55 protein-coding genes (2 of these 55 cut by a window edge) are annotated in these 57,671 nt (G+C 32.6%); 15 read left to right on the top strand and 40 right to left on the bottom strand.

Translation table 11 applies throughout. The features are described 5' to 3' along the window. From dinB to lpxK, 4 genes are all read right to left on the bottom strand, one after another. Positions 1-1,065: the 5' portion of a DNA polymerase IV gene (gene dinB, locus OH806_RS02760; protein WP_264742147.1), read on the bottom strand. 30 nt of this gene lie to the left of the window's left edge; the window shows 1,065 of its 1,095 coding nt (coding positions 1-1,065); the start codon lies at positions 1,063-1,065; the stop codon falls past the left edge of the window. Positions 1,066-1,092: 27 nt separating this feature from the next. Further along, positions 1,093-1,608 (bottom strand): TlpA family protein disulfide reductase, encoded by a 516-nt coding sequence (locus tag OH806_RS02755; protein WP_264742146.1) that lies wholly within the window; start codon positions 1,606-1,608, stop codon positions 1,093-1,095. A gap of 91 nt (positions 1,609-1,699) precedes the next feature. Continuing rightward, on the bottom strand, positions 1,700-2,515 hold the full coding sequence (locus OH806_RS02750; RefSeq protein WP_264742145.1) for a purine-nucleoside phosphorylase: 816 nt from the start codon (positions 2,513-2,515) through the stop codon (positions 1,700-1,702). Further along, entirely contained in the window at positions 2,499-3,524 is a 1,026-nt protein-coding gene (gene lpxK, locus OH806_RS02745; RefSeq protein ID WP_264742144.1) for a tetraacyldisaccharide 4'-kinase, read from the bottom strand. The genes OH806_RS02750 and lpxK overlap by 17 nt, the downstream gene beginning before the upstream one ends. A 108-nt stretch (positions 3,525-3,632) precedes the next feature. Between lpxK and truA the strand changes: the two genes are divergently transcribed. Together truA and OH806_RS02735 are read left to right on the top strand one after the other, a co-directional pair. Further along, positions 3,633-4,367: a tRNA pseudouridine(38-40) synthase TruA gene (gene truA, locus OH806_RS02740; RefSeq protein WP_264742143.1), complete on the top strand. Its 735-nt coding sequence runs from the start codon at positions 3,633-3,635 to the stop codon at positions 4,365-4,367. A gap of 142 nt (positions 4,368-4,509) precedes the next feature. Then, the gene (locus OH806_RS02735; protein ID WP_264742142.1) at positions 4,510-6,273 is read left to right on the top strand and encodes an ABC transporter ATP-binding protein; all 1,764 of its coding nucleotides are present in this window, start codon (positions 4,510-4,512) and stop codon (positions 6,271-6,273) included. On the opposite strand, the gene OH806_RS02730 is transcribed toward OH806_RS02735, so the two are convergent. After that, a complete protein-coding gene (locus tag OH806_RS02730) occupies positions 6,268-6,621 on the bottom strand; it encodes an FEKKY domain-containing protein (RefSeq protein WP_264742141.1) in 354 nt (117 codons plus the stop codon). The two genes, OH806_RS02735 and OH806_RS02730, sit on opposite strands and share 6 nt — an antisense overlap. Positions 6,622-6,905: 284 nt before the next feature. Between OH806_RS02730 and OH806_RS02725 the strand changes: the two genes are divergently transcribed. Continuing rightward, on the top strand, positions 6,906-7,118 hold the full coding sequence (locus OH806_RS02725) for a hypothetical protein (RefSeq protein WP_264742140.1): 213 nt from the start codon (positions 6,906-6,908) through the stop codon (positions 7,116-7,118). A 97-nt stretch (positions 7,119-7,215) separates the two neighbouring features. Here the strand turns inward: OH806_RS02725 and OH806_RS02720 are convergent, their stop codons facing one another. From OH806_RS02720 to OH806_RS02630, 19 genes are all read right to left on the bottom strand, one after another. Then, on the bottom strand, positions 7,216-8,214 hold the full coding sequence (locus OH806_RS02720) for a T9SS type A sorting domain-containing protein (RefSeq protein WP_264742139.1): 999 nt from the start codon (positions 8,212-8,214) through the stop codon (positions 7,216-7,218). A 138-nt stretch (positions 8,215-8,352) separates the two neighbouring features. Further along, a complete protein-coding gene (locus OH806_RS02715; RefSeq protein ID WP_264742138.1) occupies positions 8,353-9,447 on the bottom strand; it encodes a serine hydrolase domain-containing protein in 1,095 nt (364 codons plus the stop codon). 153 nt (positions 9,448-9,600) lie between these two features. After that, complete coding sequence (locus OH806_RS02710) at positions 9,601-10,461, bottom strand: penicillin-binding transpeptidase domain-containing protein (RefSeq protein WP_264742137.1); 861 nt, start codon at positions 10,459-10,461, stop codon at positions 9,601-9,603. A gap of 181 nt (positions 10,462-10,642) precedes the next feature. Beyond that, complete coding sequence (locus tag OH806_RS02705; RefSeq protein WP_264742136.1) at positions 10,643-11,383, bottom strand: DUF6348 family protein; 741 nt, start codon at positions 11,381-11,383, stop codon at positions 10,643-10,645. A 125-nt stretch (positions 11,384-11,508) separates the two neighbouring features. Further along, positions 11,509-11,967: an SRPBCC family protein gene (locus tag OH806_RS02700; RefSeq protein ID WP_264742135.1), complete on the bottom strand. Its 459-nt coding sequence runs from the start codon at positions 11,965-11,967 to the stop codon at positions 11,509-11,511. Positions 11,968-12,104: 137 nt separating this feature from the next. After that, on the bottom strand, positions 12,105-12,707 hold the full coding sequence (locus OH806_RS02695; protein WP_264742134.1) for an SMI1/KNR4 family protein: 603 nt from the start codon (positions 12,705-12,707) through the stop codon (positions 12,105-12,107). A 63-nt stretch (positions 12,708-12,770) separates the two neighbouring features. Beyond that, entirely contained in the window at positions 12,771-13,262 is a 492-nt protein-coding gene (locus OH806_RS02690) for a hypothetical protein (RefSeq protein ID WP_264742133.1), read from the bottom strand. Positions 13,263-13,280: 18 nt separating this feature from the next. Beyond that, positions 13,281-13,487 carry a helix-turn-helix transcriptional regulator gene (locus tag OH806_RS02685; RefSeq protein WP_264742132.1) on the bottom strand — a complete coding sequence of 69 codons (207 nt, stop codon included), beginning with the start codon at positions 13,485-13,487 and terminating at the stop codon, positions 13,281-13,283. Continuing rightward, entirely contained in the window at positions 13,484-13,867 is a 384-nt protein-coding gene (locus OH806_RS02680) for a hypothetical protein (RefSeq protein WP_264742131.1), read from the bottom strand. Before OH806_RS02680 ends, OH806_RS02685 begins: the two co-directional genes overlap by 4 nt. Before the next feature lie 355 nt (positions 13,868-14,222). Continuing rightward, positions 14,223-15,215 (bottom strand): phosphotransferase, encoded by a 993-nt coding sequence (locus tag OH806_RS02675; RefSeq protein WP_264742130.1) that lies wholly within the window; start codon positions 15,213-15,215, stop codon positions 14,223-14,225. Between the two features lie 219 nt (positions 15,216-15,434). Further along, positions 15,435-15,962 carry a GIY-YIG nuclease family protein gene (locus tag OH806_RS02670; RefSeq protein ID WP_264742129.1) on the bottom strand — a complete coding sequence of 176 codons (528 nt, stop codon included), beginning with the start codon at positions 15,960-15,962 and terminating at the stop codon, positions 15,435-15,437. A 289-nt stretch (positions 15,963-16,251) separates the two neighbouring features. Continuing rightward, entirely contained in the window at positions 16,252-17,160 is a 909-nt protein-coding gene (locus tag OH806_RS02665; protein WP_264742128.1) for a helix-turn-helix domain-containing protein, read from the bottom strand. Between the two features lie 22 nt (positions 17,161-17,182). Then, complete coding sequence (locus tag OH806_RS02660; RefSeq protein WP_264742127.1) at positions 17,183-17,677, bottom strand: hypothetical protein; 495 nt, start codon at positions 17,675-17,677, stop codon at positions 17,183-17,185. A 1-nt stretch (position 17,678) separates the two neighbouring features. Further along, on the bottom strand, positions 17,679-18,494 hold the full coding sequence (locus tag OH806_RS02655) for an SDR family oxidoreductase (RefSeq protein WP_264742126.1): 816 nt from the start codon (positions 18,492-18,494) through the stop codon (positions 17,679-17,681). A 42-nt stretch (positions 18,495-18,536) separates the two neighbouring features. Next, positions 18,537-20,138 (bottom strand): aldehyde dehydrogenase family protein, encoded by a 1,602-nt coding sequence (locus OH806_RS02650; protein ID WP_264742125.1) that lies wholly within the window; start codon positions 20,136-20,138, stop codon positions 18,537-18,539. Positions 20,139-20,530: 392 nt separating this feature from the next. Then, on the bottom strand, positions 20,531-21,868 hold the full coding sequence (locus OH806_RS02645; protein WP_264742328.1) for a serine hydrolase: 1,338 nt from the start codon (positions 21,866-21,868) through the stop codon (positions 20,531-20,533). A gap of 226 nt (positions 21,869-22,094) precedes the next feature. Next, positions 22,095-22,541 carry a hypothetical protein gene (locus tag OH806_RS02640; RefSeq protein ID WP_264742124.1) on the bottom strand — a complete coding sequence of 149 codons (447 nt, stop codon included), beginning with the start codon at positions 22,539-22,541 and terminating at the stop codon, positions 22,095-22,097. Between the two features lie 229 nt (positions 22,542-22,770). Continuing rightward, entirely contained in the window at positions 22,771-23,976 is a 1,206-nt protein-coding gene (locus OH806_RS02635; RefSeq protein ID WP_264742123.1) for an outer membrane protein assembly factor BamB family protein, read from the bottom strand. A gap of 159 nt (positions 23,977-24,135) precedes the next feature. Continuing rightward, complete coding sequence (locus OH806_RS02630; protein ID WP_264742122.1) at positions 24,136-24,753, bottom strand: hypothetical protein; 618 nt, start codon at positions 24,751-24,753, stop codon at positions 24,136-24,138. Positions 24,754-24,818: 65 nt separating this feature from the next. Between OH806_RS02630 and OH806_RS02625 the strand changes: the two genes are divergently transcribed. From OH806_RS02625 to OH806_RS02610, 4 genes are all read left to right on the top strand, one after another. Beyond that, entirely contained in the window at positions 24,819-24,989 is a 171-nt protein-coding gene (locus OH806_RS02625) for a hypothetical protein (protein ID WP_264742121.1), read from the top strand. Positions 24,990-25,377: 388 nt separating this feature from the next. Further along, positions 25,378-25,686: a helix-turn-helix domain-containing protein gene (locus tag OH806_RS02620; RefSeq protein ID WP_264742120.1), complete on the top strand. Its 309-nt coding sequence runs from the start codon at positions 25,378-25,380 to the stop codon at positions 25,684-25,686. Continuing rightward, positions 25,683-26,516 carry a DNA-methyltransferase gene (locus OH806_RS02615; RefSeq protein WP_264742119.1) on the top strand — a complete coding sequence of 278 codons (834 nt, stop codon included), beginning with the start codon at positions 25,683-25,685 and terminating at the stop codon, positions 26,514-26,516. The genes OH806_RS02620 and OH806_RS02615 overlap by 4 nt, the downstream gene beginning before the upstream one ends. Continuing rightward, positions 26,513-27,400: a DNA adenine methylase gene (locus OH806_RS02610; protein WP_264742118.1), complete on the top strand. Its 888-nt coding sequence runs from the start codon at positions 26,513-26,515 to the stop codon at positions 27,398-27,400. The genes OH806_RS02615 and OH806_RS02610 overlap by 4 nt, the downstream gene beginning before the upstream one ends. Here OH806_RS02610 and OH806_RS02605 read toward each other — a convergent pair. The 8 genes from OH806_RS02605 to OH806_RS02570 form a co-directional block, all read right to left on the bottom strand. After that, positions 27,317-29,302: a hypothetical protein gene (locus tag OH806_RS02605; protein WP_264742117.1), complete on the bottom strand. Its 1,986-nt coding sequence runs from the start codon at positions 29,300-29,302 to the stop codon at positions 27,317-27,319. The genes OH806_RS02610 and OH806_RS02605 overlap by 84 nt on opposite strands. A 311-nt stretch (positions 29,303-29,613) precedes the next feature. After that, positions 29,614-30,048, bottom strand: a complete 435-nt coding sequence (locus OH806_RS02600) for a DUF5412 family protein (protein ID WP_264742116.1) — start codon at positions 30,046-30,048, stop codon at positions 29,614-29,616. Between the two features lie 254 nt (positions 30,049-30,302). Beyond that, positions 30,303-30,884: a hypothetical protein gene (locus tag OH806_RS02595; RefSeq protein WP_264742115.1), complete on the bottom strand. Its 582-nt coding sequence runs from the start codon at positions 30,882-30,884 to the stop codon at positions 30,303-30,305. 250 nt (positions 30,885-31,134) lie between these two features. After that, positions 31,135-32,760 (bottom strand): chaperonin GroEL, encoded by a 1,626-nt coding sequence (gene groL / locus OH806_RS02590; RefSeq protein WP_264742114.1) that lies wholly within the window; start codon positions 32,758-32,760, stop codon positions 31,135-31,137. Positions 32,761-32,847: 87 nt separating this feature from the next. Beyond that, positions 32,848-33,126, bottom strand: coding sequence for a co-chaperone GroES (locus tag OH806_RS02585; protein WP_039369684.1), 279 nt, complete (start codon positions 33,124-33,126; stop codon positions 32,848-32,850). 146 nt (positions 33,127-33,272) lie between these two features. Next, the gene (locus tag OH806_RS02580) at positions 33,273-34,163 is read right to left on the bottom strand and encodes a hypothetical protein (protein WP_264742113.1); all 891 of its coding nucleotides are present in this window, start codon (positions 34,161-34,163) and stop codon (positions 33,273-33,275) included. A 48-nt stretch (positions 34,164-34,211) separates the two neighbouring features. Continuing rightward, a complete protein-coding gene (locus OH806_RS02575; protein ID WP_264742112.1) occupies positions 34,212-36,590 on the bottom strand; it encodes a M1 family metallopeptidase in 2,379 nt (792 codons plus the stop codon). Positions 36,591-36,655: 65 nt separating this feature from the next. Then, the gene (locus tag OH806_RS02570; RefSeq protein WP_264742327.1) at positions 36,656-37,234 is read right to left on the bottom strand and encodes a HupE/UreJ family protein; all 579 of its coding nucleotides are present in this window, start codon (positions 37,232-37,234) and stop codon (positions 36,656-36,658) included. Positions 37,235-37,309: 75 nt separating this feature from the next. Here OH806_RS02570 and OH806_RS02565 point away from each other — a divergent pair, with 75 nt between their 5' ends. Next, the gene (locus OH806_RS02565; protein ID WP_264742111.1) at positions 37,310-37,810 is read left to right on the top strand and encodes a DUF6702 family protein; all 501 of its coding nucleotides are present in this window, start codon (positions 37,310-37,312) and stop codon (positions 37,808-37,810) included. Here OH806_RS02565 and OH806_RS02560 read toward each other — a convergent pair. The 5 genes from OH806_RS02560 to radA form a co-directional block, all read right to left on the bottom strand. After that, positions 37,807-38,400, bottom strand: a complete 594-nt coding sequence (locus OH806_RS02560; protein ID WP_264742110.1) for an acyl carrier protein phosphodiesterase — start codon at positions 38,398-38,400, stop codon at positions 37,807-37,809. The two genes, OH806_RS02565 and OH806_RS02560, sit on opposite strands and share 4 nt — an antisense overlap. Before the next feature lie 83 nt (positions 38,401-38,483). Beyond that, complete coding sequence (locus tag OH806_RS02555) at positions 38,484-40,025, bottom strand: zinc-dependent metalloprotease (RefSeq protein ID WP_264742109.1); 1,542 nt, start codon at positions 40,023-40,025, stop codon at positions 38,484-38,486. A 141-nt stretch (positions 40,026-40,166) separates the two neighbouring features. Further along, positions 40,167-40,874: a VanW family protein gene (locus OH806_RS02550; protein WP_264742108.1), complete on the bottom strand. Its 708-nt coding sequence runs from the start codon at positions 40,872-40,874 to the stop codon at positions 40,167-40,169. Further along, positions 40,871-41,539 (bottom strand): class I SAM-dependent DNA methyltransferase, encoded by a 669-nt coding sequence (locus OH806_RS02545; protein WP_264742107.1) that lies wholly within the window; start codon positions 41,537-41,539, stop codon positions 40,871-40,873. The genes OH806_RS02550 and OH806_RS02545 overlap by 4 nt, the downstream gene beginning before the upstream one ends. A 3-nt stretch (positions 41,540-41,542) precedes the next feature. Next, the gene (gene radA, locus OH806_RS02540; protein ID WP_264742106.1) at positions 41,543-42,895 is read right to left on the bottom strand and encodes a DNA repair protein RadA; all 1,353 of its coding nucleotides are present in this window, start codon (positions 42,893-42,895) and stop codon (positions 41,543-41,545) included. 126 nt (positions 42,896-43,021) lie between these two features. Between radA and OH806_RS02535 the strand changes: the two genes are divergently transcribed. From OH806_RS02535 to yidC, 3 genes are all read left to right on the top strand, one after another. Further along, entirely contained in the window at positions 43,022-43,594 is a 573-nt protein-coding gene (locus OH806_RS02535; protein WP_264742105.1) for a YceI family protein, read from the top strand. Between the two features lie 124 nt (positions 43,595-43,718). Then, positions 43,719-45,326: a CTP synthase gene (locus tag OH806_RS02530; protein ID WP_264742104.1), complete on the top strand. Its 1,608-nt coding sequence runs from the start codon at positions 43,719-43,721 to the stop codon at positions 45,324-45,326. 183 nt (positions 45,327-45,509) lie between these two features. Then, complete coding sequence (gene yidC, locus OH806_RS02525; protein ID WP_264742103.1) at positions 45,510-47,309, top strand: membrane protein insertase YidC; 1,800 nt, start codon at positions 45,510-45,512, stop codon at positions 47,307-47,309. A 111-nt stretch (positions 47,310-47,420) separates the two neighbouring features. On the opposite strand, the gene OH806_RS02520 is transcribed toward yidC, so the two are convergent. Next, positions 47,421-48,005, bottom strand: coding sequence for a ribonuclease HII (locus tag OH806_RS02520; protein ID WP_264742102.1), 585 nt, complete (start codon positions 48,003-48,005; stop codon positions 47,421-47,423). A gap of 132 nt (positions 48,006-48,137) precedes the next feature. Here OH806_RS02520 and OH806_RS02515 point away from each other — a divergent pair, with 132 nt between their 5' ends. The 4 genes from OH806_RS02515 to argS all read left to right on the top strand — a co-directional run bounded on the left by OH806_RS02515 (position 48,138) and on the right by argS (position 55,005). Then, positions 48,138-51,149 (top strand): SusC/RagA family TonB-linked outer membrane protein, encoded by a 3,012-nt coding sequence (locus tag OH806_RS02515; protein ID WP_264742101.1) that lies wholly within the window; start codon positions 48,138-48,140, stop codon positions 51,147-51,149. Positions 51,150-51,152: 3 nt separating this feature from the next. Beyond that, entirely contained in the window at positions 51,153-52,646 is a 1,494-nt protein-coding gene (locus tag OH806_RS02510; protein WP_264742100.1) for a SusD/RagB family nutrient-binding outer membrane lipoprotein, read from the top strand. Positions 52,647-52,712: 66 nt separating this feature from the next. Beyond that, a complete protein-coding gene (locus OH806_RS02505) occupies positions 52,713-53,171 on the top strand; it encodes a lipocalin-like domain-containing protein (RefSeq protein ID WP_264742099.1) in 459 nt (152 codons plus the stop codon). A gap of 73 nt (positions 53,172-53,244) precedes the next feature. Further along, positions 53,245-55,005 (top strand): arginine--tRNA ligase, encoded by a 1,761-nt coding sequence (argS, locus tag OH806_RS02500; RefSeq protein WP_264742098.1) that lies wholly within the window; start codon positions 53,245-53,247, stop codon positions 55,003-55,005. A gap of 43 nt (positions 55,006-55,048) precedes the next feature. On the opposite strand, the gene OH806_RS02495 is transcribed toward argS, so the two are convergent. Together OH806_RS02495 and tamL are read right to left on the bottom strand one after the other, a co-directional pair. Further along, the gene (locus OH806_RS02495) at positions 55,049-55,981 is read right to left on the bottom strand and encodes a YihY/virulence factor BrkB family protein (RefSeq protein WP_264742097.1); all 933 of its coding nucleotides are present in this window, start codon (positions 55,979-55,981) and stop codon (positions 55,049-55,051) included. A gap of 2 nt (positions 55,982-55,983) precedes the next feature. Then, positions 55,984-57,671 carry the 3' portion of a translocation and assembly module lipoprotein TamL gene (tamL, locus tag OH806_RS02490; RefSeq protein ID WP_264742096.1) on the bottom strand. 640 nt of this gene lie beyond the right edge of the window, so the window shows 1,688 of its 2,328 coding nt (coding positions 641-2,328); its start codon lies off the right edge, out of view — the gene reads right to left on this strand; the stop codon is at positions 55,984-55,986.

Here is a 57,671-nt window from a genome sequence, read left to right as displayed (position 1 = left end):
TAGTTGAACGGAAACTAATTTTTTCTCTTCTGTATTAAGCTGAGAAAGTGAAAGACCTAACAAGCGCACTGGTTTGTCAAAAGGTCTGAGTTCCCAAAGTTTCTTTCCTGTTTTAAAATATTGTTCTGCGGATGAGAAATATTCTTCTTTGGTAACACTTCTCGTAAAAAGAGAGAAATCTTTGTATTTAATTTTTAAGGTTAAAGTTCGTCCGAGGATATTATTTTTTTGTAGACGATTGTGAAGTTCATCACTTAAACTCAGGAGTTTTTCTTCAATTTGTTGCTCGTCAAACAGGTCTTCAAAAAAAGTTCTTTCTACTGCAACGCTTTTTTGTACGCGATGAGGTTTTACTTCAGAATGATGAATTCCGCGAACTACATTGTAATAATATGTTCCGGACTTTCCGAATAATCTTACAAGTTCTTCTAATGTTTTTTTCTTTAAATCTTTTCCTTTATAAATTCCCAGACTGAACATTTTGTTGGCAGTAACTTTTCCTACTCCGTAAAATTTTTCGATGGGAAGCTCTTCTAAAAAACCTTCCAATTTATCGGGATGAATTGTTTTCTGACCGTTGGGTTTGTTGATATCAGAAGCTACTTTTGCCAGAAATTTATTTACCGAAATTCCTGCGGAAGCGGTAAGCCCTGTTTGTTCAAAAATCTTTTGACGAATTTCTTTAGCTATTTGGTTGGCAGATTCTATTCCTTTTTTATTTTCGGTAACATCAAGATAGGCTTCGTCTAAAGAAAGAGGTTCAACTAAATCTGTATATTCATAGAAAATCTCACGGATTTTTTTTGAAATTTCTTTATAACGGGCAAATCTAGGTGGTACGAAAATAAGATGAGGACATTTTTCTTTTGCGGTTTTACTCGGCATTGCAGATCTTACTCCAAACTTTCGGGCTTCGTAACTTGCCGCCGAAACAACGCCTCTGTGACCACCTCCTACAGCGATGGGCTTTCCTCTCAGCGCAGGATTGTCATGCTGCTCCACGGAAGCATAAAATGCATCCATATCCACATGAATAATTTTGCGAACGGGAAAAGAAAAATCCATATCACAAAGATATGGATTCCTATATTTTTATTTCAAAAGATTGTTTATCGTAGTTTGAATTTCAGGGTCTTCGGGAGAAATGGCATAATATTTTGCAATATTAGACTTTTGGTCTATTACCATATATCTTGGAATCCAGTTGAGGTCTACATAATTGTTGAAATCGTTTTTCCAGCCTGAAGCAAACCAATAATTTTCTTTTTCTTTCATATTGTATTTTTCCAAACTTCTTTCAAATCCTTCTTTTGAACGGTCTAATGAAAGAAATACAAAATCAATATTAGGGTTGTTTTTCTCTAATTCTTCGGCTTTCGGGAGGGCTTTCAGGCAATCTCTACACCATCCTGCCCAAAAATCAATGACTAAAACCTTTCCTTTATGCTGATCAAGAATTTGCTGTATTGTAATGCTTTTTCCATCTTCATCTTCCAGTTTTTGATGTAAGGCTTCTTTAGAAAAACTGGTTTTGAGAACCTTTGGTGTCTGCTGAGAGCAACCTAACCCAAAAATACTCAACATAAAAACTATCAATAGATTTTTCATTTTCAAATTCATTTATACAAATCTAAACAATGAAACGGAATTTGAAGGTGGTTTCGTATGAATTAGTGAAAATTTGAACAATTGAAAATCTCTATGAATAATTTTTCACAAGTCCTTTCACTACAGTAATTACATTTGGCATTGCTTTATTAGCTGCGTTTAAAACTTCTTCGTGAGAAACAGCGAAAGCAATATCCGGACCTCCTAAATCTGTAATGATTGAAACGCAGAAAACATCCATTCCCATATGTTTTGCAACGATAACTTCCGGAACTGTACTCATCCCAACCATATCTCCTCCAATAGCTTTTATCATTCCATATTCCGCGGGAGTTTCAAAAGTAGGACCTTGTAAGGCTACATAAACCCCTTGATGAATTTTGATATTGTTTTCTTTGGCAATTTGTTGGGCAACTGAAATCATTTTTCGGTTGTATGGCTCACTCATATCAACAAAACGAGGTCCGAATTCTTCAATATTTTTACCACGAAGCGGATGTTCAGGCATCATATTGATATGGTCTTTCAAAATGACAATATCGGCAACGCTATATTCAGGATTTACTCCTCCACAAGCGTTTGAAAGAATAAGGTTTTTAATGCCTAGTAAATGAAAAATTCTGATAGGGAAAGTTACGGTTTCAATCGAATGTCCTTCATAATAATGAAAACGACCACTCATCATCAGAACTTTTTTACCTTCAAGAATTCCGTAAATTAATTTTCCGCCATGTCCTACAACTGTTGTTTGGGGAAAATTAGGGATGTCTTTATATTCTAAAACATGGATGGCTTCAACCTCATTTTGAAGTTTTCCTAATCCTGAACCTAAAACAATGGCAAAGTCCGGAACCTCCTGAATGATATTTTTAATGAAACTGGCTGTTTCTTTAATTTTTTCTAACATAGTCTAAGATGATTTGATTGAATTCTTCTTTCTTATCAATAATTACATTGATAGGCCAGTAGTAAACAATGTCTCTAAGGTAGTCAAAAGTTTTAAGACGTACGTAATCCTTTTCGGTAGTTAAGATTAATTTATATTCACCTAATTTTTTGTATTCAGCAACAATTTTTTTGATGTCTTCATCGGAAAAATTATGATGGTCTCTGAATTTCAGATGCTTAACCCTTTGTGAAAACTTTGCCAGATGTTGTAATAGTGGGTTAGGATTGGCAATACCTGTAATCAATAAAATATCATAATAATTCAGATTGTTGTCAGGGAGCATTTTGTCTTTTCCGTACACATTTTCGTCATATCCTATAGATGAAAAGAATACTTTTTGATTATAGCTTGGCCGAATTCTCGAAATATAATATTGTTTGGTTTCTTCGGTTAATTCATCAGGACATTTGCTGACTATAATAATATCTGCTCTTTTTGCACCCGCTCTTGATTCTCTTAAATCTCCAGCTGGGAGAAGATAATCTTTGAAATAGGGGTCATTAAAATCAGTCATTAAAATATTAAATCCTGGTTTTATTGCTCTGTGTTGCATGGCATCATCAAGTATCAAAACATCAAGATCCATATCGGCAATTACTTTTTTTGCACCCGGAACTCTTTCTTCAGAAACGGCAATTACAAAACGGTTTTTAAAACGTTCAAATAACTGCATTGCTTCATCACCCACAGTTTTGTAATTACTGTCATAATTTGTTACGTCATAACCTTTTGTTAATCTCCCATAACCACGGGAAAGTACCCCCGTTCTGTAATGTTTAGAGAAATATTGAGCAAGATACATCACCATTGGTGATTTTCCACTTCCGCCCACAGAGAGGTTGCCGACACAAATTATCGGAGTTTTGAACTTTGTAGATTTAAAAATTCCCAGATCATACAATGTGTTTCGAATACCCGTCACCAAATGATAACCAAGGGAAAAAGGATAAAGGTACCATCTTTTCATACGTTTGCAAAAATAGGAATTTCAGATGCATTTTAGTCAATATTACAGATGAGTTTTCAACAAATATTTCATTAAATTGAAGTATTTTTGTAGAGTTATTTTATTACATTGAGATATTTTATTGAGTTTTCTTACAACGGGAAAAATTATTTTGGTTATCAGATTCAGCCGGATGCTATTTCTGTACAGGAAGAATTGGAAAAAGCTCTTTCCACAATTCTGAGAGAAGAAATTAAGACAACAGGAGCGGGAAGAACTGATACAGGAGTTCATGCAAAGAAAATTTTTGCTCATTTTGATACGGAAAAAATATTAGATAAAGACCTTCCAAGGAAATTAAATAGTTTTCTTCCGCCTGATATTTCCATTAAAAGAATATTTCAGGTTAAGGATGATTTCCATGCACGTTTTGATGCTACTTACAGAACGTATGAATACTATATTACCCTAGAAAAAAATCCTTTCACTCAGGAATTTGCATGGCAACATTGGAAAAAAACTTTAGATATTGCTAAAATGAATGAAGCTTGTAAGATTTTGTTTGAATATGAAGATTTTACAAGTTTTGCAAAATTGAAAACCGATAATAAAACCAATATCTGCAAAATTTATAAAGCGGAATGGGAGCAGAACGGAAGTGAGTTGAAGTTCACGGTTTCTGCTAATCGTTTTTTAAGAAATATGGTAAGGGCAATTGTGGGGACGATGGTTGAGGTAGGTTCCGGAAAAATAAAGCCTGAAGATTTACGAAAAATAATGGAAGATAAACATCGTAATTCTGCAGGAACTTCGGCACCGGCTCATGGGCTATATTTGGTGGATGTTGGTTATGAGTTTGACTAATAGGATTTTATCAATATTCATAATATAAATAATAAGTATCTTAAATTTTCTATTACTATTTAATAAGTTGTAAATGCTTTCAATTCAGAAAGTATTACTTTTGCAATGGATTTTTAATTTAATTCTTTCTTCAATTCGGATAATGAAAAAACAAGATACTTGGGCAATTATCAAGAGGTTATTCTTCATCGGGATGAAATTCCGGTCGTGGTTTGTTGTTACTTTGATAATTTCTATCATATTGGCGATGGTTTCTACTTATAGACCATATCTTACAATGCAGGTTGTAGATATTGATATCACAAAACTGAAGGATAAGGCTTTGATGATGAAGCATATCTATATTTTGGTAGGTTTGGTGTTTGCAGAAACTATTTTAAACTTTTTTCTGGTGTATTTTTCTAATTATATTTCTCAAAACGTAATTAGGGACATCAGGGAAAGACTTTACTCAAAATTAATTTACTTTAAAACATCTTTTTTTGATAAAACTCCAATTGGTCAATTGGTGACCAGAGCAGTTGGTGATGTTGAAACCATTGCAACGGTTTATACAGACGGTTTTTTAATGGTTTTTGGAGATATTTTGAGAATCGTTTTTGTGTTGGTGATGATGTTTAGCACAAACGTTCATTTGAGTTATATCACATTGGCTATTTTACCTTTAATGGTTGTTATTACAAGATTCTTCCAAAAAAGGCTGAAAAAGGCTTTTGGAGATGAAAGAACCTGGACTGCCAATCAGAACTCATTTGTTCAGGAAAGATTGGCGGGGATGCCTATTATTCAGGTTTTTAACAGACAAGAAAGTGAATTTAAAAAGTTTGATAGTATTAATGTCACTTTAAAAGGAGCATTACTGAGAACTGTATTTATTTTCTCACTGTTTTTTCCTGTTGTAGAGCTTATTTCTTCTTTATTTATTGGATTTATCCTGTTTTACGGAGGGTATATTACGATTAGTGCAGGTGTTGTTATTGCTTTTATCCAATATATTTCAATGCTGATTCGTCCGTTAAGACAAATTGCGGATAGATTTAATAATATTCAAAGAGGTATTGTGGGTGCAGAAAGAGTTCTTGGAATAATGGATGAAGATTATGCTATTTCAAACACAGGAACCATTAAGAAAGAACAATTTGCAGGAAAAATTGAATTCAAAAATGTGCATTTTGCTTATGATGAAAAGCAGGAAGTTCTGAAAGGAATTGATTTTAAAGTTAATCCGGGAGAAACGGTGGCGATTGTAGGAGCAACAGGGGCGGGGAAATCAACAATAATTAGCTTAATTACCAGACTTTATGATATTAATTCAGGTAATATTTTAATTGATGATGTAGATTTGAAAGATTACGAATTGTATCACCTGAGAAGCCAAATCGGGGTGGTATTGCAGGATGTTTTTCTGTTCCATGGAAGTATTTATGAAAATCTTGCTTTTGGAGATGAGTCTATTACATTGGAAAAAATAAAGGCGGGAGCGAGAGAAATTGAAGTTGATGATTTTATTGAAAGTCTTCCTGGAGGTTACGATTATGTTGTAAGCGAAAGAGGTTCATCAATTTCTTTAGGTCAAAGACAATTATTATCGTTCTTGAGAGCGTATTTATCTGAACCAAAAATTTTAATTTTAGATGAAGCAACATCTTCCATCGACCATGAAAGTGAAAAATTAATTCAACGAGCTACCGAAAAAATTACTAAAAACAGAACGTCAATCATTATTGCGCACAGACTTTCAACAATTGAAAAAGCTGACAAAATTATCGTTATGGAACACGGTAAAATTGTAGAAGAAGGTAAACACTTGGAGCTTTTAGATAAAAACGGGTATTATGCTACACTTTACAAGGCTCAATTGAGAAAAGAAGTAGAGATAGAAGAAGAGGAAAGCCAGGAATTATAATCCGTAAGGAGTAATTTCTAAATCTTTTTTCCAAATATCACCATATTTTTCATCCAACAACTTTGCGACAGCAAGGTTGTTTTCTTTTGCTTGTTGTGAAATAAAAGGACTAATGACACAGTTTTGATATACTACATCAACTTTGTATTTATTTTTGAAACTTTCATGATTCTTTGACATGATTCCAAACTGAATAAAATGGGGGAGATTTTCTTTCTTTTCTATAGTTTGAACCTTTTTGCCTTTGCTGTCTTTTATAGTGATTTTTATTTCATCATTTTTTTGAGCCAATATTGTTGCAGAAAAAGATAAAGCAATAGTTAAAAATAGTGATTTAGATGTTTTCATAAATTGTTTAGTTGTATGATTAAGAAATCTAGATGAGGTTAAATTACAAAATACGTAAAATGCTTTGCTGTTTTCTTTCTTCTGAGTATGAGTGTTTTGTGTGTTTTGATAAGAGAAAATTTTCTGATTATCTATCAAATAGAATAATTTAATAGAAAAAAGTAAGAATGCTTAATATTTGTATTTAAAAAATTATTAATTTTATTAAAAGAATAAGATAATCCTTGAATAATTAGGGGTGGTGTGATGTAAAAGTGTATTTTTAATAAAAAAAGGTTTGTGAAATGAGTAATATCCAAGATGAATTCCATGTTTTCAAAGAAGAATTAAGAAAATTGAATATTGAAGTACAAAAAATTGTAAAAGTAGGGAACGGGAGTATGGATTTCCATGAAGTTTTCTATAAATCTCCCAGATATCAGGAGGTAAAAACGGTATATGTTCAGCGTCATAATCTGGATAGTATGCTTGAAAAGTTCAAAAAGGCCTACAGTTAACACCAGTTGTCGTTAGTTTTACATTGAACTGATATAAAAAAAGACGAGACCCGATCTATTAACAGATCGGGTCTCTATTATTAATAATTAAAAAAGTTTACTTTTTGATAAATTTTGTTACTTCTGCTTTTGAATTTTTCCCTGATAATTCAATGAAATAAGCAGCCGGAGGTAATTCTGAAACCTGAATTTTTCCGAATTTTACATCGGAAGTTTTTACTAGTTTTCCGTCCAGGCTATAGACTTTAGCTGTTGCGTTATCTTTATTTTCCCCTCTAAACTCTATAAAATCCTGAGCCGGATTTGGATATACTTTAAGACTTTCTTTTTTTATAAAGTTGTCATTAACAGCTAAGAAAACTTCATTTAAAGCTTGTGCGCCAGATGTTGATTGGCTTATGCTTAAAAGAGGAACGTTTAGAGTACCACTGGTGGAGCTTAGTAACGGAAATTTATGAGTGCTGTCATAATAGGTATAGGCTGTATTGGTAATGGTACCTATTGAAAACAGATAATTGGTGTCAGAAGTTTGATAAAGATTAAAGTTTTGAACAGATTTTATTCTGAGAACATTAGTGTAAGTTTTTGATCCTATAACTAAAGTTCCTTGTGCATCTGCACTGGTATTAATAGTTCCTTTGAAACGCCCGGAAGCTGCTGTAGAAGTAAAAGTGCCTTTTGCATTATCCGTTTCGTTGTGGCCAAAACTTGCGGGATAGGTAATGAATGTTCCATTGTCCTCAGCAAAGTTCAGGGTAGCATCCGTAGTAACGACTCCTGTTATTTCAAGTTTTGTAGCGGAGGATTTGTAAAGAATGGTATTTCCTGTACTCGCCATTTTAATAGTAGACCCTGGAAATGATGTGATTTCTCCTGATGTTGGTGTGGAATAGGTTGCTGAATAGGCAGTTCCTTGGGTTAAGGAGCTATTGTTAAAAGTAACGCCATTACCTGTTGCAGAATTATCTACAGTTCCGTTTATGGAATAACCGTTTATCACATCTCCTACAATAGGATCGTTAAATGCTTTTGTAATTGTAGTCTGTGCTGAACATAATCCATAAGCTACTAGTGTAAATAGTAGAGTTTTTCTCATAAATTTAATTTTGTGTAAATATAATTAAAAAGCTCTATTTAAAAATGTATTTTATTTAATAATAATTTATTTTTTATAATTAAATAAAAATATAGCTATTCAGTTTGTTTTTGTATAATTAAGTTGAAAAATTTACTTTTAGTAATTATTATCTGCTAATTTTGTAAACTCATCTATAAAGCTGTGAAGCTTTTTTAGTTCTTTTCGTCCTCTATTTTTCTCGCCAAGAAAACAAGTTGAGACTATCACCATTTTTAAATCAGGAATAATACAAATAATTTGACCACCATAACCAACCGCTACAAAAGCTTGATGTCCGTTTGTTTTTCTTCGCCACCAATAATATCCATAGCCGTTTGCATTAGGTAATACATCCCAATTGTCTAGTTTTACCTGCTCTGAAGTCGATTCTTCTATCCATTTTTGAGATACAATTTGCCTGTTTCCAAACTTTCCGTTATTGAGAATTAATGTTCCGAATTTTAGCATATCATTGGCCTTCATAAATAGTTCTGAACCAGCTAAATTTCTGTTTAGAGCATCAGTATCCCATCTTTCAATTTTTATTGATAATGGATTGAATAAATTTTTGTCTGCAAAGTCTTTCAACCTGGATTTTACCAATCTGGAAAGTGCTACACCGAAAACATGAGTTTCTCCTGAGCTATAATTGAATTTATCTCCAGGATATTCTTCGAAGGGTAAGTCTAGCATAAATCTTACAGGATCAGAAGAAAAGCCCATTGCAGTAGAAAGTTGACTATTTTCTATGTAATCAAAACCACCTTGCATTGTCATTAAATGTCTCAATGTTACTGTTTTTCTAATCGAATCATGAAGTATTTTCCCTTCAATATTTGAAATGTTTTTAAATTGAGTTCTGGGAATATCGTATTCGGGAAGAATTTTTAAAACAGAAGTATTAATGTCAGGAAGTATTCCTTTATCCCGAGCAATTCCGGCTAGAACAGAAGTGATACTTTTTGTGACAGATTTGACATTAAAGATTGTTTCGTTATTAGCTCCGTTAAAATATTGTTCATAAATAATTTTATTATTTTTTGAAACTATAAATGAACCAATAGAGGGAATTGAGTCGTTTAACTTTCTTGTAAACTCTTCACTGAAAGTTTTTGATAATCCATTTTTATTTGGGGTTTGAGACTTTAAAGCAATACTAATGAAACTGAGAAGTAGAATAGTTGAAATTTTTATTATTTGGTTAAATTTCATCGAATTATCATATTTTCGTTATATTTAAAAAGTATTGATAATAAAGATGTAATACTTTTTGTAAAATTAATTATTTTTCCAATTCGTTTTAGTTGTTTGATTGTCAGTATTTTGTGTGTCGGTGCTTTAAGAATTGTCGGCAGTTTTGATATCCTAGCTAATTATTCCTAAATCTTTAAATATTTTTTTGGTGATCTCTTTTCTACAACTACCAAAGTCAGATCTATTCATTTTTCTGTCTTGTAAAAGTCTTGTTGCAAAAATATAATTACCTTTTTTAGTTTCAATATATCCTGTCCACCATCCGGTATTGATGTTGTTTTCTCTTGTCCATCCCGTCTTTGCTCTAATTGTATAATCTTCTGTTTTCTCGGTTATCATTACTTTTTTTACAATGTCAATATTCTGCTTAGAAAAAGGAAGTCTTTCTTGATATAAAGATTGTAAAAATTCTACCTGATTTTTAGGAGAGATTGCAAAGTCACCAAAGTTCCAAAAGTCTGGATCTTTTTGGGTTAAGTTGTTGTTTCCATAATAACTTTTAGAAAGCAGTTTTTTGTAATTGTCTTTCCCTATCTTTTTTGAAAGCTCAACAAATACCCAACCTGCCGATGATTCAAAGGCTTCTTTAACTGACATATCGTGATATATTTCAGGTCGATATCCATATTTAATAGTGTCTGTATTACCGACCCATTTTACTATCTCATTTTCATCTTTGATTGTATTTGTTTCAAGTGCAATTAATAAATTAATAATCTTGAATGTAGAAGCGGGAAGTGATTCGATTTCTATTCCTACCGTGTCTGATACAATCCATTTTTGACTTTCTAAATCATAAATAGCTATTGAGCCCTCAGTGCCACATCTGTCAAAGTAATTTTTGAAGTCGTTTCGTATGATTACTTCTGGCTTTACCGAAATATTTGACTTTTCGTATGTGTGTTTATTTGATGAACATCCATAAATAGATGAAAATATGACGATAAAAAAGATTAAATTTCCTAGTTTCATTTAGTTTAAGTTATATGTTTTTTTATTTTTTTTTGATTGTAGGTAACAGAAGGTGCAGGAAAAAATGAAAATTAAATTAAGAAAAAATCCATAATGGAAAAATAGAGAATGTAAAGTGGGAGAGGGGCATTTTCTACATGTTCAATCCATCTTTTGTCGATGTTGTGCTAATGAAAGGTTTTTAATCATATTTGTCACACTTTCTGAACATTATAAATTGTTTCATGCCTATGAAATCATTATCAACACTCCAGTTTTCTGCATATTTGTTAATTATTTCTAATCCTTCTTCCCAAGGATTATTGTCAAACAAGCATTCTCCGATTATGTCTCCATCTTTTCTTTTTGAAATATAAATTTTTAACCAATGATATTTATATTCAGGAGTCATTTTTTCTTTTAGTTTAATATTTAATAATGAGTATAATTGTTCATTTTTTAAATCATTGTTAAATGTTCCTTGAAGTGCTAAATTTCCTAATTTTGGGTGCCAAAGGATATCATTATTGTAAAAGTCCAGATTAGGATTATGGGAATCTGTAAAACTTTCTATTGTTGGTTCAAATGTAGTTGATAAATAATTATTTAAGACCGATTCTATTTTTTCCTCCATATTTATTCCTGCTCCAACGATATTTTCTTCAATACCGTGAGGAAAATAAACTTTATGTATTGTAAGAATCATTAAATGCAAAATATTGGGATGATATTCTGGATTTTCAATAATAAACGTAGCAACTTCTAATTCATCATTGATAATTAGGGATAAATATTTTGGATGTTTCTCAACTTTATATCCAATATTTAGAATCTTCTTTTGAAGTTCATTTAATAGCAGAGAATTATTATCAAGAGGTTGTTTGATGTCATTTTCTGTTTCTGTACGATGTTTATTTTTCTTTAGAAAATCGAAAAATCCCATATTAATTTAATTTGTTAAGATTTGCACATAGACCTTTAACTTATATTGTAATAATAAAGTTTAAGCTGTGCTTAGTGCGAAAGCTGTTAGATATAGTTTTTCTTATTATGGAATACCTACCTGATTTACCTTTCTGAAATTTTTTTTAGTTTGTCCATCGCTTTAGGATAAGTTTCTTTGAAGTAATCCAAATATTCATCAACTGTATCTAGTTCAACGATAACAGTTGTAATTCCATTATTTTCTTTAAATCTATAGGTTTCGAATCCTCCTGCCCATTTTTCAACTGCTTCACCGGTTGTTACTTCAATATCTCCGTCTAAAAAACCGTTGTGACGAATCGAAATAAAATTGGCTGAATCGTGTTCTATAACTTCTGAAACCATTCCTCCCTTTTTTCCATTTTCGTCTACACCAACAAATAGAATTTTACTTCCTTTATCCCAAGTTCCCTCATAAGTGGAAGTCGGGTTAAAAGCTGCAGTCCAATATTCATAAGTGGATTTGTCTTTTAAACCCAGCATTGTTTCATATACTTTCTGAGCAGAAGCGTTTATTTCTTTCTTAAATTGTAATTTTTGCATTGCTATTTATTTAAAAATTAAATCAACTCAAATATATCAAAATAATGAAAGCAGTTTGGCTTTATAGAATTTAGATAAAAGTTGGTAGGGTAAAATTATATCTAAAGAAAAATATTTGAGGGAAAAAGAACGTGTTTCTATTCGATGTTCTCCTCATTAATAAAATTATATTCTGTGTCAATTATATTTTGCAAATATTCTTCAAAGTTGTTTGCAATTACTTTAAATTCATCTGGATCATGAAGAAATCTAATGATTTGTCCCTTTTGTCCCTTTTTTGATGGTGTAAAATCAATAAATAATTGAGATGTTCCCCCATTATTCATACAGTCTGAGAAATGCAACCATTTAAAATCTTTAGTTGTATTAGTTATTTTATCATCAACCACAATGTCATCATATTTTCTCTCAATATAATCAGAATAGTATTTTAAGGCTTGATTTTGGTTTTCAATCATTTCTTTTGATGATAAAAAATAATATGGATATCCATAAACGTCGGAGCCAAGTAAAAAAAATGCAATCTCTTCCCCAGCATATTCTCTCCAATAGGTACCATCTACATAATCAAGCAAATCTAATAAAGCCTTTGGAATTTGTGGATATATATTTTTTAGAGTTTCAATATTTTCTTTTGAAGCTCCATGTTTTATATTTTCAAAGTGTTCCCAAATTTCAATACCATTATTTTTATAGTATGTATTTTTGAGTCCTTGAATATAATTTTCTACAATATTCATTTTTGATTTTTGAACTTTTAAGGAGTTTGCAACGGTTACCCTTGTTAGCTGATTGTTGTTCTTTTACATTAGCCCTGCATTTGCTCCTGATATGGTTGCAATAAAATAGTTTGCAGCGTAAATACCAAGTAAAAGCAACAAGTTGTCGTTTGGTTCATTGGTGTTTGTTATATCATAGTCAATGTCGTACTTGCAATAAAAATCTCTCCAATTAAATTTTGGTTCAAATTGAATCACATTTTCTTGGTTTTTATTTTCAAGTATCATTTGGCTTTGAAAAAGTCCACTTAATATCAAAGCATATTCTCTTTCGTCTTGAAAAGTAATGATGATTTTTCCATTCCAACTCATAGAAAGGCCGGCTATTTTATTTCCGTCTTTTGTAACAGCAATGCTAGTACCGAAAAACCCTTCTGGTGCAAGTTTGTAAGTTTCTGTATTGAGAATTTTAATTTCTGCTTTAAGATAAAATGGAGTTTCATAATTCAGTTCTCCCAATAGCTGATTGTTGTCCGAAAGTAGAAAAGTTTTTCTGTCTTTTGAATGTGCATTCATTTTTATTAAAATTTAGAATTAATTAAAATCGCTTTCTTCTAATTTGAAAATTTCTTCAACGGGTGTTCCAAATACATAAGCCATTTTTAAAGCTAAGAGTGTAGAAGGAACAAATTTTCCTGTTTCAATAGAATTCATTGCTTGTCTTGAAATTCCAATTTTTTCAGCTAATTCGGCTTGTGTCCAATTTTTTTTGGCTCGTTCGACTTTTATTGTGTTTTTCATCTGTATTTGCGTGTTGAAATAACTAAACCAAAGATGTAGAACAAGATTAACATTGCGAAAATGTACAAGGAGTCAATTTTTTCAAATTTAAATGTTTTAACTAATCTAAGCATTCCAAAAGTCATAACGACAAGTAATGACAAAATAAAAGCAATTGACACCGCTTCTAATTGTATTCTAATTTGTACTTCATCCAATGATTTTATGCTTTGTAATTGCTTTGCTGTAAACACCACAAATAAAATTGCATTAACAGCGATAATCAGCAAGGCAAGAGAAGTTTGTATATTGTATTTTGATAGGTAAAATACACTTATTGGGAAACTTATAGCAAATACCAAAGCCCAAATTACGTTTGTTGATTTTGCTTTTACTTTCATAAGTAAGTCAATTAAAATTTTCACAAAGATAATAATACATTTCAAAATGTCAATTATATACGACAATTTTGTAAAAAAAATTAAAGCTCGTTTATAAATATTTTAGATGTAAGAAAAGGGGAAGTTTTTGTGTCTTGTTGTGAGAGTTGGTGAGTGTCGTTGTACAATTGCGGCTAACGGAAAAAGTATTGGCGAAGTGCGGGTCGAGAAGGGAACTTTAGTTCAATTTTATACCAAACGTAGCTTCTGTTTTCCATGAAACTAAGTTAAGGAAATATGTAAAATGAAAGAATAACAACGTAAAAGAATAATTTACTTTTTAGTTCTGCTAAACCAACATTTTACCAATATAAATTCAATAGCAGTTATTTTTTTCTTCATAATAATCCAGCCAATTTTTTATTCTTCCAACAAACATTTTAAGATAGTTTTCTGTTAAAAATATATTAGACCAATCAAATCTCTGAGCTTGAACGCCAAGATAAAATATAAAAATAGAAGCTCCTGCTTCAGGAATTAATTTTAGTTCTTTCTCGGATAACTCTCTTTCGCTTTTATAACCATTTAGAAAACTGTCAACCTTGATTTCATAAATGTTTTTATCGGTTTCTATGAAAAATAGTTGCTTACAGAAATATCCAACATCCAAAATCAAAGAACCATTTCCACAATTATCAAAATCAAAAATTGTAATGTCATTTTCCTTATTTACACTTAAGTTGTCATACCAAATATCAAGGTGAACGATACCTTTTTGATTTGCTGACAAATTGCTTTCTTCAAAACTCCTGGATATTTTTGATGAAATCTGTTTTAGATATATCATTTCACTCAAATTGTCAGGAAAAAAATCATTTAGATAATCATAAGCTTTATTCATGAGAACATCAGAATTATAATTTACTCTATTAATTTTTTTTGTAGCAGTTATATTGTGAATTTTGGCCATCATTGAACCAATTGCAAAGCAGGTTTCATTTGTCATAAAACGTATTTTCTCACCTTTTGCAAATGTGAACAGTACAATATATCGTAAACCTTCCGGAGCATTTATTTCCTGAATTAAATTTCCATTTTCATCTGGAATCGGAATTGAGATTGAAAGATTATGTTGTTTAAGCAAATTCAAAAGCTCTAACTCTTCTTGAATTTCAAATTTTGTTCTCCAATTATGACAATAAACTCTTACAACATATTTTGTATTCTGATTAGACATAAAATAAGTGTGGTTTACTCCGGTTCTAAAAAGTTTACAATCGAAATGAGCTTTTAATTGATATTTATCGGTAATAAATTTACCTAATTCTGTTTGTGATAATATTGAAGCTATTGTTGGAAAAGTTTTCATCAATTGTATAGTTTGGCTATAATTGCTACTAAAAGAAAAAGAGTTGTCAGGATGCAGGAAAGAATTGAGTTTCTTTTCAAACTTAGTTGTTTTTTCCTTGAAACTAAACTAAGGAAATTATGTGGAATGGGAAAATAGCGGCGGATAAATGTGAGGAATTTTTCAATTCTGCAATTCCTCCCGCACTTCACAAAACAGAGCTGTTCGTTAGCTGCAGTATTAACTAATATCTCTAATAATTTGAGATGTGTTAGGAATCGCTTTTCCTCTTCTGCTATTATATTTTGTTTCTAAAATTTTTGAAATGATACCTTCTAGTTTTGATATTTTAGATTTATGTTCATCGTTGTTAGGTATTTGAATAAATACTAATTTATGGGTTAAAGCATTTTGGTAAACATTTTGTAAATCTTCTTCAGTTGCGTGAGGTCCAATTCTTTGTTTTCTTTTTCCTGCTAATGCACAAAGAAAAGAATTCATAAATGCACCAGGACGTAAGTCGAAATGTGCAGCAAATCTTTCTAAAATAGCTCTACTTCCCGTTTTACCGACGTATACTGGATTATCTTTTTCGTCAAAAATAACATAGATTCCAGTCATTGATTGATTTTCAAAGATTAAATCCACAAGTTTTAGTTCACCTATAATTAGCTTATGATTTTTAAGTATTTTTTTTATTAATTCCTTTACGGAAATATTCTCAATTTCATTAAAACTTATGAATTTTTTCTCGATTTTATTCTTCATTTCTATGCGTGATTTTTTTGGGAATATTGCAGCTAACGGAAAAGTATTGGCGTCAGTGGGGGATTTTCAGCGCAACACTTGATACGAAGCACACAGTCCAAATTTAGCACAAAATTTCATACGAAGAACGTCCGCCTCCATTACGCCAAACCCGTGTTATGGACTGTGGCTTTCAATCGGTCGCAGTCTGTGCCTGGTTGTGTGTCTGATGAAAAATAAAAAAGTAGGGAAAGAAAATTTTGTCCCATTTGTTTTGTCTTGGGGGGCGGTAGGCTTGGCAATCGTTGTTTTAATTGAAAGACAGGCGGTATTCTTGCGGTGTAGAACCTGTCTTTTGTTTGAATAGTTTGCTAAAATACTGCGGATATTCAAAACCCAATGAATACGCAATTTCGCTTACAGAACTATCACTGTTGAGTAGAATGTTTTTTGCTTCTTCAATAAGGTAATAATGAATATGGTCTTGTGCATTCATTCCCGTTTCTTTTTTGAGTAAGTCGCTTAAATAGCTTGGCGATAAATGCACATTGTCTGCCAAAAATTTTACGGTTGGCAAACCTTTTTCTTTCAGTTCATCGTTTTTAAAATAGCTTTTAAGCAAAGTTTTTATTGCTGAAACTGTATTTGAATTTGTATTTTTCCGTGTAATAAATTGTCGGTTGTAATAGCGATTGCAATAATTTAAAAGCAACTCAATGTTTGATACAATGAGTGTCTGACTGTGGTTGTCTATATTTTCTTGCAATTCATTTTCGATTTTTTGAACGCAGTCAAAAAGTATATGTTTTTCCTTGTCCGACAAATGCAATGCTTCGGAAGTTTCGTAAGAAAAGAAAGTATAATCGTTTATCTTGTTGCCCAATGAAGTGCCACGAAGCAAGTCGCGGTGGAAAAACAAGCCCCACCCCATTTTGTCGGGTTTATCTTCAATCTCATTGTCCATTGTAAGCACTTGTTTTGGTGCAATACAAATTAAACTGCCATCCTGAAAATCGTAAGATTGCCTTCCATAACGCAAATTGTTGATGCAATAATTTTTAAACATTATGCAATAAAAATCGCAACTTACCCTCGTGCCGTCTTCAAGGTGTTCGTCAAACTTGCTAAAATTAACAACTGCAACCAATGGATGCCTTGTTTTATTTTGCACAAAGTTGTTAATCTCTGAAATGCTATGCAATTGAATAATTGGTTTCATTCTACAAATCTAAAAAATAAAGTTAGTGTATTGAGTTGGTTAAGATTTCAACATAAGGTTTTAATCGCTGATGCAACAATGTATCAAGCAACAAAAATGAAACGGATAAGCAAAGGAAACCAAGTGCCAAGCCTTTGAAATAATCATTTTTCAAAAAGAAAAAAGCAATAACAGAAATAACGATTAACACTGCCCAAACTCGTTTTATCATCGTATAACTTTTACTGTCAGCTTGCATTTTTGTGAGTTCTTTTTGAATTGTTTCCTTCGGATTTTGCTGATATAGCTCGGTTGTTGTTGCTATGTGTTTCGCTCTTGAATACAAAAGGTAACTTCCATAACCCAAGTTTCCAATCAGTAGTAAACCAACAGGTATCAACATTCCATTGAGAAGTTGGTTTTCAGACTTTAAAATAAGATATAGGAATAGGACTAAAAGTAATCCTATTCCTAACATTATTTTGCCTTGTTGGGCATCGCCCTTTGCCCAAACGGTTAATGCTCTTAAAAATTCCATATCATAAACCATATTGTGAACGAATGAGTGCTAAATATTCAGGGTCGTTCATTTGTTTGCGTGCCGCAATAATTTGTTCCGCATCAGGTCCTGCTATATAACGCAGTTGGTTTGTGTTATCGGTAGCCGCTTTGTAAATGGTTTCTGCTACCAAAACAGGTTCGCTTCCATTTGCACCTGCTTCAAAGGCTTTAAGCACCTTGCCTGTAAAATCCTGATATTCGGTTAATGCAGGGTCAATATTCAAATCAAAAGAACTTGTTGCAAAGTTGGTATTGATAACGCCCGGTTCTATCATTTTTACTTTGATACCGATTTCTGCCAACTCATACGATAATGCTTCGCTCAATCCTTCAACGGCAAATTTAGAACCGTGATATAAAGTTCCCATTGGGAAAGTTACTTTACCACCCATTGAAGAAATGTTGATGATGATACCATTTCCTTGTTTACGCATTACAGGAATGATATTTTTAGTCATTAATAACAACCCGATTACATTTACTTCAAACTGCATACGGATTTTATGTTCGGGTGTGGCTTCCAAAATTCCGTAAGAACCGTAACCTGCATTGTTTAGCAACACATCAATTTTTCCAAACTTGGCAACGCCTTGTTCTACGGATTTTTTAATGGTGTCTTCTTTGGTAACATCTAACTCTGTTACCAACACATTTCCCAAGTCTGTTAGTTCTGCATCGCTGTCAGAAAATTTGCGAACAGTTGCAATTACGTTCCAACCTTTTTCTTGAAAATACTTTGCAGTCATACGCCCAATACCGCTACTGCAACCTGTTATTAAAATTGTATTAGTCATTGTTTTGTCTTTTTTAAAGTGAATTATTTTGTTTTAAAATGATTAAAAATCTTTTTTCTTCATTCCGTCCACAACCATTTGCCCTGCCATTTTTGCAAAACTTCCCCAACTGTTGCTGATAGCAAAATGTGTTGCGTTGGTAAACAAATGCTCCATTAGTTTTTTGTTCGTCATCAACATTGCCTGATTGTTGAAATCATCAATCAAGACGGATTTGATTACGTTTTCATAGTTGTGCGCATTTCCGAAATTTCCAACGCCTGAAACAAAATCTTCTTTGCTTTCGTTACAACCGCCCCAAGTCAAATAAGCATTCATAAAAACATTTGGCGGAATGGTATTTACAGCAATACCGCCATAGTTTAGTTCATTGATAGCTTTGTGAATACGGGCTTCGTGGTTTTTCATCGTGTCGTTATCTACTGCAATCATACAACCCAATGTTCCCAATAATTTTTCATTGCAAAATGCGGTGGCTTTTGTCAGGTAATCATCAACCTCGTTTTTGGTGTCTAATGCGATTTCTGAAAAGATTTGACAAAACGCTTCATTTTTTACTGCAAAATCATCTTCTTTCAGATTGGGAATAAAAACAACATCGGTAGTAGGATATTTTCCGCTTTCTACTTTTAAAACTTCAGCAGTAGGTTGGTTTGCCAAAAATGCTTTTTTCGTTTCTTCAACACCTTGATAATACGTTCCAACAGCATAAGTGTCTTCGGCAATGGCTTTGCGAACAGCATTTAAAAATTGTTCTCTTTGTGTCCAATTTTTAGATGTAACAATAGTTTGAACCCTGCCACAAACCGCACCACCATTCATCTTACCAACAGAAACTACCTGTAATGCCTGATGCTTTATTTCTTTGTCTGTCCAAAGTCTGTCGCCCGGAATAATCAATAGCGGATTGTTTCCGCCACATTCCGAAACTAACGGTGCTTTTGCATTTTTTTGAATAGTGTGTGCAACGCCTGATGAACCTGTAAAGTAAATGGCGTGCAAGCCTTCTAAACCTGTCATTGCTCTTGATTCTTCGGGTTCAATAAATGCTAACGCTTTTCGGTCTATAAGTGGCTTGAAAATTTTTGCCCAAACCTTATCAGATTCCGCATTGTTTTGATGTGGCTTGTGAATGACGGCTTTGTTTTCAAAGAATAATGCTTTTACCATTTCCACCGAAGAACTGTAATTACCTGCACCCGAAACAGCAATCACACCTGCGGGCTTGTTGAGCGGGTTAGTTTGTTTAGGTTCGCCTTTCACATACAGGTAGCCTTTTTGTTTTCCCGCTACAATTTTGTCTTTCGGAAAAATAGGGTAAGTTTGAATGGCAGTAATTCCGTTTTCCAATTTTGTAATGTTCACAGGTTCTAACAGCTCGCCATTTGCCAGCTTTTCATACAAATGGTGGCTTGCCATAAGAACGCCTGCAATTGGTGATGCCGTTGCTCCTAATCCAAAACCTTTGGTGTAGATGTTTGTGCCGATTAAGTCGTTTTTCATTTTAATATCGGCATCTGCAAGTTGGTCGGCATACTTGCTTAAATTTTTTTGAACTTCTTCTATTAAAGATAGTTTTTCAACTGCCGAAGTAGTTGCCCAAGCCTGTGGGTCTAAATAGTCAAATGCTTCTTGTGCTGTCATAACTTTACGTTTTAAAATTTTAATAATGCAAAGGTCAGCCGAGAAAGCAAGTGTGTGTTAATACAAATTCGGGATAGTTGTATAGTTTTTACGGATTTTAAAATTTTCCTGTGTGGTGGGCTTTTTTATTTTTTTTTTGTGTTGTTGTCGGGTGTCTGTCGGTTGGTATGGGATGTCCTGCCGTTGCCCATAACGGAAAAAGTATTGGCGAAGTGCGGGTTTTCGAAGAACTGAAAGTTCAAGAACGACCAAACGAAGCGAATGCTTTTTCAATACTGCTAACTTACAAAAAATTGCAGAATTGAAAAGCATGAGCGGAATGGAAAATCTGCTTTTCAATTTTGCTCTACTCCCCGCATTTTGCCAATACTATGTTAGCTGTAGGCATAATTTTAGTCAATTTTGAAAGTCAAATGATTATCTTCTGCTTTGTCTGTATTTATTGAATTCTTTGGCGGTGAAAGCCAGCTTTCTTTATTGATTACAAATTTGAATAGGTAAGTTTTTCCTTTCTCAAAATCCGTTTTTGGTAATGTTATTTCAAATTTATTTTTGCTCTTTCTTACGAGTTGGTACTTTGGATTATCAGGATTCCAATCGTTGAAGTTTCCAGCAACAGAAATAGAAGAAATAAGTTTTGAATCTAATTTTTTGTCGTGAATATATGAGAAAACTACATTGTTCCCTTTGAATCTGTAACCATATATATTCTGAGTGTTTTGGTTAGTTAAATCTTCTGCAAGATTTAAAACTGTAGATTGTAAATTGTAAAAAGTGTTTTCAGCACCTATATTTACGACTATGCAAATACCTAAATTTATTTCTGGAAAAACTGTAAAAAGAGTTTGAGTTCCATATGCTCCTCCATGTTTATATCCAAACTTTCCTTTGTCCGTGATTTCCCATCTATCCCAAAAATATCCAAACCAATGTGTATTGCTCTGATTAACATTTCTTTGTGATTCTGTTACTAATTTAGAATCTGAAAGTTCATATTGTAATAGTTTTGTCAAATCATCCATTGTGGATTTTAATTTTCCAGTTGCTCCCCACAAATTATTTTCAAAATGTGGCATCAAAACATTTTTCTCATTATAACCATTAGCAAGAACCTCATTTTTATCTAAATCAAATTTTGTATGATTCATTGCCAAAGGATATAAGAAATTTTCTTTTGTTAATTGTTGGAAATCTTTATGATATATGTTTTCTAGCATATAACCTGTTAATTCAAGACTAAGATTACTATAATTATATTTTGTTCCTGGGATTGTATCTAATTTTACTCTTTTCAAATCTGATAAAAAAGATTGTCTTGAATATTCCTTATTTATTTTTGCGGATAAAAATACATTTTCATCTCGTTTCACATTCCAAATTGAAGTTTCATCTGGCAAACTTCTGGGAAGTGCAGATTCAAAGGAAATTAAATCTTTAATTCGAATAGGAATTTCGTTGTATTGTAAGTTTGGATAAGAATCTTTTAAGTAAACTCGAATATCATCATTCAATTTTACTTTGCCTTCTAAAACTGCATTTGCTAATAAAGTTCCGGTAATTATTTTTGTAACTGAAGCTATCTCATAATAAGTTTCATTGTTAGGTTTATTTCCTTTTCCTTTATCAATTTCGCCGTAATGTTTTATGTAGAGTTTTCCATTTTTTACAACGCCGATAGAAGCGGAAGTTGCTCCAGAATTTCTCAATAAATTTTGAACATTTAAATCGATTAATGAATAGATATCTTTTTCGGATTTTACTTTATTTTGACAATATATTTGAGAGGAAATTATTGTAAAAAAAAACTAATAAAATATGTTTCATAAATTTTGCTGATTATTGAGATATGCTTGCAGCTAACGGAAAAAATATTGGCGGCTGAAAAAGTAGAGTAGTTCAACTTAGAATTTAACCCCGCATTTTGCCAATACACTGTTAGCTGTAGTTTCTTTTTTATTATTTTAGTTCTTCATAAAATTCAGTTTTTAAATATTCAGATTGTTTTATATCGCAACCTAAAACAAATGTTCTGAAAGCTGGTTTATCCGCATAAAAAGGAATTTTATCTTGGATAAAATCAATTTTTTGTTTTTTCAGTATTTCTGAAAGTTTACTAGATTTATGTTCGTCTAAAGTGAAACCAATACAATGTGTTTTTGCCCATTTATCAGAACTTATTTGTGTAAAAGCAAATTCAATAATTTCCTTTTCACTTCTAAAAATTTCAAGATTATTTTTTTGTCCGTGTTCTGTGTAATACCAATAATATAAAGGTCCATTTTTGTCAATTCCATAACCTTCCCAAATAAAATTTCCGTTAACTGAATAACTATCAAAATTATAGCAATTTTTCTTCATCCAATCTTCTAATTCAATTTCTGTTTCAGGAATTTTTTCGTTCATTGACGGTGTTTTTGTGAAATTACAGCTAATGTTTCGGGGCTTGGCGTCAGTGGCGGAAATTGAAGCGAAAAGTTTCAATTTAGCGACACGGTAAGCAAAAGCCAATTAATTGAATAAATTTAAGAAAAAAGTCAATATAATTGGCTTTTTGCGGAATAGAAAGCCGAAACTTTAAATTTTGCCTTAACCCGTCATTGTGTCAAACCCTTGTTAGCAGAAGTTTTATTATTTATCGTATCAACTTTATAAAAGCGTCTCCACTGTCAATAGAACTTCTCATATACAGATATTTTTCTTTTTTATTCGGTACATCAAACTCAATTAATCCTGCTTCACAATAATAAAGCAAAAAAGTTTCGTTTTTAAATTCAATGTTTGAAACAGGAATATTTGTTAGTTGAAATTCCTCCATTTTTTTTCCTGTTATTAAGTCTAATTTGAATATCACACCTTTTTCAGTATAACCCCACAAAAAGCCATTATTCTCTGTTATGTATTCAATTTTTTCATTGTTAAATTCTGTTTTCCAGTTTAATATTCCATTTTCTGATTTTAGAGAATAAACAGCTGTTTTTCCACTTCCTTTTGTTCCGAAGTAAATATTGTTGTTATGACAAAAAATCCGCTCTTTAATATTGTATTGATTTTCAGGCAATTCATATTGCCAAAGAATATCCAAATTATTTGGGTTCATTGCATATAAAGTCCTGCTCTCGTCTGAAATAAAAACATTTTTATTGTCGGTTATGGGTTTTCCATACATCGCTTTATTGAACACTCTTTTGTACAGTGCTTTTCCTGTTTTGGCATCAAAACTATAAAAATAAGGGGCGCTTTGTGTGAATACCATGTTGTTAAAAAACAAAATAGGAATGTGATTATAAGGATAATCTAATTTATAATTCCAAATCAATCCTCCGTCATTAATGTCAAGTGCATAAATGTTGCTATTGTCGTTTTGAGTAGTTATGAAAAGTTGGTTATCAACGATTGTCGGGATTTGACTTTTAATGATAATTCCTTTTTTGATATTACCTAAACGCGTTTTCCAAAATGCTTTGCCTGTTTGGTTATTAAGTGCATAAATTTCCCCGTTAATGAAAGGAACATAAACAATTCCGTCCTTAATTGTCAGTTTATTTCCAGACATTGTCCTGTCTGAATCGGTTGCTTGTGCCTTCCAATTAATTTTTTCCGTATTCAAATTGTAAGAAATAAGTTTTCCGTCCAAATCATAAATTAGAATAGAGCATGTGTCCAATGGTACCTTTTTTATTGGGGTAATAGAATTATTAAAAACCATATCTTCCATTGTCAATATTTGATTATTGGAATATAAACTTTTATCACTTTTGGGAGCCGAATTTGGTGCTTGTGCCAATAACTGACTAGAAACTACCATAAAGAATAGAAAAGTTGAAATTGTTCTTTGCATAACATAATGTGAGTTTTTAAAATTTCTGCCAATACTTTTTCAATGTAATTAAGTTAATCAAAAATGTGGAATTGGAAAATATTGGCGGAATAGAAAATCTGCTTTTCAATTTTGCACTTCTCCCCGCATTTTGCCAATACAATGTTAGCTGTAGTTTCTTTAACATTTTACCTTTGAGGAATTTACTATTTTCAAACACTCAATCTTTAACCATTTGTTATTTTCATAACGATAAGTTTTCGATATTCTTGTTATTTTGTTTCCAACAGAAGATATTGTCTCAATAAGAACTAAATCTTCTCTTTCATACCTTCCAAAATTAATCACAATTCTTTGGAAATTCCCATTGAGGTTCGGTAATTTTTTAGAATTTTTACTCCTCGGAAAATAATATATTTCAGAATTATCTCTCTCAGAAAACATTTTTGAAAAATTTTGCATATAATCAAGATTGAAACTCTTTCTATTTTCTTCTGTAATATATATTCCTGAACCATAATTTATTATCGGGATAATATTTTTTTGATACTTTTTTCTCAAAAATTCAAATGTATTATCATTCCAAAAAATACTGTCTAAAAAGGACATTTTATCTGAATGTAAAGTTGAAGTCGATTTACAATCCTTAATTACATCATTGGCATAAATATCAGAGACTACTGAAACTTTAAGATCAACCAATGGTAAATCTTCTTTTGTAATTTGGTTGAAAATTGTATTTCTTAACAAGTGAAATTTTTCTTGATTTTGAGATTCTTTAGTTGTGAAATTTTGCAATTTTATCTTTTCATTTTTTATAAAATCACTACAATCATTATTATATGCTTGAGCAAAAGCTTTAAATGATAATAGTAAGAAAAATAGAAAAATATTTAATTTATGCATGGTTTTCTGAAATTACAGCTAACGATTGGCTCGGCTTTGCGAAGTTTTTTAGAGAGAGCTTTGCTCTTGAAGAAAAAATTTTTGCAAAGGCGAATGTTCTGCGAGGCGACCGTTCGGTCGTTTCGTAAAACATTCGACGAAGTCGAGCCAATTGTTCTTGCGACAGCGACCGAAGGGAGATGTCACAAGAACGTTTTAGGTATTGCCGAAGGCGGGGAAATCGAAGCCTATAGTTTCGATTTTGCACCGAGGCGAGCCAAAACGAATTTTTATGAGTTAAATTTAAAAATAAAAAACGAATAAAATTCGTTTTTGGCGGAATAAATGCACAAACTTTCAACTTAGCCATTCAGCCCCGCTTTTGGCAATACCATGTTATCGGTCGTTCTTCTTTCGGTCGTTGAGTTTATTGCTTTTTGTCGTGATTACTGTTAATAACTTTTTTGTAATTTTTCTTTGTCAGTTCAGAATATTTGTTTATTTTTGTCAAATCTTGACAAGTCGTAAATTTGCAAAATGAAAATCTTAAACTCCGAATTAGGTCAATATTTAAGGGAACTCCGAAAGGGTAAAGGTCAAACCTTGCATCAAGTTTCAGTTGGAACAGATATTGACTCGCCTTTGTTGAGCAAGTTGGAAAGAGGCGAAAGATTACCAACAGCCGAACAAATAAAAAAGTTAGCCAAGCATTACAAAGTTGCTGAAACTGATTTGAAAATTAAAGCAACTGCTGAAAGAATTATTAAAGAATACGGAGTAAATGACACAACTTATGAGGCTGTCAATTTAGTAATGGAGCAAATAACACCATATATTAAGAAATGAAAAAACTGATTACAGATAATTTTGAGTTGCATTTGGAAGATGCTATACAAGGCTTGTCGGCTTTGCCTGAAAACTCTTTTGATTTGGCAATTTGTGACCCTCCGTATGGTGCGGCAACTTCTGCCAAATGGAACTATGAAAGTGATAAAAAAATAAATGGTTTTGGTGGAAATTGGAAATTGAACAATGAAGAATGGGATTTGCTTACAGGAAACGATATTTTTAAAAGCACTCATCAATGGCTTACACAATTAAAAAGATTAGTAAAGCCAACAGGTTCAATTTGGATTCATGCAACTTATCACAATTCGGGTTTTGTGAATGTGCTTTGTCAATTATTAGGTTTAGAAATTATCAATGAAGTAACTTGGTATAAACGCAATGCGTTTCCGAATTTGTCGGCAAGACGATTAACGGCAAGTCATGAAACTATTTTGTGGGTTCATACAGGTGGTGAAAAGCAACGAAAATACAATTTCAATTATGATGATGTAAAACGAGCAAAGTTTGAAGGCGATAATATGAAAGAAGCTGATAAACAACTTAGAACCGTTTGGGATATTCCTAACAACAAAAGCAAAGATGAATTAAGTTTTGGAACGCACCCAACACAAAAACCGCTTAGAGTATCGGAAAGATTGTTGATGATTTCAGGAATTAAAGGTGGTAAATTGCTTGTTCCGTTTGCAGGTTCGGGAACAGAAATGATTGCAGGAATGAAATACGGAATGCAAGCTGTTGGATTTGAAACCAACGAAGAATATTTTGAACTTGCCAAAGAAAGATTGTTGTTTGAAGAAAGTAAAATTAAAAGCCAACTATTTGTATGATTATTAAACCCAAAAATATTGTTGAGCCTGTTATCAAATGGTCGGGAAGTAAAAGATATGTTGCTCCCGAGTTGAGTCGACACATTGCAAATCAAAAAAGATATATTGAGCCGTTTATTGGCGGTGGTGCAATGTTGCCTTTTCGTCAAATACCAAATGCAGTTGCAAGCGATATAATTCCCGAATTGGTAAAGCTATGGAATCAGATAAAAAACAATCCTGAACAAGTTGCAGAAGAATACAAAAATCGTTGGGAAAGATTGCAAGATGAAGGACACAATGTTTATTATGAAGTTCGCGATAATTTCAATAATACAAAGAATGAATTTGATTTTTTATTTCTCACACGAACTTGTGTAAACGGCTTGATACGTTACAATACAAACGGAGAATTTAATAATTCAATGCACAAAAACCGTCCTGGTATAAATCCAAATAGATTAAAAGAAGTTATTTTAAAATGGAGTCATTATATTCGTGATGTCGAATTTTTGAATTGCGATTATCGCCAAACTTTGGCAGATGCTGACAAAAACGATTTTGTATTTCTTGACCCGCCTTATGGTGGAACTAAAGACCGTTACACAAAAACAGAATTTAACCTTGACGATTTTTATGCCGAATTAGAACGATTAAATTCTGTTGGCGCAAAATGGATTTTAACTTTTGACGGAACTGCTGGAAATCGTGAATACGATTATCAGTTGCCAACAGAATTATACAAACATAAAACCGAAATTAAAACAGGAAATTCTCCTTTTACAAAATCAATGAAAACAAGTATTGATGCCATTTACGAATCAGTATATTTTAATTTTGAAACTTCCGTTGAATTGCGAAACAATATCAGTAAAAATGGAGTTCAAGAATTGGCTTTTGTCTGAAAGTAAAAGGTGTCCAATTGTTTCAGTTCCGTCATTTCTGAACTCGAAAGCAAGAATAAAATCTAATTTTCCCTCTTGCATTTCGTTTTTCATTTCTTCCAAACTTTTGTAAATAAATGAGCCACCTGAATAAGTAACAGCATTTGTCAGTGGAGATTTTTTACCTGTAAATGATTGCCAATCTTGTTTATTTGGCTTGTATGCAGTTGGTGGGATTTTGAATAATACATTCACATATTCAGTTAATCGCCAACCTATATTTTCATCTAAATCTTTTGCTTTGTTTTTTGATTCAATGACCAGAAATATTTCTTCTTTTGTGGTGTGAATTTGAATAATATGGTCGGGACGTTTTGCTTTTATTTCAGAAACTCTTGGTAACGAAGTCCAGCGATATTCTGTTTTATCAGAAAAGTCAAAATACGAAATTCCGCTCCAATCTCCACCGGGCGGATTGCACATTGATTCAAAAATATTTGAACTTAATTGTCTTGAAAATAATGTATGAATGGCTGTATCAACATCGTGTTCTCCATAGATTCCGCTTGGTTTGGCAGAACTGAATACAACCTTTACATTTTTTCGTTCTAAATTTCTGTTTACAATATTTGCCAAAACTCCATATTCAGAAGTTGCACTATCGGCTAAAACATAATTGCTCAAATTCAAAACAGCTTGCCAAAGTCCATTACTTGTTAGAAGTTTTGTAGGATTTTCGCTGAATGTTTTCCATGTTTGTTTTCCTGCGGGTCCAAAAACAATCGTTAAAATATCAATGTCATTACCAAATAACATTCTTGCAAGTGGTACAAGTCCTCTGTCTGGACGAGAGTCATCTCCTCTTGGTTTGAATCCTGTAATCCAAACAATGATTAAGGGTTTATTTTTCTTCTCAATTACGTTAGCCAAATCATCGACTTTATCTGCAGGATAAATTTCTTTTAGAAGTGAGGCAAACTTTTTTACATTACCATTCGCTACAAGACAAATCGGAATTTCTTTTGCGCCAATTGAAAGTAAATTAAGTTCCTGCGTTTTTTTCAAAAGTGTTTTGAATGTATCTGTAACTTTTACTTTGTCTGATGACTTTTTTCTCCAAATTTGTTTGTTCGGGTGGTTTTTAATCCATTCCGCTTTTTTCTGTCCTGATGAAATTTTTAAAAATTCTTCCCACTCCAATGCCCGAAATGTATCAACTCGTTTTCTGTCGTTCGAAAGGATTTTTACAAGTGTTGTTCCTTTCTCAATCAGAACGTCCATAGCTTTGGTTGTTTGACTTTGCTCAATAATTGATTTTAGCAAATTCAAACTTGCTTCCTTTCCGAAAATATGCGTAAACTTTTTGCGTAGTTCGTTAGTAATTGCAGGGTGTGGCTCGTAAATCGGAACACAAACTACATTTAAGGATTTGGAAGAAGTGATGTAAGAAAATGGCACAATCGGGTTTGGGAAACGAGGAGCTTTTACCTTTCTATCTCCGTCTAACTCAACTCCTCCGATTTCGGCAAAGTAGAAATACGGAATTCCGATTTCAGCACAAGTAACGGCTCTGCCGTTCCGCTGCCAAGCGTTATTCCCTGCTGGTAATGCGTTGCAAAATTCAATCGCGAGTAAAAGTTCTTCGGTTTTATTGTCTTTGGAAACTTTGGTAATGTATGCGTCAGTAGCTTCTCGTAATGGAGCACCGTACTTTGTAAGTTCTGTATTGAAATTCACATTCCAACGGTTGTGTCCTCCTAATAATTCAACTTCAAAAATTTCTTTGTTTTTGTTCAGAATAGAGTAGGACGGAACAATTATGTTTTTACTTTTCGCTACAACATTTGCGTTGTAAGCAAGTGCTATTAAGGATAATGCTCTTTCACTTTCAATTATGTTATCTCCGTGTATTCTAAGTTTCATTTAATTTATTGCGTATCATATAGATTTGAATATACAAATATAAACAAATGTTCGTCTGTTTTGTCTGTCTGTTGATGTTAGCACGGTCGCCCATAGAATGACCGATAACGGAAAAAGTATTGGCGAAGTGCGGGCTTAATTTGAACGAAAGTTCAAGTTCAGACCAATAGTAGCCAATATTTTTTCAATGGAACTAAGTTAATTAAAAATGTGGAATTGGAAAATATTGGCGGCTAAAAAAGTAGAGTAGTTCAACTTAGAATTTAAACCCGCATTTTGCCAATACAATGTTAGCTGTAGTCTCTTTCTGATTATTTATTTTGTTTGTACATAATAATAATTCCATTCATTTCTTTTTCATTTTTGAAAATTCTTGAGTTTTCAGCATATTCAATTTCAATCGTATCATTATTTTTCCATTTTGTATTTAATTCAATTATTTCTCCATTCATTTTTGCTTTGTGATGATCTGAATCTGCACTAAAAATATTCCCAATATCATTTTCTTTCAATTTGTAATCTACATCTACAATACTTATTTGTGTTGAAAAATCAGAAATTGCTCCACAATTCTGTGAGAATATAATTATTTTAGATTTTTTATCTGGAGAATATTCTGTTTTTATAAGTTTAGTTCCGCACATATCATTAAAATTAAAAGCAGAATAAATGATTGCAATAAATACGATAAAACCAAAAATTAATACGCCGAAAATTATTAGAATAATTTTTGAAAACTTGTTCATTTTTTATTGAGTAAATATTATACGGAATCTTATTTTTGAGATTACAGCTAACGGAAAAAGGCTTTGCGAAGTGCGGGAATTCGAAGAACTAAAAGTTCAAGAATTCGTAAACGAAGCAAATGCTTTTTCAGATTGTCTAAATTAAAGAAAAAAAACAATATGAAAAGCAGTTGCGGCTAAAATAAATTATAAGTCCAACATTGACTTTAACCCCGCATTTTGCAAAGCCTATGTTATACGACGTTTTTTTTATATTACTCTTTTAATAATTTCGCAAGTTTTTCAAAATCTCCATCTTGACCAAAATTTTCAGTATTTGAATCTGTTCCAACAATTCGGAATAATCGACAATCAAAACAAATTTTACATAAACCAATAATTTCTTTATCTTTTTTAAAAACTAATATATCTCTATAAACAGCAATACAAGCTGCTGCATAACTCTCATAAACAGTTTTTTCAGTAAAAATTTGTTTGATATCTTTAAATTTAGATTTATGAATTGATGATTTCGTAAATCCTATTTCAGTTAATTTGCTTATAAAACTTAAACTTTTCAAATTTGTTGGCTTTTCATCAAGAATAATTTCAAACTTTAACTTGTCATTTTTCGATTTATTTTGTGTATCTAATAAATCCATTGCTTTATCTTCAGAAATGTCAGTATGATAATATTCTATTTCATCAAATTCAAAAAAAGATTTCCCATATTTTGGAATAAATTTTTCTTCGAGGCTTTTGTTTTCTTTATTTAAAATTTCAGCACTTTTATTTTCAGTTTGTTTACAACTTAATAAAAATGATATAGTTAAAATAAAAATGAAAATATTCTTCATAGACGTGCTGTTGTAAAATGTCGTATAACGTCTAAATATACGCATTGCGTTAATATCAAACATATAAATATGCGTTTATTTAATTTTTATTTTATGTAAATTATTGTGATACAGTGATTTATTTTTAAATGTTTTTGGATAAACGCAATTATAATAATCAGAGATAAACAAAAAAGCTGTCTACAGAATAAAAAAAACCGCTCTGAAAATCAGAACGGTTAATATATTAAATTGTCTCAGCGACACGCTGTTACATCATTCCTGGCATTCCTCCACCCATTGGCATTGCAGGTTCGTCTTTTTTCACTTCAGTGATAACACATTCAGTTGTTAAAAGCATTCCTGAAACTGAAGCTGCATTCTCAAGGGCAACTCTTGTTACTTTAGTAGGGTCAATGATACCTGCTTCAAGCATGTTTACATACTCGTCAGTTTTAGCGTTGTATCCGAAGTCTCCGCTTCCTTCTGCAACTTTAGCAACGATTACAGAACCTTCACCTCCTGCATTAGCAACGATTTGTCTCAATGGCTCTTCGATAGCTCTTTTTACGATTTTGATACCTGTTGTTTCGTCAGCATTTGCACCGGATAGGTTTTCTAGAGAAGAAATAGCTCTTACTAAAGCAACTCCACCTCCTGCAACGATTCCTTCTTCAACAGCCGCTCTTGTAGCGTGAAGAGCATCGTCAACTCTGTCTTTTTTCTCCTTCATTTCAACTTCCGAAGCTGCACCTACGTAAAGAACTGCAACACCTCCGGCTAATTTAGCCAATCTTTCCTGAAGTTTTTCTTTGTCATAATCAGAAGTAGATGTTTCCATCTGAGCTTTGATTTGAGCAACTCTTCCTTTGATTTTGCTGTCATCACCACCTCCGTTTACGATAGTAGTATTGTCTTTATCGATAGATACTTTTTCAGCCGTTCCAAGCATATCTAAAGAAACATTATCCATTGTGAATCCTTGTTCCTCAGAAATTACAGTACCACCTGTAAGGATTGCGATATCTTCCAACATTGCTTTTCTTCTGTCTCCGAAACCTGGCGCTTTTACAGCAGCGATTTTAAGAGAACCTCTTAATTTGTTTACCACTAAAGTTGCCAAAGCTTCACCTTCAACTTCTTCAGAGATGATTAACAAAGATTTACCTCCTTGTGCAATTGGTTCAAGAACTGGAAGCAATTCTTTCATAGAAGAGATTTTTTTCTCCACTAAAAGAATGTATGGATTTTCAAGTTCAGCCAACATTTTTTCAGGGTTTGTCACGAAATATGGTGATTGATACCCTCTGTCAAACTGCATACCTTCTACCACATCTACAGTTGTATCAATACCTTTAGCTTCTTCTACTGTGATAACTCCTTCTTTACCAACTTTTCCGAAAGCCTCAGCGATTAATGCACCGATTGTTTCGTCGTTGTTAGCAGATACAGAAGCTACTTGCTTTACTTTATCTGTAGAATCCCCAACTGCTTGAGATTGAGATTTCAAGTTTTCAACAACTGCAGTTACTGCTTTGTCGATACCTCTTTTCAAATCCATTGGGTTTGCTCCTGCAGCTACGTTTTTAAGACCTTCTCTTACGATAGCCTGTGCCAAAACAGTAGCGGTAGTAGTCCCGTCTCCTGCAATATCATTGGTTTTGGAAGCAACTTCTTTTACCATTTGTGCTCCCATGTTTTCTACTTTGTCTTCAAGTTCGATTTCTTTTGCAACAGAAACCCCATCTTTAGTAACGTGAGGTGCACCGAAAGATTTTTCGATTACTACGTTTCTACCTTTTGGACCTAAAGTTACTTTTACTGCATTAGCCAATGCATCAACTCCTCTTTTTAGAGCGTCTCTTGATTCAATATCGAATTTTATTTCTTTTGCCATAATTTTTGATTTTTGTACAATGTAGAATTATAATGTACGACTGATTTAATGTTTAATTTTGAAAAAATATCCTGTACTTTTTACAAATTATCCAATGATTCCTAAAAGGTCTCCCTCTTTTACAATTAAATAATCTTTTCCTTCTAGTTTTAATTCAGAACCTGAATATTTTCCATAAAGAACTTTGTCACCCACTTTTACAGTTGTAGGTTCATCTTTTTTACCTGGACCTACTGCCACAACAGTACCTTCTTGCGGTTTTTCTTTTGCAGTGTCCGGAATAATAATACCTGATGCTGTTTTAGTTTCTGCAGCGATTGGTTCTACCAAAACTCTGTCTGCCAATGGTTTAAAGTTTACTGACATAATATATTTAATTTTTTAATTATTTCTGTCTTGAAATTCTCTAAATGTATGCCAAGGAGTCGATGCTGAAATTTTGTCAGATTTTTTAGCCGATCTCTAAAAAAATGGCAGAAAAAAAGTTCACTTTTGGTAAGTGAACTTAAAATTTATTGGCAAGAGCTGTCGTAATCCCTCAGTAATTTTTTATACATATTGATGTACAAATCTGTTTTGTATTTCATGTTTATTTTGGCGGCCGCTGCACCTTTTTTTCCTGCAATCTCTTCTTTTCTTGCTGCTTCATTGGCTTTTTTGTTCTCTTTAAATGTTTTGTTCGAAAAGTATTCGTTTTTTCTTGCTTCGTCTACTTTTGTCAAAAATTCAGGGCAGTCGGCACCTACAATCTCGTAGGCTTTATAAAATTTCTTGTACAAAGATTTCATATTAAATAAATCCAGCGGTGTAATCTTGTTGTAATCTACTGGTGCTACAGCAAATTTATCGTCAGGCTTACTCAAATAGATCATTACGTGCTGCAATTGGCAATCATCATTATTGGCATTGGAACCTGCTGCAAAATTATTTCCGAAATCAGCCTTACAAAACATACTTCTATAACCGTAAAGATTGATTTTTCCCTTTTCCATTAGTGGTAACATCAATACTCTTCCCTCAGGTTCAAGTTCCATATTGTTGTCGATCTCTTTCACAATACGTTTATCCAACTGGAATTTTTCCTGAGTGTCTTCATTTGTATAAATCAAGCTTTTAATATCCGAAACAGAGATAAGTTGTACTGTTGCATCAGATTTTAAAGATTTGAACTTCACTTCCTTTCTGTTTAAATTGGCGCTTTTTTCAGAACTCTTGGTCAAAAAGCTAAAGGTTGCGACATCGGGAAGCATAAAATCCTGAGCGAAGCCAGTTTTTGTAGTTCCGTCTTCCATGAGAATTTCGATAGGTAAAAAATCTCTTTTGCCTGTGTAAAATTGTAATGATTGTGCAAAATAAGATGATGCTGATGTAATAAGCAATAGTAAAGCTACAAATTTTTTCATGTAGGTTAATTAGTTTGTTTTGTGATTAAATTGATTCTGAACATTAATTTAGTTTTTCTTTCCTGCTGCTTGCATCGGGTTTACTTGTCCGTTTGAAGATCCTCTTACAGCTCCTTCCTGTTTTTGTTTAAATACTTTGAATTTAGAATTCTCATTACTTGCTCCGTCATTACTCCAGAAATTGTTGGAAGTATCAATATCTGCCGTTTCTCTCATTGGATCAAGCTGAATTGACTTTAATTTTTTGTCAAAATAAAATGTTTTTGAAACTTTTTGTTCGTTATGTCTCCAGATTTGGGCAGAAGATTTATCACGAAGCTTTGTGCCATCTTCAAACGTGAATTCAAGAATGATTGGCATTACCAAACCTCCTTTATTGGTGAAATCGATTTGATACGCAGTAATGTCTTTGAATTTATCTTTACTTTTTGAGTCTAAAGATTCTTTATCATCTATTTTAAAAGAATAAACTTTATTGGTGTCAACTTTTTCCTGCCCTCTGTCATAACGATAATAGAAATCCTGAAGGTCTTTATCTTTGTCTACAACGAAAGCGATGTTTTTATCTTCTTTGTTTCTTATTTTTGAAATGTCTTCAAACTCATTTTGAATAGGTTTTTCAACAGTATATTTTATTTCATTTGGAGTTGGAACTGCATTTAGATCCGGAGTTGCAATTGTTACTTTGTCAATAGCTATATCTACAGGGTCTGTTCCGTAGAACCAACCTCTCCAAAACCAGTCTAGATCTTCGCCACTTGCGTCTTCCATTGTTCTGAAAAAGTCTGCAGGTTCTGGATGTTTGAAAGCCCATCTTTTAGAATATGTTTTAAAAGCTTTATCAAAAAGTTCTCTTCCCATAATGGTTTCACGAAGAATATTAAGACCTGTTGCAGGTTTTGCATAAGCATTTGGACCAAACTGATTGATGTTTTCAGAATTTGTCATGATAGGTTCCAGCTGATCTTTTGGAAGTTTCATATAATCCACAATCGTCCAGGCCGGACCTCTTTTTGATGGGAATTTGTTATCCCATTTTTCTTCTGTAAGATATTCTACAAATGTATTAAGACCTTCATCCATCCAGCTCCATTGTCTTTCATCCGAATTAATAATCATCGGGAAGAAGTTATGACCAACTTCGTGAATAATTACTCCTAGCATTCCGTTTTTGATACCTTCAGAATAAGTTCCGTCTTTTTCTGTTCTTCCGTAGTTGAAACAAATCATAGGGTATTCCATCCCGTTTGCTGCTTCTACAGACTGCGCAACAGGGTACGGATAAGGAACTGTAAATTCTGAATAGGTTTTAATAGTATGAGCAACAGCTTTTGTAGAATATTTTCTGTATAATCCGTAAGCTTCTTTTGAATAGAAACTCATTGCCATTACTTTATTATTATTTTCAGGGATGGTTACGCGCATTCCGTCCCAGACAAATTTTCTTGAAGAAGTCCAAGCAAAATCTCTTACATCATTAGCTTGGAAAACCCATGTTTTTCTCTGTTTAGAATGATTTTTCTCTGCTTTTTTAGCTTCATCAAGAGTTACAATTTCAATTGGTTCATTTGCATTTTCTGCTTTTCTGTATCTGGCTAATTGTTCTGAAGTCAAAACTTGCTCATAGTTTTTACATTCACCTGTTCCACCAACAACATGGTCAGCCGGAACGTTGATTGACACTTTAAAATTTCCGAATGGCAAAGCAAATTCTCCTCTTCCTGTAAACTGATGATTTTGCCATCCTTGAAAATCACTGTAAACACACATTCTAGGGTACCATTGAGCCATTGTGTACAAATCATTTCCATCTTCCGGGAAGTTTTCATAACCTCCACGACCTCCTTTCTCTATTCTGTTTGGTATGTTGTAGTTCCAATCTACTTTAAAGATGAATTTTTCTCCTTTCTTTAAAACTTTTGGTAAATCAATACGCATCATGGTTTTGTTTACCGTATATTTTAATGGATTTCCTGAAGCATCGGTTACTTTTTCAAGATTTACACCATAGCCATTATCTTTTGCAGGGAGTTCTGTTACTTTTAAATTTTGATCCGTAGTGCTTTTCGGAAGGGTAGAAGAGAACTGGTAATCCGCATTTTTTACATTTGATTGCTGGTTTTCATCTAATTGTAACCAGATGTAATCTAATTCATCAGGTGAATTATTATAATAAGTAACTGTTTCCGAACCTTTCAGATTTCTTTTATCCTCATCTAAATAAGCGGTAATATCATAATCTGCTCTGTTTTGCCAATATCCTTGTCCCGGAGCTCCTGAAGCTGTTCTGTAAATATTGGGAGTAGGAAGAATAGTTCCCAGCTGTTCAAATTTGTTTCCGTGATTACTTCCTGGATTATTTTGAATATTTTGTGCAGAAATACCTGTATATAATAAAACTGAAAGTGCAGTTACTTTTAATTTCATACCAAATCTTTTTAAGAATTATCAAATATAATAATAAGTAGTTGAAAAGTTGAAAATGTTTCAACCTAGAAAGGAATTCTTTCCAAAGTCATTTTTAAGGATAATGCAAAAACTCCTGAAGAAACAAATAATACCCAATCTTTTTTATTTACTTTAAAAATATTCAGCAAAACAAAAAGAAGGATTAATATTGCGATAACAATAACTATCTGCCCCAATTCCAGACCGATATTGAAGCCTAAAAGAGGAACCGCGATACTCTGGCTTTTGGCAATCATCACTCTTGCTGTGTTGGCAAATCCCATTCCGTGGATTAATCCGAAAATTAAAGCGAGATAATAATTTGCCCGCATCAAAGTCTGCTTCTTATTTTTCATTAAAATATTATCCAATGAGGTAAGAACGATCGTTAAAGGAATCAGAAATTCTACCCAAGCTGAATTTATTCTGACAATATCTAAAATGCTTAAAGCTAAAGTAATCGAGTGACCAATAGTAAATGCGGTAACTAAAATCAGAATTTTTTTCCAATCACTGTAAGAATAAACTGCAATTAAAGCTAAAACAAAAAGCTGATGGTCGAGCGCATCTAATGATATGATATGTTCCCAACCCAGGTTTAAATAAAATAGAAAATCTTGCATCATAATAGTAAAAATATAAGGCTTACGAAAATAATGATTAATTTCGGAACAAATTTCAAATACGATATTAAGATTATGAAGAATTTATGGTTGTTTCTGCTATCTGCTTTTTTCTTTTTTTCTTTTACGAAAATAAAGCATCCTTATCATGTGGGTTCTGTAGAGGTTAATTATAATTCAACGTCAAAAACTTTTGAAATTACCGGGAGATTCTTTTTGGATGATCTTGAGAATGCTTTAAATAAGAAATATTCGAAATCTCTTCATTTCAGTGATGTAAAGTATAAAGCGCAATTAAATGATGCGTTAAAAAATTATAGTGCAGAATATTTTAAATTAAAAACGAATAATAACTTCTTGAAAATTAATTATATTGGTTATGAGGAAGATAGTGAGTCTGTAAATATCTTTTTAGAATCTGAAATAGTTAATAATCCTAAAAAAGTGGAAGCGGCTGTTAGTTTTTTATACAATTTATTTGATGACCAAATAAATATTGTACATATCATCGTAAACGGGCAAAGAAAAAGTGAAAAACTAACTTATCCCAATCGCTATTTGTACCAACAATATTAATTTTCTAGCTGTAGAAGAATGTTTATTCCTTTCGTGTGTTCTAAAAGGTCCGGAAAAAAATCATCATAACATTTTTGAAGAAAGTCTTTATTTTGCAAAAACGCTTCAAAAACAGGAATCTCTTTTTCTAAATATTTTGCCTTGTTCAAAACGTTTTTCATGCTAAATTGTATTCCCCAATCTTCACGATAATTGTATAACCAGTCATCTTCTTCCATTTTTTTTAGCATGATTTTAAAATTTTCTGGAAACCATTTTTTATTTTCATTTAAGACTTTGTAGACATGAAGAGAATGAGCTTTCCAACTTTCTGAAGAATTTAAAGAAAAATCATTGGCAACGAAATAATCCATCGCAACATCTACAAAAGCTCCTGCATATAATCTTACCAGAGGAGCAAAAACTTTTTTCGCTTCATGAATTGCGGGATGAGAGTCGGTAAAAGTATCAATAGCTCTGTGTAAAGTAATACCGTCCTGAATATCTTTCGGGAAAGAAAAGCGGTCTTTGTTTCGTATAAAATCTTCCAAAAATTGCCCGACAATTTGTCCGTCGGTGAAAGTAAGGAAAGAATGAGCCAGATAATTCATATTGCAAGATAAAAATATAATTAAAAATCCCCTGAATAAAATTGAAATATTCAGAGGATTTAACTTTTAATTTTTATTGAATATTATTCAACTATAAATTTCTTGTTTCCGACTAACGTACCCTTTTCATCATGGATATTCACAAAATATACTCCAGAGCTTAAACTTCTTATGTTGATTGTTTTATCTGAAGTTGTGATAATATTTTGCCCTATTGAATTGATTATTTTGAATGAATATTTTTTATCATCAATAGTTGTAATCGTGATTGTTTCTTTTGCTGGGTTAGGGTATATGCTGAATTTTTTTGCTTCAGTAACAAGTTCAGAAGTTGATAAACCCGACGCTGTAGGCATGAAATTGGAGACTACACACGCAAATCGTGCAAAACCATAGGCTTCGTTAGACGGATTTGTATTTCCGATGGCTATTCCTGTAGGTTCTGAATTGTAATTTACATTAGGATTTGACCAACGATTAATTCTTGTACAATTAAATCCTGTAGCTGCACATTCATCATTGTAAGCCATGATGGTTCTCCAGCGTTGTGAAGATGTGCTAGAAGTTCCCGAATTAATTGCAGTTCGGTTTGTATAGCCATGATGATGACTGCATGGTAAAGCACTTGTATTCACATACCAATCATGTTGTAATCCCATATTATGGCCTAATTCGTGTGCTAAAGAATAATTAGAAACCACACAATTGTATAGACCTACACAGAATCCGTTTGCTGCGCTATAATTGGTTGCATTGGTATTTAAATACCCTAAACCGCAGGTGTTGGTAGGCGTTCCTGTTACTAATGCCACAAGATCAGCTCCGTAAGTTGTTCTTAATGTATGAACATCATCCATATATCCATCATTATTGGTTCTCAATCTTGTTAGGTCAGTATTGATATTTCCTGGTTCAGTATAAGAGATTTCTCCTGCGTATATCAAATTAATAGTAACATTAGTAACTCCCGAATTCGTTAATGCAGTATTGAAATTAGTAATAGCCGTTGCTATAGAAGAGTTGCTTTGAGAAACTCCTCCCCAAGCTGTTCTTGCTGCTGAAGTGTAAACAACCATTACATCAATTCTTGAGGCTGGGCATACAGCCGTTGAGCTAAGGCATACATCAGAGTTTACTTTTGCATATCCGGAAAGAGAAGAATCTAGAATATAATCATCTTTAGAATCTTGGTCTAAAATCTTTTGGTCACTTACTAATGATAAAGCAAATATGTCGCCTTCTGTTTGATGAAACATTACTTTTTCACCGGAAAGCGGAGCATACATTCCCGTTACAATATTGTCATATTTAGATAAAACCAATTCGGAAAGAGGTTCGTTTTCTATGGAGTAAACATAAGATTCACTTTTATTTCCGTAGGTAAATTGTTTGTCAAATCTAGCAACGATTTCCTTTTGGTTAGGAAGTTTGATTTTTAAATCTGAATTCAGCTTAAAGTTGGGTTGAATGAAATATTGAGTTGTAATATAATTGGAAGCTAGTTCTTTAGTTATTTTTTGTTTAGAAGTTAAATTTCCTTCATTTACCTGATTCTGAAATACACTAATTTGTGCTGAGAAAAATTGTGCACAGAAAATAGCAACGATGACTAATTTTGTTTTCATAATTATTTAGTTAAAAGTTTTTAAGTATGTAAATCTATAAAATATTTCAATATAAAGTGAATTTTGTATTTTATGATTAATTTTTGTAAAAATACTTTGTTTTGTTGATTTTTTGAATTTTAATTATGCTTGTTGTTTAATTTATAGGCGAATATAGAAATTTTTATTTAAAAAAATCTCGTCTATATAAGTATCTACCCATACTCCGTTTTGAACTTCTGTATATTTAAAATAAATATTTTTTGAATCAATTAATTCATTAGAAATTATACTAAAATGAAGTTCATTATTGTTTACAAAACTTTTGAACTGAATGGGAAAAGGAAATGTATTTTGAATTTGTAAATCTTTATATCCATAAACAACCGTACAGTCGGAACCTAAAGGTGTAAAACGTTCAGTTTCTTTATAAATATCAATAGAATGAGGGTGTCTTTCAATGATTTTCACACCGGCTTGTAAACACAAATAGTAAATAATTGAAGAAAACTGGCAAATTCCGCCTCCTACATCACTGGATATAGTATTCTTTTTGAGATTTCTTCCTTCTTTAAAATTATTCTTTGTATTCGGTTTGTCAATAAGTTTCCAAAAAGAAAATACTTCTTGAGGCTGTATGATGAGGTTATTTATTTTTTGATTGACCACTTCCAGATTGTGAATTTTATTCTCAAAAAAAGCTCCATTTCTTATAGGTTGGGAAATTTTTAAACTAAATTCTCCTATGTTTTCAGATTGATAATTTTTAGGGTACTGATGATTGTTTTTTAGTTCATGAAGATATCTTTGCAATAGTTTAACTTGCAATTTCCATTGATAAGGTAGGACTTCTTTGAACTTTTTTATCATATTTTTTCTAAAATAATAACCTGATATGATGCCCAATTTTTAAGAAAGGTTTTACAAAGTGCAATATCGATAGGCAAAAAGAATTTTCTCATACTTTTCGGGATTCTGTGGATAGGGAAGAGTAAAATGCCGGTTTTGTTTTTTATTTTCCATTTATTTTCCAAAATATTAGAAATTTCGTCGGAGGTAAAGCTGTTACCAGCATGCCAATCTTCTTGTGGAGAAACTACGGTTCTTCTTGATTTTGTAGGGTAATCAAAAATTAAAGTTCCGTTTTTATCTAATTTTCGATAACACTCATTTAAAAATAATCTTGTTTCTTCTTTATTTTGATGCATAATGACATGAAAACAAAAAATACAGTCAAAATTTATATCAAATGGAATTTCTGAAATCTCGCCTTTAGCTAAAATTTTATCAGGATGTTTTTCTTGAGCAACTTCCAGCATTTTTTCACTAAAATCAGCGCCGTGGGTCGCAAAATTGAGAAGTCTGCCTGTTCCGCAACCTAAATCTAAAATTCTTGAATATTTTTTAATCTTAAAAAAAGAAGTCAAAAAAATTCTTTCTTGTTGGTCAATATATTTTCCATACGAATTTCCGAAGCGGTTTTCATCATAGGATTTTGCAAGTTTGTTATAATATTCAAGGATATTGGTTTTCATCATCTAAAAAAGTCTTTCATGAAAGTCCTCTATTTTGCTTACTTCTTCTATTTTAATTCCAAATTTTCTTTTCGGGATTTTATTCAGATTAGATACGAAAATCTTTTCGTATCCTAGCTTTTCAGCTTCTGTAATTCTCTGCTCTATCTGTGCAACAGGCCTGATTTCTCCGCTTAATCCAATTTCACCTGCAAAACAATAATGTTCGGAAATGGCAATGTCTTCATTGGAAGAAAGCACAGACGCAATAACTGCCAAATCTAAAGCAGGATCATCGGTTTTTATACCTCCTGTAATATTCAAAAATACATCTTTTGCTCCTAGTTGAAAGCCTGCTCTTTTTTCCAAAACAGCCAAAAGCATATTGAGTCTTTTAGAATCAAAGCCCGTTGAACTTCTTTGCGGTGTTCCGTATACAGCGGTACTTACCAAAGCCTGAATTTCCAGAAGCATTGGTCGGTTTCCTTCCAGCGTTACAGCAATTGAGTTTCCGGAAAGTTCTTCAAATTTTTTAGTAATTAAAATTTCCGAAGGGTTTTTTATTTCTTTTAAACCTTGGGAAATCATTTCATAAATCCCGATTTCGGAAGTAGAGCCAAAACGGTTTTTATTCGCTCTTAATAATCTAAAAAGATGGTTTCGGTCGCCATCAAAATTCAGAACAACATCTACCATGTGTTCCAAAACTTTCGGACCGGCAATTTGTCCGTCTTTTGTAATATGTCCTACTAAAAAAACAGGAACGTTATTTTCTTTAGCATATTTAATAATTTCGTTAGAACATTCTCTGATTTGAGAAACGGTTCCTGGTGAACTTTCAATAAGTTGTGACTGCAATGTCTGAATAGAATCGATAATCACAAAATCGGGTTCTAGTTTCTTGGCTTCATGAAGAATTTTTTCCAAGGAAGTTTCTGTAAACAGAAAACAGTTAGGATTTTGAATGTCAGTTAATCTGTCTGCTCTCATTTTAATTTGAGAAGCACTTTCCTCCCCCGAAACGTAGAAGATTTTTTTCTTCATTTTCAATGCTAATTGAAGTAAAAGGGTAGATTTTCCGATTCCTGGTTCACCTCCAATAAGCGTAACAGAGCCTAAAACGATTCCACCTCCTAAAACTCGATTCAGCTCTTCTGAAGGAGTTTTTATTCTTGGCTCTTCACTGGTTTCAACCTCGATAATATTAATAACGTGTTGCTTAGATTTAGAAAAAGGAGGCGTTTTATGAGATGCTGTTTTCTCTACAACTTCTTCTACTAAAGTATTCCATTCTCCGCAATTTTTACATTGCCCCATCCATTGAGGGTACTGTGTTCCACAGTTTTGACAGAAATATGCTGTTTTTAATTTTGCCATGATGTAAAATTATGAAAAACTTAGCACAAAGAAACTTTCATATTTGTATGAAAGATAACATAGATCAATACAAAGTTTTGATAATTAACATACTTTTGTTTGAAATTAATTTTAAAATAATATACAATGAAAAAGGTATTTTTAACTTTTGTTTTTGCTTTATTGAGTATTACAGTCTTTGCACAGACAGCTTGGGCAGTAGATCCGATGCATTCTTCTGTGAATTTCACGATTAAACATATGGGCATAAGTTTTGTACAGGGAAGATTTGACTCTTTTGAAGGAAGAGTAATAACTAAAGGAGATGGGCTTGATGACGCAACTTTTGAGTTTATGACCAATATAAATTCAATCAACACCGGAGTTGAAATGAGAGACAAGCATTTGAAAAGTCCAGATTTTTTTGATGTTGAAAAGTATCCTCAAATGAGATTCGAAAGCATTGCCATCACTAAAGATAAAGCTAAAAATACTTATATTTTGAAAGGAAAATTAAACATCAAAGATGTTATAAAAGAAATCAGTGTTCCTGTAACTTTTGGCGGGATTACTAAAAACCAACAAGGAAAAGAAGTTTTAGGCTTTCAGACAACTTTTAAAGTGAATCGTTTAGATTATAATATTAAATATGATCCAACAGGAGCGGGAGTTGGTAAGGAGGTTGATGTTAACCTGTATTTTGAAATGATTAAGCAATAAATTTCAAATATAACTTGATTTAATGATGAGTCTTCAATTAATTTTGAAGACTTTTTTGTTTTTAAAATCGTAACAAAATTGCTTTGTATTTCTTTTTCCCCTAACTTTGCACAAACCTAATCTAATGAGTAAAAAGAATACAAAGTACATCTTTGTGACAGGAGGTGTAACTTCATCTTTGGGAAAGGGAATCGTTTCTGCTTCTCTGGGACTTCTACTAAAATCACGCGGCTTTAATGTAACGATCCAAAAACTAGATCCTTATATTAATATCGACCCAGGAACACTGAATCCTTATGAACATGGAGAGTGCTATGTAACTGAAGATGGTGCGGAGACGGATCTTGATTTAGGTCACTATGAGCGTTATCTGGATGCTCCAACTTCCCAAAACAACAACGTTACGACAGGAAAAATCTACCAGACTGTAATAGAAAAAGAAAGAAAAGGAGACTTTCTTGGAAAAACAGTTCAGGTAATTCCTCATATTACGAACGAAATCAAACGTAGAATTAAAATTTTATCTAAACAGAACTACGATATCATTATTACAGAGATCGGTGGAACTGTAGGAGATATTGAATCTTTGCCTTACATTGAAACTGTACGTCAGCTGAAGTGGGAATTGGGTGAAAATAATTCTATGGTTATTCACTTGACATTGTTGCCATATTTGGCTTCGAGTGGAGAATTAAAAACAAAACCATCTCAGCATTCTGTTCGTCAATTGATGGAAAGCGGAATCATGGCTGATGTATTGGTTTGCAGAACAGAACATAAAATTCCGAAAGATCAGAGAGCAAAATTGGCTCAGTTCTGTAATGTTCCTTTGGATAATGTGATTGAATGTAAAGATTTGGATACAATTTATGAAGTTCCGATGTACCTTCAAAAACAGAACTTTGATGATGTAGTTCTGAAAGAACTGGATTTGAAAAGTGATAAAGAAGCTGATCTTAAAAACTGGAAAAATTTCCTTAAGAAATTCCAGAATCCTAAAAAGTCTATTGAAATTGCGCTAGTCGGAAAATATGTGTCTCTTCAGGATTCCTATATTTCAATTGCTGAAGCTTTTAAACATGCAGGAGCCGATTTAGAGACTGAGGTAAAAGTAAGATGGGTATACAGTGGAGATATAACTGCTGAAAATATTAAAGATACATTAAAAGATATCGATGGGATTCTTGTCGCTCCAGGTTTCGGAGATAGAGGTATTGAAGGTAAAATTCTTACGGCACAATTTGCCAGAGAAAATAAAATTCCGATGCTGGGTATTTGTTTAGGAATGCAGATTATGACAATTGAATTTGCAAGAAATGTTTTAGGACATGCAAAAGCAAACTCAATGGAATTTGATACAGCAACTCCGGATCCAGTAATTTCATTAATGGAAGAGCAGAAAAATGTAGTAGATAAAGGAGGTACAATGCGTCTTGGAGCATGGAAATGTGCTTTGAAAAACGGTTCTAAACTTGCTGAAATCTACGGAAGCAAAAATATTTCTGAAAGACACCGTCACAGATATGAATTTAATAGTGATTATTTGGCTGATTTTGAGAAAAACGGTTTCCTAGCAACAGGTACGAATCCTGAAACAGGACTAGTGGAAGCATTAGAAATGCCAGGACACCCTTTCTATGTTGGAGTACAGTATCACCCGGAATATAAGAGTACGGTTGCAACGCCGCATCCTCTATTCAGAGCTTTTATTAAGGCTTGTACACAGAAATAAGGTAATTTTTTAATTACAAACGTCATATATAAACTCAGGTTGATTATTATCAGCTTGAGTTTATTATATAAGTAATATATTATAGCATAGAGTTTTGATAAAAAAACAGTATTTTTGTCGACTCAAAATGTGTAGCGTTTTGCTATACAAATTTTAAATGTAAAATTTTTTAATAAAGATAAAATGCAACAGAACAACGGACTGGATAAAAGCCAAATGATAAGTTTTGCGGTTTTGTGTTTGGTTCTTTTTGGTTTCATGTTTTATTTCCAAAACAAGCAATCAAAAGAAGAAGAATTGAAAGCACAGCAACAAAAAACTGAAAAGGTACAGAATGCTGTAAAACAAACTCAGGTTAGCAATATCAATCCCAATGTAACTCCTAACGCAATTCAGACTGCGAATCTTTCAAATAAAGAATTGAAAGTAGAGTTCTCAAGTTTAGGAGGGCAGGTTTCTAAAATAGAGCTTTCGGAATATAAAGCCTACGACCAAAAAACAGACAAAGCTGATCTTCCGCTTTATTTAATCAATAAAAATAATTCAAATTACGGTTTTCAGTTTAAAGATAAAACTGGAAAAGTAATCAATACCAAAGATTTAGTATTTACACCGACTGTAAATGGAAACACTGTAACAATGACGGCTAATTATAACGGTGCTGTTATTCAGTTTATTTATACGTTACTTCCAAAATATACATTAGATTTTAAAGTAAGAACTCAAGGTCTAGCTCAGTTAACGTCTGATAGTAAGGCAGATTTTATTTGGGATTACAGTGTAAGAAATCTTGAAAAAGGTAGAACTCAGGAGCAGTCTCATTCAGAATTTTCGTACGCTTTCAATAATTATAAAGATTATGATTATGATGGAAGAACGACAATGGAAGAAGAAAAGGAAACTCTTAACTGGATTGGTGTAAAGCAACAGTTCTTCGCTTCTGTGATTGAAGCTAAAAACGGATTTACCCAGAGTAAAGGATATCAGGATACTGTTGAAGAGGGAGAGTATTTGAAAAAGCTGAATTATGAAGGTTTTGTTCAAATGACGGGGGGCGAATTGAATCAGGATTTCACTTGGTATTTTATGCCATTAGATTTATCGTTGTTAAAATCTTATGATAAAAATTTTGATGAAATTTTACCTTTAGGTTGGTCTTTCATCGGATGGATGAACCGTGGATTCTTTATTCCTATGTATAATATCATTGCAGAATGGGGACTTACTGCAGGTTGGGTGATTTTCTTAATGACTATCATTGTGAAGCTTATTTTGTCACCAATTATGTATAAACAACATAAATTGAGTGCAATGATGAAAGTTATCCGTCCTGAAATTGATGAGGTGAATGCCAAATTGAAGGATGCAGATCCTATGAAAAAGCAACAGGCTACTATGGAAATTTATAGAAAAGCTGGAGTAAATCAAATGGCGGGATGTTTGCCAGCGTTGGTGCAGATTCCTATTTTCTATGCATTGTTCCGTTTCTTCCCAAATTTTATTGATTTGAGAGGGCAGGGCTTTTGGTTTGCTAAAGATTTAACGGCGTATGACGATTTGATAAAATTACCATTTAATATTCCTTTCTTGGGCGATCACTTAAGTATTTTTGCAATTGCTTGTACAGTAGTAATTTTGATTTATACAGTAATGACTTCAGGAAATATGCAACAACCTCAACAGGAAGGAATGCCAAATATGAAGGTTTTGATGTATATCTTCCCAATTACATTCCTGTTCTTCTTGAATACTTCTGCATCTGGTCTTTCTTGGTACTATTTCGTATCAAACGCAATTAATATCTTGATTATCCTTGTTATCAAATATTTGATCTTAGATGAAAAGAAAATCCATGCACAGATTCAGGCTAATAAAGAGAAGCCTAAAGCTGAAGGGAAGTTCCAAAGACGAATGAGAGAGATGATGGAAAAAGCTCAGGAACAACAAAAAATGGCAGAACAACAGAGAAATAAAAAGAAATAAACTAATTATAACAGAAAGAGAAACAAATTATTGTTTCTCTTTTTTATTTAGATGTAATTTAAATTTTCTTTTACTGAATTAATAAAATGTTAAAAATCAATTGGTGTTTTTTTAATCATATTTTAATCTGAAAGATTGACGGTGATATTTTGTAGGGCCGTATTTTATTAAGGCTTCCTGATGTTTTTTTGTTGCATATCCAAAATTTGTATCCCAGCCATATTGTGGGAATTCTTCATGGAGTTCAATCATTAATTTATCTCTGTAATTCTTTGCTAAAATGGAAGCTGCTGCAATAGATAAAACTTTAGAATCTCCTTTGATAATGCATTGATGTGGGATGTAATTATAAGGGTGAAATTTATTTCCATCCACCAAAATAAGCTCTGGTCTTATTGTTAATTTATCTAAGGCCTGGTGCATCGCATGGATGCTTGCATTTAGTATATTGTGCTTGTCAATAAACTCTGGGGGAAGTTCTGCTATGGCAAAATCTTTTACATTATCCTTTATGTATTCATCCAGTCCTAGTCTTGTTTTAAAGTTTAATTTTTTGGAGTCATTAACTAAATTTTGCTTAAAATCATCATCTAAAATCACGGCTGCGGCTACTACTGGCCCGCTTAAGCACCCTCTTCCTACTTCGTCACATCCTGCTTCAGTATAATTTTCTGACCATTTTTTTAATAATTCCATAAAAATTAACAAATTTAATAATGTAAAAATAATGATTTTTGAAAAATTGGAATTAAAATAATATTTTTTTATGTTTTTGTTTTGTTTTATTAAGAAAGTTTCACAAATTTGTGAGTACAAAAAAAAATTGATATGAAGAAACTAACAGCTGGTGTGCTTGTCTTAGTATTATCTTCATCTCTAGCTGTGGCTAATGCTCAGCAAAAGAAGAGTGATACATTAAAAACACAGGACATTGAAGGCGTAGTAGTAACTGCGCTTGGTATTAAAAGAGAGAAGAAGTCATTAGGATATGCTTCTGAAGAAGTAAAAGCGGAGGCTCTTACTGGAGGAACAACCAATACAGGAAATGTAGCATCTTTACTTTCTGGAAAGGTTTCTGGGTTGCAGGTTAATACAAACAATAACTTCGGTGGATCAGCAAACTTATTAATCAGAGGTTATAAATCCTTAAGTGGAGGAAGTCCTTTAATAGTAATAGATGGTTCTCCTGTAAATAATGGTACTGTAGGTGGTGCTATTTTTGATTATGGAAACTTTTTATCAGATATTAATCAGGAGGATATAGAAAGTGTAAACGTATTAAAAGGTGCGGCTGCTTCTGCATTGTATGGAGAAAGAGGAAGTGATGGGGTAATTTTGATTGTTACTAAAAATGGACGAGGTAAGCAAGATGGAAGTTGGGGAGTGACGTTAAGTTCTGGAATTACCGCAGGATTTATTGATAAATCAACTTTTCCTAAATATCAAACAAGGTATGGGGCTGGCTATGGTCCTGTATATGGTAATGATACTAATGGAGATGGAAATCCAGATGAATACTTTAATCATGATGATGTAACAGGAGGGTATCAAGTTCCTTTTACGGAAGATGCTTCTTATGGAGCTGAATTTAATCCAAATCTATTAGTTTACCAATGGGATTCATATGATCCAACTTCTCCTAATTTTGGAAAAGCGACCCCTTGGGTGGCTGCAAAGAATGGTCCTATTAAGTTTTTCGAGACTCCTGTTACGTATGTTAATTCAATATCGTTGGAAAAAGGAAGTAAATCATCGAATATTTCACTTTCTTATACAAATATGCTCTCTAATGGTCTTTTACCTAACTCTGATTTGAGAAAAAATAGTTTGTCTGCAAAATTTAATTATGATTTTACAGATAAGCTTCATGCAACAGTTTATTCAACTTTGACTATTCAAGATACAAAAGGTAGAAATGAAACAGGGTATTCAGATAATTTAGTTACTGGTTTTAGACAGTGGTGGCAGACAAACGTTGATGTATTGTCATTAAGAGATGCGTACCAAAGAACCAATAGTGGGAATAATACATGGAACAGAAATTCGGCTACAGATGGTACACCTGCTTATTGGAATAATCCTTATTTCCAAAGATACCAAAATTATCAGTCAGATACTAGAACAAGAAGTTTTAATTATGTACAATTAAAATATGATGTTTCTAAGAATTTTGGAATTACAGGTAAGTTATCTTATGATCAAATGCAGATGCTGATAGAGGAAAGGCTAATGAATGGTTCTTTACCTCAGGCTTTTGGTGCATCTGGAAATAATGTAACATCAGGATATTCTCGTCAGGATATCAGAACTACGGAAACAAATTTTGATTTATTTGCAAATTATAAATATGACTTTACACCTGATTTTAATGTAAGTGGGATTGTCGGAGGAAATGTCAGAAGGAATTTAGTTGATGATGTATACGCAAGTACAGAGGGAGGGCTTGCTACTCCTGGCTTATTTGCTATTTCAAATTCAGCAGATCCAATTATCCCACCAGATGAAAATTATTCAAAAAAGTTAACATCCAGTTTATATGCAACGGCATCATTTGGATATAAAAATATGTTATATGTTGATGGAACTTATAGAGTAGACAGAAGTTCAAATCTTCCAAAAAAAAATAATACATATGATTATTATTCAGTAACAGGATCTGTTATTTTATCTGAGTTATGGAAACCAAGTTGGTTAAGCTTTTGGAAAATCAGAGGTAATTATGCAGAGGTAGGATCTTCTACTGATAATTATAGATTACAAAATACCTATAGGGTAAGAGGAGGTTTTAATGGATCAGGATTGGTTAACCAGTCATACTTTTTAGCTAATCCAAATTTAAGACCTCAGAGGTCTAAGGAAACTGAGTTTGGTATGGAAGGACAGTTCTTTAAAAATAGATTAGGATTTGATATTGCAATTTATAAAACAAAAACAATTGATCAAATTATTAATCTTCCTGTATCATCTGCAACAGGATATAGAACATTCTTAGTAAATGCGGGGCAAATTGATAATAAGGGGATAGAGATTCAGCTAAATGGAACACCATTTAAAACAGATAATTTTAGATGGGATATTGATGTAAATTGGTCTAAAAATGAGAATAAAGTAGTTAAGTTGTATGAAGATGCGCAGAACTATTTATTAGCCTCATATCAAGGAGGTGTTTCATTGAACGCAAGAGTTGGAGAGGCCTTTGGTGCATTAGTTGGGACAGATTATGTATATCTAAATGGTCAGCCGGTTATTAATCCAACTACTGGGAGGTACTTAACAAATCCAAATCAGGTTATTGGAAATATTACTCCTGATTGGATTGGAGGAGTGAGAAATAGTTTTAATTACAAGGGGATTTCTTTGAGTTTCCTTATTGATGTGAAACATGGTGGAGATGTATTTTCAACAGATATGTACTATGGTCTTGCTACAGGTCTATACGAAGAGACTGCTGTGGGAGATTATAGAACTGCTGGTGTTGTGCATCCGGGTGTAAATCCAAATGGACAGGTAAATACAACAGCTACAACAGCTCCGAATAATTTTGGAAATGTTGATGGATATCGAAGAATGCCTAATAAACGATTTGTTTATGATGCATCATATGTTAAGCTAAGAGAGGCTAGTATAGGATATACACTTCCTAAGTCAATTTTAGCGAATACTTCTATTCAAGAAGCTAAAATTTCTATAGTTGGACGAAATCTTTGGATAATACACAAAAATTTGCCATATGCAGATCCTGAAGTAGGAACAGGTAATGGCTTAGCATCCAAAGGTAATTCTATTGGGGTATTACCAACAACTCGTGATATTGGAGTTAATGTAACTTTAAAATTCTAAAAAATGAAAAAAATATTTTTAATACTCAGTATAATTTCTTTGACTGTAGTTACTCACTCTTGTGAGAGTGATATAACATCTCTAAATGAAGATCCTAAACACCCTACTGTTGTTCCTTCTGGATTATTGGTAGCTAGTGCACAACAAGAGTTAGCATCTCAATTGTTAACGTCGAACGTTAATAGTAACATATCAAGGTTTTTTACACAGCAGTGGGCTCAAACAACATATATAGATGAGTCAAACTATGATATGGTTACAAGACCGATTCCTAGAAATCACTATAACAGAATGATGGCATCTAGTTCTGCTGTAACTCATTCTCCTGGAGTTTTGTCGGCACTTCGTGATGCGAAACAGTTTCTTCAGAATGAGGGAGGTAGTGCTATTGAAAAAAATAATAAAGAAGCAATAATTGAATTAATTAGTGTATATACTTGGGCTAATTTAGTTGATACTTATGGAGATGTACCTTATTTTGGAGCCTTGAAAGCAGTTCCTGGAAACACTGGTCCATCAGAAATTCCGTATGATGATGCAAAAACAATCTATCTAGATCTTATAAAAAGAATAGATGTTGCAAATACATTGATTAATACCTCTCAGCCAGGGTATACAAATGATTTGTATTATGGAGGGAACATGTCAAAATGGAAAAAGATGGCAAATTCTCTTAAGTTTAGATTGGCTGTTACTTTATCAGATGTTGATCCTACACTAGCTAAAAATTATGCAGAAGCAGCATATAATGCTGGGATTTTTGAAAGTAATGATGATAACTTTGGATTGTCGGCTTTTCCTTCAGGGTTATTTGCTAATCCTGTTTATCAAGATGTAATACAGTCAGGAAGAAATGACTTTATTCCTTCAGATGTATTGGTTGATTATATGAACTCTACATCAGATCCAAGAAGAGGAAGATGGTTTACTAAAGTTGGTGGAGCATATGTTGGAGGGGTATATGGTTCTTCGAATTCATACTCAGCATATTCACACATGACTTCAACCAAAGCTGGAGATGCTGCAGGGGATGGATATATGCTGATTACTCCGAATGCTCCAGGATATTTGTTAGACTATACTGAAATAACATTCTTAAGAGCTGAGGCAGCAGCACGAGGCTTTAACGTAGGAGGTACAGCTGATGCTTTATATGTAAAAGCTATTGAAGCATCTATGACCGAATATGGAATTGATTCAACAACTACAGCAGCTTTCATTGCGGTTAATCCATATAATGCAGCTAATTGGAAACAATCTATTGGTTTTCAGGCTTGGGTAGCAATGTTTAATAAGGGCTTTCAGGCGTGGAACTTTGCAAGAAGGTTAGATTATCCTGTATTTCAAAATCCTGATGACTCTAGTGTAGATGATGTGCCAGTAAGAATGAAGTATTCAGACCAAGAATATTTGTTGAATAAAACTAATGTTACTAATGCAGCTGCGAAAATTGGAGGAGATAAAGTAACAACAAAAATTTTCTGGGACGTTCATTAATTAATTTAATATATTAAAAAAATATTCCTGTAAAACAACAGGGATATTTTTATTTAAAATTGTAATATGACTACAAAATTTTTATTCAGTTTTATAGTTTTAGTATTAACTTTTTCCTCTTGTTCGAACGATGGTAATACTCAAGATACTATAATTGAAACACCTAATATTAGCGGAAGTTGGAAGCCTTCAAGATATGAATTTAAAGGGAAATCATATGCTGTATCTGATTGTGAAAAGAAAGGACAGTTATTAGTGAATACTGATTTTACAGGAGTTTATGAAAGGTATGGAATTGGAATAGATAACAATTGTAATAAATTTGATTCTTTCTCTGGCAAATGGGATTATGATAAGATGGGTAAAATTTTAACTCTGACTTATATGGAAAATGGTATTAATAAGACTTTAACAAAAGAAATTGTTGATTTTTCTTCCATAGAACTTAAAATTTTGGACAGTTCTAAAGATTTAGATGGAATTCCTGGAAATGATGAAGCAACTTTAGTTTTCATACAACAATAAGTTTTAACATTCATATTAAACCGCCTTCGGGCGGTTTTTTTATTTCCGTATATTTGTACATCAAAATTTTGAGATGAATATTAAAGATATTATAGAAGAAAAACTTTCAGAAATTATTTTAAGTGTCTTTCAGTTGAAGGATATTGCTTTGGAAGTTCAAGAGAATAAAACTGAATTTGAAGGAGACTTCACTATTGTTACTTTTCCGTTAGTAAAACAATTAAAGAAAAATCCTGAGAGTATTGGAGTAGAATTAGGGGAGGCGTTAACGACACAAACAGAATTATTAGAAAGTTTTAATGTTGTTAAAGGATTCCTTAATATTAAAATTAAAAATCAATTTTTTGTAGATAATTTTAAATCTATTAATGATAATTTTGATAGAATAGAAAAGAAAAATTCTACAGTTATGGTAGAATACTCTTCTCCAAATACCAACAAACCTTTGCATTTGGGACATATTAGAAATAATCTGTTGGGTTTTTCTGTTGCTCAAATATTAAAAGAAGATGGTTATGATGTTGTGAAAACTCAGATTATTAATGACAGAGGAATACATATTTGCAAATCTATGTTGGCTTGGGAGAAATTCGGAAAAGGAGAAACTCCGTCATCTACAAATACAAAAGGAGATAAGTTTGTGGGTAATTACTATGTAGAGTTTGATAAACATTACAAAAAAGAAATTGCCGAATTAGTTGCTGAAGGCATCTCTGAAGAGCAGGCTAAAAAAGATGCTCCGTTGATGAAAGAAGCCCAAAAAATGTTGTTGGATTGGGAAAATGGAGATGAAAAGGTAAGAAACCTTTGGAATGAGATGAACTCTTGGGTTTATGAAGGTTTCAATGAAACATATAAAAGATTAGGAGTAAGTTTTGATCAGGTTCAATACGAAAGCAATACCTATATTTTAGGAAAAGACCTTATTCAGGAAGGATTGGATAAAGGTGTTTTATATCAAAAAGAAGATGGTTCTGTTTGGTGTGATTTAACGGATGAAGGTCTTGACCAAAAACTGTTACTACGTTCAGATGGTACTTCTGTGTATATGACTCAGGATTTGGGCACAGCGGTAGAACGTTTTAAGCAAAATGATATTAAGAAATTAATCTATACTGTAGGAAACGAACAGGATTATCATTTTCAGGTTTTATTTAAAATTTTAGGAAAATTAGGATATTCTTGGGCAGATCAACTATATCATTTATCTTACGGAATGGTTGAGCTTCCTAACGGAAAAATGAAATCTCGTGAAGGAACCGTTGTAGATGCTGATGATTTGATGCAGGATATGCATGATATCGCAAAATCTAAATCTGAGGAGCTAGGAAAACTTGATAACTTTACAGAAGAAGAGAAAAACGAAAATTACGAAAATGTAGGAATGGGAGCACTGAAATATTTCATGCTTAAAGTTGATCCTAAAAAGAAAATGCTTTTCAATCCTGAAGAGAGTATTGATTTCAATGGGAATACAGGACCATTCATTCAATATACTTATGCACGTATCCAGTCGTTATTGGCTAAGGCTGATGTTGAATATAAAGAAGTTTCAAATATTGAATTAAGCCAGTCGGAAAAAGAAGTAATAATGCAGTTAGCAAACTTTAAAACGGTAGTTTCTAAATCTGCCGAATTATTGAGCCCTGCTTTGATTGCTAACTATGTATATGATTTGGTAAAATCTTATAATTCTTTCTATCAAAGTAATCCTATTTTGAATCAGGATGATGAAAATATAAAACAATTCCGTCTGAATTTATCGGATATTACGGCAAAAACAATCAAAAAATCTTTAGGTTTACTCGGTATAGGAACCGTAAACAGAATGTAAAAAAAAGCCTCTTACAATTTAAGAGGCTTTTTTTATTGTGATATCAAGAATTTTGTTCTTTTTGATTTTTAATGCTTTCTCCGTAAAGCTTTGCATCACTCCATTTTGCATGTTTTGACGGGCTGATTTTATATCCTTTTTTATAGGCATAAACCTTGGTATATTTGGCTCCGAAAAAGACAAGCATACAGGAATAATTAATCCACATCATAATTAAAATGACAGTTCCTGCTGTTCCGAATGCTGAAGTGGGTTTGGCTGTTCCAAAATAGAGACTTAATAAAAATTTTCCTAATGTGAAGAGAACAGTTGTAAGAAACGCACCTTTCCAAACGGGTTTCCAACTGATTTGAACATCAGGAAGCACTTTAAACATTAAAGCAAAAAGAAGCATTACAAATCCGAAACCGACTGCAAAATTCACAAATTCTACAAGCATATAAGTTTCAAATCCCAAGTATTTGGTGATGATTTTATTAAACACACTTATCAATGAAGATAAAACCATTGTAATCATCAATAAAAAACCTAAAATAAGAATCATACCTAATGAATTGGCTCGGTCTAATAAAAATTTAATTAAAGCTTTTTTGGGTGCAGATTGTACATCCCAAAGGCTGTTTAAGGTGTGTTGTAATTGAAAAAATAAGGTAGTGGAACCAAAAACAAGAGAACCAATTCCTACTATTTTCATAAAAATATTTTGCTTGTCAATCAAGGCTCCTGCAATCATACTTTCAATACTTTGGGCAACTTCCTTTCCCATAAATCCGCTAATCTGATGACTGATTTCACCACGAATGGCTTCTTCACCAAAGAAATTCCCAGCTATCCAAATAATAATAATTAATAATCCCGGAATGGAAAAAATAGCATAATAAGCTAAACTTGCCGAGTCTTTAGATGCGGAAGAGTTATTCCATTCACTGAAAGTTTCTTTTAAAACTTTCCAGAAAAAATTTACTTTTTTTATCATATTTAGAAAGGATATCCGATTGCGATATTCAGAATAAGATTATCTTTTCTCCAGTTAGAATCTCCGAAATTAATTTTATCGAAAGTCCATCTGTCATTTTTTTCATAATAAGGAACTCTTAAAGGCATTGCCAAATCAAGTCTTAATACTAAAATAGAGAAATCAAGTCTTAGACCAACACCTGCACCCACAGCAATTTCATTCATGAATTCTTTAGAGAATTTGGCTCCAGGTCTTTCAATATCTTCATTTACAAGCCATATATTTCCTGCATCTACAAAAACTGCTGCATTTAAAAATTTATATAAATTGGCTCTGTATTCAGCATTCATTTCAAGTTTTACATCTCCAGATTGATCAAAGAAAAAAGTAGCATTCTGATTTCTAGGGTCGTAACTTCCGGGACCTAATGTTCTGGCTCTGAAAGCACGAATACTGTTACTTCCTCCTACAAAAAATTGTTTTGAAAAAGGAATATCATTTGAATTTCCGTAAGGATAAGCAAATCCCGCAATGAGTCTTGTGGCCAAAGATGTATTTTCTCCGAATTTGTGATAGAATCTGAAATCGTTTTCCAATTTAAAATACTGACTAAAAGGTACTCCGAAGATGCTTTTTTGCTTTCCTTTCTCTACATTGGCTCCCGTTACCAAACCTGTAAGATTTCCGGCTAAATCCAGAGTACCTTTATAATAAATGGTATTGGTTTTAGGTAGCATTGTATTGGTATAAGTAAAAGAGTATGTTGGGCCAAAAATAAGTTGCTTTTCAACCACTCTTCTCAAATACACATTGTTCTCCATCATTTCTTCGTATTTCGGAGTAATATTGGTGGGAGAGACGAAAGTTGCATCAAAAATTTTCAAATCATGTTCTTTTCGTGCATTTTCTTTCCAAATATATCCGAAAGAGGCATTGAAGTTTTTCAGAGTATATAATTGCGTTCTGTTTTGGAATTCAAAGCCCAGATTAATATTGGTTCTGGGAACATAAGCACTTGAAGTATTAAAACGAAAAGGTGCAACAATTCTAGGGAAAGATAGCTGAACATTAGCTCCGGTTCTTATAATATTATTGGCATCTTTCGGGCCTCCCATCTGAACATCAAATGCACCATAAATAGATGCTTTTAGCTGTTCTGCTCCTCTGAAAATGTTTCTATGCGTCCAGTTGAGATTTACCTCACTTCCTATATAATTGGCAGAATTGGTTCTTCCTAATGCTTCTAAGCGAAGTGATTGAAACTGTCTTGGAGTCAATAAATAATAAGCATCAAATTTATTTTGTAAAGAATCTGAAACAATAAATTCATTTTTTACAAATTTGAAAACTCCTAAATTAATTAAGCGGTTTAATGTAAGGTTGTGGTCAGCTCTATTGTACAAATCTCCCTGTTCAAAATATAAAGCTCTGTCAAAAATTTTAGGTTTAAATTTATGTTCAGGATCAATAACATACATATCTCCGACTGCATATTTTGAAAGAGAATCTTTATCCATCGGGATTTTGTATTTTCCATCTCTCACATCTTTGATGTTGTAATTCGGGAAAACGATTACTTTATCAATACTAAATTGTTGAGTTGCCAAATCCGGAGTGTTATCTTTTAGCTTTACATTAAGTTCAACTTTATGATTTTTGCTAACTGTACTATCTGCCTGAACAATAATATTATCACCGCTGAAATAAT

This window comes from Chryseobacterium oryctis (assembly GCF_025971925.1).
In the GTDB taxonomy this organism is placed as follows: Bacteria; Bacteroidota; Bacteroidia; order Flavobacteriales; family Weeksellaceae; genus Chryseobacterium; species Chryseobacterium oryctis.
The sequence above is the reverse complement of the archived record's forward strand: the minus strand, read 5'-3'. Positions and strand labels throughout refer to the sequence as shown.

Bases quoted from the DNA above. Each gene is read 5' to 3' on its own strand.
- OH806_RS02755 (WP_264742146.1), bottom strand. From the start codon at position 1,608: ATGAAAAATCTATTGATAGTTTTTATGTTGAGTATTTTTGGGTTAGGT.
- OH806_RS02750 (WP_264742145.1), bottom strand. From the start codon at position 2,515: ATGTTAGAAAAAATTAAAGAAACAGCCAGTTTCATTAAAAATATCATT.
- lpxK (WP_264742144.1), bottom strand. From the start codon at position 3,524: ATGAAAAGATGGTACCTTTATCCTTTTTCCCTTGGTTATCATTTGGTG.
- OH806_RS02735 (WP_264742142.1), top strand. From the start codon at position 4,510: ATGAAAAAACAAGATACTTGGGCAATTATCAAGAGGTTATTCTTCATC.
- OH806_RS02730 (WP_264742141.1), bottom strand. From the start codon at position 6,621: ATGAAAACATCTAAATCACTATTTTTAACTATTGCTTTATCTTTTTCT.
- OH806_RS02725 (WP_264742140.1), top strand. From the start codon at position 6,906: ATGAGTAATATCCAAGATGAATTCCATGTTTTCAAAGAAGAATTAAGA.
- OH806_RS02720 (WP_264742139.1), bottom strand. From the start codon at position 8,214: ATGAGAAAAACTCTACTATTTACACTAGTAGCTTATGGATTATGTTCA.
- OH806_RS02715 (WP_264742138.1), bottom strand. From the start codon at position 9,447: ATGAAATTTAACCAAATAATAAAAATTTCAACTATTCTACTTCTCAGT.
- OH806_RS02710 (WP_264742137.1), bottom strand. From the start codon at position 10,461: ATGAAACTAGGAAATTTAATCTTTTTTATCGTCATATTTTCATCTATT.
- OH806_RS02705 (WP_264742136.1), bottom strand. From the start codon at position 11,383: ATGGGATTTTTCGATTTTCTAAAGAAAAATAAACATCGTACAGAAACA.
- OH806_RS02700 (WP_264742135.1), bottom strand. From the start codon at position 11,967: ATGCAAAAATTACAATTTAAGAAAGAAATAAACGCTTCTGCTCAGAAA.
- OH806_RS02695 (WP_264742134.1), bottom strand. From the start codon at position 12,707: ATGAATATTGTAGAAAATTATATTCAAGGACTCAAAAATACATACTAT.
- OH806_RS02690 (WP_264742133.1), bottom strand. From the start codon at position 13,262: ATGAATGCACATTCAAAAGACAGAAAAACTTTTCTACTTTCGGACAAC.
- OH806_RS02685 (WP_264742132.1), bottom strand. From the start codon at position 13,487: ATGAAAAACACAATAAAAGTCGAACGAGCCAAAAAAAATTGGACACAA.
- OH806_RS02680 (WP_264742131.1), bottom strand. From the start codon at position 13,867: ATGAAAGTAAAAGCAAAATCAACAAACGTAATTTGGGCTTTGGTATTT.
- OH806_RS02675 (WP_264742130.1), bottom strand. From the start codon at position 15,215: ATGAAAACTTTTCCAACAATAGCTTCAATATTATCACAAACAGAATTA.
- OH806_RS02670 (WP_264742129.1), bottom strand. From the start codon at position 15,962: ATGAAGAATAAAATCGAGAAAAAATTCATAAGTTTTAATGAAATTGAG.
- OH806_RS02665 (WP_264742128.1), bottom strand. From the start codon at position 17,160: ATGAAACCAATTATTCAATTGCATAGCATTTCAGAGATTAACAACTTT.
- OH806_RS02660 (WP_264742127.1), bottom strand. From the start codon at position 17,677: ATGGAATTTTTAAGAGCATTAACCGTTTGGGCAAAGGGCGATGCCCAA.
- OH806_RS02655 (WP_264742126.1), bottom strand. From the start codon at position 18,494: ATGACTAATACAATTTTAATAACAGGTTGCAGTAGCGGTATTGGGCGT.
- OH806_RS02650 (WP_264742125.1), bottom strand. From the start codon at position 20,138: ATGACAGCACAAGAAGCATTTGACTATTTAGACCCACAGGCTTGGGCA.
- OH806_RS02640 (WP_264742124.1), bottom strand. From the start codon at position 22,541: ATGAACGAAAAAATTCCTGAAACAGAAATTGAATTAGAAGATTGGATG.
- OH806_RS02635 (WP_264742123.1), bottom strand. From the start codon at position 23,976: ATGCAAAGAACAATTTCAACTTTTCTATTCTTTATGGTAGTTTCTAGT.
- OH806_RS02625 (WP_264742121.1), top strand. From the start codon at position 24,819: ATGATAATAGTAAGAAAAATAGAAAAATATTTAATTTATGCATGGTTT.
- OH806_RS02620 (WP_264742120.1), top strand. From the start codon at position 25,378: ATGAAAATCTTAAACTCCGAATTAGGTCAATATTTAAGGGAACTCCGA.
- OH806_RS02615 (WP_264742119.1), top strand. From the start codon at position 25,683: ATGAAAAAACTGATTACAGATAATTTTGAGTTGCATTTGGAAGATGCT.
- OH806_RS02610 (WP_264742118.1), top strand. From the start codon at position 26,513: ATGATTATTAAACCCAAAAATATTGTTGAGCCTGTTATCAAATGGTCG.
- OH806_RS02605 (WP_264742117.1), bottom strand. From the start codon at position 29,302: ATGAAACTTAGAATACACGGAGATAACATAATTGAAAGTGAAAGAGCA.
- OH806_RS02600 (WP_264742116.1), bottom strand. From the start codon at position 30,048: ATGAACAAGTTTTCAAAAATTATTCTAATAATTTTCGGCGTATTAATT.
- OH806_RS02595 (WP_264742115.1), bottom strand. From the start codon at position 30,884: ATGAAGAATATTTTCATTTTTATTTTAACTATATCATTTTTATTAAGT.
- groL (WP_264742114.1), bottom strand. From the start codon at position 32,760: ATGGCAAAAGAAATAAAATTCGATATTGAATCAAGAGACGCTCTAAAA.
- OH806_RS02585 (WP_039369684.1), bottom strand. From the start codon at position 33,126: ATGTCAGTAAACTTTAAACCATTGGCAGACAGAGTTTTGGTAGAACCA.
- OH806_RS02580 (WP_264742113.1), bottom strand. From the start codon at position 34,163: ATGAAAAAATTTGTAGCTTTACTATTGCTTATTACATCAGCATCATCT.
- OH806_RS02575 (WP_264742112.1), bottom strand. From the start codon at position 36,590: ATGAAATTAAAAGTAACTGCACTTTCAGTTTTATTATATACAGGTATT.
- OH806_RS02570 (WP_264742327.1), bottom strand. From the start codon at position 37,234: ATGCAAGATTTTCTATTTTATTTAAACCTGGGTTGGGAACATATCATA.
- OH806_RS02565 (WP_264742111.1), top strand. From the start codon at position 37,310: ATGAAGAATTTATGGTTGTTTCTGCTATCTGCTTTTTTCTTTTTTTCT.
- OH806_RS02560 (WP_264742110.1), bottom strand. From the start codon at position 38,400: ATGAATTATCTGGCTCATTCTTTCCTTACTTTCACCGACGGACAAATT.
- OH806_RS02555 (WP_264742109.1), bottom strand. From the start codon at position 40,025: ATGAAAACAAAATTAGTCATCGTTGCTATTTTCTGTGCACAATTTTTC.
- OH806_RS02550 (WP_264742108.1), bottom strand. From the start codon at position 40,874: ATGATAAAAAAGTTCAAAGAAGTCCTACCTTATCAATGGAAATTGCAA.
- OH806_RS02545 (WP_264742107.1), bottom strand. From the start codon at position 41,539: ATGAAAACCAATATCCTTGAATATTATAACAAACTTGCAAAATCCTAT.
- radA (WP_264742106.1), bottom strand. From the start codon at position 42,895: ATGGCAAAATTAAAAACAGCATATTTCTGTCAAAACTGTGGAACACAG.
- OH806_RS02535 (WP_264742105.1), top strand. From the start codon at position 43,022: ATGAAAAAGGTATTTTTAACTTTTGTTTTTGCTTTATTGAGTATTACA.
- OH806_RS02530 (WP_264742104.1), top strand. From the start codon at position 43,719: ATGAGTAAAAAGAATACAAAGTACATCTTTGTGACAGGAGGTGTAACT.
- yidC (WP_264742103.1), top strand. From the start codon at position 45,510: ATGCAACAGAACAACGGACTGGATAAAAGCCAAATGATAAGTTTTGCG.
- OH806_RS02520 (WP_264742102.1), bottom strand. From the start codon at position 48,005: ATGGAATTATTAAAAAAATGGTCAGAAAATTATACTGAAGCAGGATGT.
- OH806_RS02515 (WP_264742101.1), top strand. From the start codon at position 48,138: ATGAAGAAACTAACAGCTGGTGTGCTTGTCTTAGTATTATCTTCATCT.
- OH806_RS02510 (WP_264742100.1), top strand. From the start codon at position 51,153: ATGAAAAAAATATTTTTAATACTCAGTATAATTTCTTTGACTGTAGTT.
- OH806_RS02505 (WP_264742099.1), top strand. From the start codon at position 52,713: ATGACTACAAAATTTTTATTCAGTTTTATAGTTTTAGTATTAACTTTT.
- argS (WP_264742098.1), top strand. From the start codon at position 53,245: ATGAATATTAAAGATATTATAGAAGAAAAACTTTCAGAAATTATTTTA.
- OH806_RS02495 (WP_264742097.1), bottom strand. From the start codon at position 55,981: ATGATAAAAAAAGTAAATTTTTTCTGGAAAGTTTTAAAAGAAACTTTC.